Below are 53,153 nucleotides of genomic sequence, written 5' to 3' on the forward strand. Positions count from 1 at the left end.
GTATCAATGAATGCGACGCAGCCAGCCCCTCACATCGCTGAATGCACCTAAGAGACGGCAAGAATCAGCAGTTACGGCATTCTTCTGGCAATATTAAGCAGATGTGGCTTCGGTGGTGCTCCGCCACAAAACTTTCAAGGCGCACGCCACCAGGCCTTGTTTATAATAGTGTGCAGGGATTGCGAAATGATTAGGTTTTATTTGGTTCTCGCTTTTTTGGGATTTTTGTTACCGTATGGAGCGTTTACTCCGTGGCTGCTTGCTAATGGTTTAGATGTTGTTCTCTTGGTTAGTGATGCACTGGCCAATCCCATCAGTGTGTTCGCTTGGCTTGATGTTCTGGTGTCGGCTGTTGCTTTAATGGGGTTTATCGCGGTAGACGGCCATCGGTATCAAGTTAGGTTTCGATATCTTGCTGTGCTGGGCACGTTGTCGATTGGTGTGTCGTTTGGACTTCCTCTATATCTTTACTTAAAAGAACGACAGGCTGCTCAGGTAAATTCGTAAAAAGTCGGTTAGGGTATGCTCCGGACCTGGATGTATAGCACTGAACGCTTGCTGTGCCTGCCCCGTAATTACTGAGTAGATGTTATGGGCATATATATATAAGGGTGTGTAAGCGGAAGTTTAAGCCGCCAATCCATTGCATCGTTGTTCCATAAAATTAAACGACGGCGTTTGGCTCGGGTTTGAAGCTTGAGAAGTTGAGCTGCATGGAAAAGCTGTAACACGTTGTCGTGTCGTAGGGTTGTGTGAATAAGTAAATAGGTACAGGGTTAGATAGATGGCAAAGCTGGAAAGTGTGGCTTGGATTTGTAAAAAAGATGGTAATGTCTTATGCGTAAAAACAGCAGGTAAGGATAAGTATTTTCTTCCTGGTGGAAAATTGGACGTTGGGGAAACCCGTCAGCTAGGTCTTTTGCGAGAAGTTAAAGAGGAACTGGATGTTGACTTGGTGGCTGATACGATTGCATATGCGTTTACTGTTCTAGATGAAGCTTATGGTTTAAAGGGAACTGATTTGGAAATGCATTGCTATACGGCGGAGTTTGACGGAGAGATCGTCCCTAGCTCAGAAATTGAATGTGTAAAATGGATTAATAAATCTGGGATTGATGAGTGTGCCCCAGCGGCACAGCAGGTGGTTCTTAGGGTGTTGCGGTAAACTAATGTTGCTGATAGTTGGAGAGAGGCTCGTAAGGTGCGGGGCTCTAAGTTGATTTTAGGTTTGTGTTCATGGTGTAGTGAGTGGACTGGCCCCTATAAAACCGGACACGGACACCCCGTTAAATTGCTGTCTCAGCCAACCGCCTGAACTCCCGAGGTGATCGGTATTTCAGGGCGCTATGTGGGTGTTCTTCGTTGTAGTGCTCAAAAGCGATAGCCAGGTTACGTAAGGCTGTCGCCCTGTCTGGTTTGGGCATGCGGCTGGTGTAGTCCCGTTTCATGGTCTTCACGAAGCTCTCAGCCATGCCGTTGCTTTGCGGGCTGCACACAGGTGTTGTCAGCGGTAGCAAACCTATCTGCCGGGCAAAGGTACGAGTCTGGCTCGCAGTGTAAGCCGAACCGTTATCGCTGAGCCATTGCACCGGCGCCTTTGGAGGAGCATCGCCGAAGCGTTGTTCAACGGCCTCCAACATCACGTCTCGAACATCGTCGCTGCTATAGCCATTGGGGCTTGCAACCCAGCTGATGGCCTCGCGATCACAGCAGTCCAGTGCGAAGGTTACCCGCAGCTTGTCACCGTCTTCGCAGCGAAACTCGAAGCCATCTGAGCACCAGCGCGTGTTGCTGGCTTCCACTGCGACCCTGCCTTCGTGGCGCCGAGCTACTCCCGGTTGTTTGCGCCGACGCTCCAGTAACAGGGAATGGTCACGCATGACTCGATAAACCCGCTTCACATTGATCGGTGGCAGCGCCTGCTGCTCCCGCTGCCGACGCAGCAATGCCCAGACACGGCGGTAACCATAGCTGGGTAAGCTGCTCACGGTAAGCTTGATCTGCTCGACTAGAACATCATCGTTGAGCGCCTGACGACGGCGAGGCCGGGCTTCTTGAGTACGCTGTTTGAATCGGGCCGTTAACTGTGAGCGCGCCACACCGAGACTTTCGCTGACCGCTTTCACTGGTCGTCCCCCGGCAACAAGGGTGAGTGCGCAATCCATTTTCGCGAGCGACCGATCTCCACCGCTTCGCGCAGGATCTCTGCCTCCATGGTCTTCTTGCCCAGCATTCGCTGCAGTTCGCGGATCTGCTTGAGGGCATCCGCCAGCTCCGAGGCTGGCACGACGGCTTGACCTGAGCTAACTGCAGACAGGCTGCCGTCTTGATAGAGCTTGCGCCAATGGAACAGCTGGTTGGGGTTAATGCCGTTGCGCCGAGCCACCACCGAGACACTTTGTCCCGACTCTAGGCTCTCGCGCACCATGGCGAGCTTTTCCTCGGTGCTCCAGCGGCGACGCCGCTCCTGGCCGAGGATTTCAATGCTTTTATCTTTGCTGGTAGTCATAAACACAGTCGTTTGCCTATCCCTTATGTTAAGGGGGAAACCGTGTCCTGTCTTTCAGGGGGCTCGTTCAGTGAGCTTGTTTGGCTGTTGGCGTCGCTTCCATGTTTTTTATGCTCTGCATTTGCCAGACGCATGCTGGCATTCAGCCGTTTGCGTCAGACATTTCCGCTAGACAATTACGCCAGTTCTGGATGCAGGAACTGGAATTAAGAACGGCGTGGACGCATATACTCAGTACCAGAAAGCAAAGGCAGTGGGTAAAGCGTGCTCGGCACGTCGTCTATACCGCCCTGCAGTTCGAATGGACTCCCCACGCTCCGGTAGACAACCCTGGCCTATCTACCCAATGAATATTGCCTCAGACGCCGGTTAGCTCGGCGTCAGGCTGTTTGCCAAGGCCGCTCGTAACCTTTAAGGAATTTGCATATTGGATATCCTGCGGATTTTCACTATCACGGAGAGTGCGCACCGGATTCATAACCCGTTCACGCCTGAGAAGTTCGCCACCCTCGGCGCTGCGTTGCGCTTGGAGCCCGGAGCCAGAATCCTTGATCTCGGCAGTGGCTCAGGCGAGATGCTGTGTACTTGGGCCCGAGACCACGGCATTGTCGGTACTGGCGTCGACATGAGTCCGTTATTCACCGCGCAAGCTGAACAGCGGGCTGAAGAGCTTGGTGTTGCCCATCAGGTCAAGTTCATTCACAACGACGCAGCAGGATACGTCTCTGACGAGCCAGTTGATGTGGCAGCTTGTGTCGGGGCCACATGGATTGGTGGTGGTGTCGCTGGAACCATCGAGCTGTTAGCGCAAAGCCTGAGCTCTCGTGGGATCATACTGATTGGCGAGCCTTACTGGCGACAGCTGCCGCCAACGGAAGGTGTAGCCAAACAGTGTCTTGCCCGTTCAATCTCCGATTTTCTTAGTCTGCCAGAGCTTATTGCGTCTTTTGGGGCGCTTGGGTACGACGTTGTTGAGATGGTTCTTGCCAATAAAGATGGCTGGGACAGATATGAAGCAGCCAAGTGGCTCACAATGCGCCGATGGCTTGAGGAGAATCCCGACGATGAGCTGGCTGAAGAAGTCCGCTCCAATCTGAGCACAGAGCCTGTGCGCCACGCAACTTATACGCGAGAGTACTTGGGGTGGGGCGTGTTTGCGCTAATGCCGCGACATAACCTCAAAAAAGCCTGATAACGTATAGAGGGTGATCGGGGTCTTAAAGTCAGTGTTCTTTGGTTGTCTTGCGCAGCGTAAGCTAGCAAAGAGCCGCTGCGCGTGGCCAGGCGAGTGGCGGCTGGATGCGTCACCACCCGTTTGGCTCTCCCGCTGCGCTTCGTCGTTGCCCATGATGACAAAGCGCACCGCGCCTCTTGTTTCGCTGCAACTAATCATCGGTGTTGATCTGAGGTGGCTCATACATTTTTAGCCTTGAGCTAAGAAAGCCTCCTTTGCTTTGCCTAGTGCTGAACAAGATGTTTGCACAGCGGCCCAATCCACAAAGGGCGGGCATTGGCGATATAAAACGTTTTCGACTTAAAGCAACGTTAGTTAGTAAACGTTTTATTGATTGACGTGCCAGTATTAGGGTTTGAGTCTTCACTGCCAGCCCGGCTAGCAATGCCTTGGCAGCATTATTCTACAGGGGTAAAAATGGACGTCATCGAAAAATCTCTGAAGATCGCATTAAGGGCGTATGCCGGTCAGCGAGATAAGGCCGGAAAGGCCTATATTCTTCACCCGATTAGAATCATGTTACAGATGGATTCTGACTATGAAATGGCTGTGGCGCTATTGCACGATGTTGTCGAGGATTCAAATTGCTCAGGCAACGATTTACTGGCAGAGGGTATCCCGCCAGACGTAGTAGATGCAGTGCTGGCGCTCTCAAAACGAGACGGTGAAACCTATGATCAATTTATTGATAGAGTTGCCGGGAACGCGTTGGCAGTAAAGGTTAAGCTGGCCGATATAGAAGACAATATCAATGTGCTGCGATTGGACTCTGTTGGCGATAAAGACCTCGAAAGGGTTGCCAAGTATCATAAGGCGTGGAAGAAGCTGAAAAAGCTATCAACTTAAAAGTGATTTTCTGCTCGGATTGAGGCTGAGCTGAATGGCTGAACATTGTTCAGTCAGATAGCTGAAATTAATTTTTATGAGAGATTAAATGAACTGCAGATTCGTGGTTACGGGCGGCCCTGGTGGCGGTAAAACAACGATTCTTGAGGCGCTTCAGGAGCGTGGATATCAGGTTGTCGCAGAAACGGCACGTCGCATTATCAGAGACCGGGTCGCTGCGGGGTTATCACCTCGCCCAGAGCCCGCCTCCTTCGCCCAGGATATCCTGCGGTCGGATATTGAAAAATACCAGAGTACAGCTGATCGAGAGGCCCCGATATTCTTTGATCGCGGGGTGCTTGATGCGCTGTATATGCTTGACGCTGCTGATGCGTTGACATCCGCAGAGATTGAGCAATATGTCCAAGCGTTTCCCTATAATCGGGTTGCTTTCATTCTTCCCCCGTGGAGGGATATTTACGTTTCTGACTCAGAGCGTGATCAGAGCTTTGAAGAATCCGTAAGCGTTTATGAGGGGATGAAGGCGTGGTACTCGAGATGGGGGTATGAAATAGTTGAGGTGCCGCACGACCATGTTGACGGGCGAGTTTCCTTTATTCTGTCCTGTATAAATACTTCCTGAAATTCATCGAATTAGTACAATATCTTGTGTATTTCGTGCTCTCAAAGCTTCACCGAGACTGGCGTTATGTTGACATTCGGCTTGTTGGTTTGGTAGTTGTTTTTTTAGACCTGTTCAACCCAAGGAGAGATTGTGAGTCAACCTGCCGAGCTGGATGTAGATATTGGCAACCAACATATAGTTATTCAACGTCGCTATGAGGCTTTAGGGGCGTTCAATGACTTATTGATAGCGATCTGGTTTCTGATCGGAAGTTTTTTCTTTCTGAATGCAACCCTCGTTGATAGTGGTACCTGGCTGTTTATCGTAGGCAGTGCGCAGTTGATTATTAAACCGATAATAAAATTGACCAGTCTGATTCATGTCGGGCGGGTTTTTAAGAAATGTCATGCAGGCGCAAAACAAGTGTCCATCTGACTCTGCGTTACCTTTCATTGGCCGCGTTAGGCGCCGTCCCTTTCGGCCGGGTGTGACTACCATGCCATGCTTCTTGCGAACGTCCGACTCAGGGGCGTTCTGTGTGGGACCTTGATGCGGCCGCGGGTAGTGCTCGATGGGCATGGCATGCTTTCCAGAGATTTGCCTCTGTGGTTGACTGGGAGGCTGTCTTGTCTGGGGGCTCGCGAGCAGTGTTTACCGGGTTGGGAAACAGCAATGGACTCTGACTCCGCCGGGGGAGTCTGCTGTTCTTTTTTTATGGACTTCTGCTTTGGCGCGGTGCCGGTTGGGGCGTGTCTTAATACAATATGACGGCTCCTGTTGCTCTTGAACGCTCACATATATGGCTTCCTGACAGGGGCTGCGGTGGATTCTTCTCCAGGGATTGGGCTTCATGAAAAAATATCTCACTGTCGCGGGGCTGGCCTTGTCCGTAGCAGTGTTATTGGCTGTCGGGTTTAACCTCGGGTTGCCGATAAAGCTACGTTTTGCTAACCCATCGATGAACTACTGGGCGGTGTTCGTGCTGGCGGTAGCACTGCCCTTTGCGCTCGCCGCGCTAGTAGCCGCATTGCTGCCGGTGAAGCGCTGGATCGGTTTTTGCGTTGTCTGGTTTCTGTGCGCCATTCCTTGTTCGGTTTTCTCGCTTTTTGCCTATTACGAAGCGGCTAATGTCCAGGAGCAGAGAGAGGACGGGGCCTTTATGCTGCTGGACTCGGTTGGGGTGGCGAACGTGGATTACCGACTCTATCTCAGTAATTGTGGGGTCACCTGCAGCTGGGGCCTGGTTGTCAGGGCAGAGCGTGATGGTCCTTTTGGTATAAAGGTAGTGCGGTCGATCTGGTCTGAATACAGAACGTTGGACGAGGCGCAGCTGATGTTGGCGGCGCCGGGCGTACTTCGGGTTGTTGAGAGTGATGGAACAGCGCACGACATTCGCTATTGAAAAAAGGCGGTGTTGAGTTAAAACGGAGAAGGTCATGCAACCGACCGATGACTTTGAAGCGCGCATTCGTATCTTTTTCGCGGAAGAGGCTCTGCGCCAGTGAGGCGGTTTGCGGTGATTCTGCTGCTGGTCGGCGTATCGGCGGGACTGGCGCTAGCTTACGTGTTTTGGGGCTACGGCTGGAAAGGCGTGGCAGGCAACGATTTGTCGCTGCATAAAACAGAACTCTCTGCTGCCTACAGTGGCTTTAGTTCGCGGGTGCCCGCGGAGGTGACGGGCGTCATCCTGCGGGGCCAGGAGGTTGATGTGCTTTATGACCTGTACGGCAAGGACTACTGGGCCTGCTACATCAGAACCGCCGATGGTCGTTTTGGCTGGGTGCTTTGTACTGATCTTCAGGATTGAGACGATGCGGAGCGCGCTGCTTGCCTGCAATAAGCCATTCAGATGGCTGCTGCAGCGCGGCTGTTGAGCAGATTTTCGTTGCCTTACACGCTGTTTTGCAATGTGAGCGCCAGCAAAGAACGGATGGGTTTTGAGTATGGTTAAAGTCTATTACCAGTGTCGTGAAAAGGGTACGGAGCTTGTTAACCACGAGCGAGAGCTGGCGTTTTATCGTGAAGCCTACGAGGTGATTGATAACTATCTTTGGGCAGAGGAGTTAGCGTTTTTCGAGGAGTTGGGGGAGGGCGGAGGCTTTCTGTTTGTTCTGGGTGATCTGGATGATAAATACGCCAGTTACCAACTTATACCGTCTGACGTTGATAGGGGCGTGCTGCTTCTCGATGTCGTTTGTAAAAAGGGGGTTATGAGTTTCTTGGGGCGAAAATCAATATCAGTTGATTTCGACTTGGTGAGCATCTCAGAAGCCAAGCGTTACATTAAAGAACTCTTTGAAGGTTCTATTGAGTCCTTGTACGAGAAACACAAAAAATAATCCCTGGCGGGCTTCCCTAACGAGCCCGTTATCTAATCTGGCTGTGAATTCGTCGGCGTCTCCGGCGTCTGAACGCTAGAAGCTATTCCGGTTCCAGTGAGTTTAAGGAGTGAATGAGTGAATTCGCGTTGTTGTGCCTGGTTGCTCTGGGCGCTGCCCGGGCTCTGCTGGGCGGCGGTGGATGAGGTCGTGGTCGACAAATCGGATCGCCAGATGCGGCTGCTGGACGGCCAGCAGGTGGTGGCGGTCTACGCGATTTCGCTAGGCGGCTCGCCGCAGGGACACAAGACGCAAGAGGGAGACCAGAAGACGCCTGAGGGGCGGTATGTGCTGGACTATAAGAACGAAGCGTCCGGCTACCACCGTTCCATGCATATCAGCTATCCGAACGAGGCTGACACTCGACAGGCGACGGCGCGAGGCGTCAGTCCTGGTGGCTTGATCATGGTTCATGGACAGCGAAATGGTTTTGGCTGGTTCGCTCCGGTGTTGCAGTACTTTGACTGGACCAATGGGTGTATCGCGATCACCAATGCCGAGATGGATGAGTTCATGTCATTGGTGGCGCCGGGCACGCCGATCGACATACGCTGGTAAAGCTGTGATCCGATGTCAGGTGTTATGGCTGGCAACGCCCAGGCGGAAAGTGGAGAGAGCATGAACCAAATCAACCCGACAAAGCTGTTGCACAGCAAGTGGACGGCTGTCACGCCGGTCAAGCGGGAAAAGCACTTTATGGTGGTTGAGGTCGAGCGCGACGAGGAGGGCGCAGTGCTGTCCTGCCTGTTGGAGGCGGTGCTGACCAAAAAACAGTATGCGATTGATTGGCGTGAGCTGAAGGCGGTTGAGCGCTGGCGCCAGGGTTGGAAGTAACCCCTGACGCCAACGTGGCGGAGATCAGTCTGCGTATTTTGTCTGCATCAGATAGGCGTAGGCGGTGTTGAAGGCGGTTTCCTGATAGGCCTTCAGACCGGTCTCGGCAAAGGGGACCGCAATCGGGTTGCGCTTGATCGATTCCTTGATGTCGGTCGGTGACATGATCACCACGTCCAGGTCGGCAATGAGTTCAATTGCCGCTTCCAGCTTGAAGCCCACCGCGCCGCCGGCAAACTTGCCTTTCATCGGGCGCTGGCGAATGACCACGGTGTCGACCTTGTAGTCCGCCATCAGCTTGGCAAAGGTCTGCTGGAAATAGCGCAGGTCACTGGCGCTGTGCGCGCTCGGCAAGGTGAGGCGGCGCGAGCGAAAATTCGGCAGTTGGAACAGCTCGTCCTCCAGCGACAGCAAGCAGAGATTCGCATCGTTACTGTTGAGATCAACACCGCATACTTTCATAAAAAGCCCAATTCTGTGATTTCGGCGCAGTATAGCGCAGGCGGTACGCTGGAGCCCGGTGCTCTGGCCCGTGGCATACGTTGTAGTCAGGAGGCTCATTCCAGAGCTGTTTGTTCGGATTCTGCTTGGTATAGTGTAGGCGCCCATATCTGCACAGGAAGTGATGTGATGAAGAAACTGGCGCTGTTTTCGGGGATTCTGATCCCGGTCTGGTTGCTTTGTGGCGTGTTGATCGCAGGTGCGCTGTATCCCGGTTATAGCCACGTTGATCAGGCGATGAGCGCACTGGGTGCGGTGGATGCACCGACCCATCGGTTGTCCCCCATCATCAATAACTTCCCCTTGGGCGCGTTGTTCATGCTCTTTGGTGGAGCAGTTTTCATGGCGCTGCCCGGTGCGCGGTTGGCGCAGCTATCAGGGTTGCTGATTGTGCTTCATGGCCTGGCGAGCGTTAGTGCCGGGGTGTTCTCTTGCGATCCGGGCTGCAATTCTGTTGAGCCCTCAGCTGATCAGGTGTTGCATAACCTGTCCGGTTTGGTGATGTTCGCCTCGCTGACACTGGCTAACCTGCTTTGGGTGTACCTTGCGCGCAAACAGCTGGGCTCTACCGGTTTCAGCTGGTTCTCGCTGAGCTGTCTTGTCCTGTCGTTGGCGGTTATGCCGATGATGGCGGCGGCGGTGGAGTCAGGTGAAGCGTTTGGCTTGTATCAGCGGATCAATTACGGCGTGTCGGTTATCTGGCTGGGCGCCCTGGCTTGGATGCTGATACGGCGCCTCCCGGTGGATTCGGCTGGCTCTCGGAGCGTGGCGTATGAGTGAGCCGCTTCAACCTGTCATTCAGGAACAGACCACGGGTTGTGGCATCGCCTCTGCGGCGGTGTTACTTGGTTACAGTTATGCGCAGATGAAGGCAATCGCCAACGCGCTAGGCATTTTTGCTGAGGATGAATCCCTGTGGTCGGACACCCGGTACATGCGGCGTTTGCTGGCGACGGGCGATTTGTTGGTGTCGGCAACGGAGGAGCCTTTCGTCTCCTGGCAGGCGTTGCCGGATCTGGCGCTGTTGGCGATCAAGCATCATTGGGAAGGCGATCGTCCCTTTTGGCATTGGGTGGTGTTTCAGCGAACGGCTGGTCAGATGCGGGTACTGGACTCGGCGAGCTACCTGCCCTCGAATGTGCGAACGGACTTCGATGCCATGCAGCCGCGCTGGTACATCGAGGTCGCAAAGGTCGCTCAGGAGAGAAGCAATGGCATTCAGTGAGGCCGAGCGCGCTGCACTACTGGCGCTCAAGGGTGTGGGCCCGACAGTGGTACAGCGGTTTGAGGAAATTGGGCTGGATTCCTTTGAACTGCTGGCTGCGCATTCTGCGCGGGAGGTGGCTGAACGGGTTGCAGGCCTGCTGCGCAGCAGCTGCTGGAAGAACAGTCCGCAGGCTATAGCCGCTGTTGAGGCGGCGGTTCTGCGGGCGCGTCAGGGGCTGTGAGCCGGCAGGAAACGCATGACACAGCAAGGGGGAGAGCATGAGCACTGTACAAATCCGAGACGCCCAGGCCGAAGACAGCGCGCTGATTCTGCGTTTTGTGCGCGAATTGGCTCGTTACGAGAAGGCGGAGCACGAGGTAACGGCAACGCAGGCTGATATCGAGGCATCGATTTTTGGTGATGGTTCAACTGTGCGGGCGCTGGTCTGCGAGGCCGATGGCGAACCGATTGGCTTTGCGGTGTATTTCTTCAACTACTCTACCTGGCAGGGCCGCCGCGGGCTCTATCTGGAAGACCTCTATGTGACGCCTGAACGCCGTGGTTCGGGGGCGGGCAAGGCGTTACTCAAACACCTTGCCGGTATCGCTGTTGCCGCCGGGTGCGGGCGCTTTGAGTGGAGTGTGCTGGACTGGAATGAGCCAGCGATCAAATTCTACGAATCTATTGGTGCCAGAGCCAAGACGGAGTGGGTAGGCTACCAATTGGCCGGACCTGCACTTGAGGCGTTCAGCAAGCCCTAGCGGGCGGCCATCGTTGACGAGTGCTCGCAGGGACAGGAGGCGCTCGCAAACCATCGGCATTTCGTAGATCGGGAACAGGGAGGTTCTCATGGCATCGCTCGGCCGCCGCTTGCTGGCGCTGGTTGTTCTTTTCTGTGCGGCGTTGTCCGCGTCTGCAAACAGCTCCTTGATGCTGGCCGAGGTATACCGCGGCGAGGTCAATGTTGCCGACTACTGGGTGAGTGAAAAGCTCGATGGTGTACGTGCACGCTGGGATGGGCAGCATCTTTACAGCCGTGGCGGCTATCGCATCAACGCGCCAGGCGCGTTCACCCGTGGCTGGCCGCAGACGGTCATGGATGGTGAACTGTGGCTGGGACGGGGCCGCTTTGATGAAGTCAGTGCGCTGGCTCGCCGCACGCAATCCGATATCGGCCAGTGGCAGTCAGTGCGTTTTATGGTGTTCGACCTGCCTGAGCACGGCGGCGTGTTTTCCGAGCGTGTAACCGATATGGCCGAGCTGGCGCGGTTGGGATTGCCGACATTGCAACCGGTGGCTCAGGCTCGGGTGGCTGACGTTGACGAGCTGGACTGGCGCCTGGAGGCGGTTGTGGCGGCGGGTGGTGAGGGCTTGATGCTGCACCGTGCCGACGCGCGCTATTTGCCGGGCCGCCATGACGCCTTGCTTAAGTACAAGCCGTACGATGATGCGGAAGCGCGGGTTGTGGGCTATACCGCCGGGCAGGGCAAGTACCTTGGGCAAGTGGGCGCGTTGATTGTTGAAAATGGCGAAGGTAAGCGGTTTCGCCTGGGCTCGGGCCTGAGTGATGCGGACAGGGCGGACCCGCCAGCGCTGGGTAGTTGGGTGACCTACCGGTATAACGGCATGACCGCAACTGGGTTGCCACGGTTTGCCCGCTATCTGCGCCAGCGCCCTACTCTGGGGGACAGTGACGGGAGATAAGCATGATTGGAAGGTTGTTGCGGTCTACTCCTATTCTGGCCAGCACGCTACTGGCTGGTGTTGTTGCTGGTGCACAAGCAGACGAGAGCGCCTGCGCGCAGGCAAGGCTGCTGGCGGAGACGGTTTTCGTTTCGGATGCTCCGCGCCTGTATGCCCCGCAGCAGCTTCCTGAGCACTTTGCCGAGCGCTGGCAGTTGGGGGCGTTGGCAGTCGATATCTCCGGTGGCGCTCCGTTGTATCACGGGCCTGCTTTCGGGCGTCAGGCCGACCCGTCTGGGGGCTATCGTTATACCGCGCTGACGGGGCCAGACGGAGTGCGGCTGCAGGTGAATCAACTGCACCATGGGTGGCAGGGAGACATATACCGCGTCACGCTGGAGGGAGGCGCCGGGCCGGAAGGCGTATTGCTAGAGCGCAATTGGCGGCCGCCGTTGGTGTTCAGCCGAGCGAATGGCGAACTGTGGCTGGTTACTGTTGGCGAACCCTATGAGGTGCTCGCGCCCTGGAAGGTGTACACCGCAGAGAGTGCGAGCGCGGTCTGCGAGTTGGTTTTTCAGTCAGCGACGGAGGATCTGCCGCTGGCGGTGACACGATTGACTGATCTGCTGAGTCAGGCGCTTGGTTCCGGTGAGGGGGAGGGGACCCTGCAGCCGACGGCTCGTATTCGACTGGCAGCGGCGCATCTGCAGGGAAATTTGCAACGGCGACCCTGGGCGCTCGACGCAACGGCGGCATACAACAGTCGTGCAGCGGTTGACGCGGCGCTGTTGCAATGGGCGCAGCAGAACGCTGCGCATGCCGATCTGCTGACATCGCTGATGCAGCACTACGGTCCGGCTGAGCAGGCCCTGGCAGATTACTATCAACACCATTTCGGCGTGTCCGCTGAGTTAGCTCAGCGGATGTCGTCCTGGGCGCTGGATCTGCTGTATCGGGTGTGGTTTGTCTTTCCCAAAGGTGCAGAAGAGAGCACGCAAACGTCGTCGAGCAATCCCTGGCCAGCAACTCCGAGACCGGTATCCGTTGTGGAGCACATTGCCGAGGACGGTTGATGCGCCAGGCAGAGGGCTCTTTGTTGCTCGACCCGATGTCCTGCGGCGCAGCGTGCGGGCTTGGTTGTGCGCGTTTCGGTCAGGCAGGTTGCCGAGGGATGCAGTGGCGCCTCGAGGCCCTCGGAGACGCATGTTCTGGACTCTGATCCGGTTTGGCGTCGCCGCGGGGCGGTTTTTTGCCTGAACCTGTTGGCGCCGGGAGTGGTCTACCAGTTTGCCGCAGCGGCCCAGGCCGCGCCTCAGAAGACCGCCGGGAGTTCCGTTCGCTGTGAAACTACTTGCTCTGTGCAGTCTGTTGCTTGTGCTAGCGGGCTGCAGTCAATTTCAGACCCCTGCCGCAGCTGGCGATGAGTCCGGCTTGGCGTCCTACTATGCTGACCGGCTGCAGAACCGTAAGACGGCCAATGGCGAACGTTATCGGCACGATGCACTGACTGCCGCGCACCGAACGTTGCCATTCGGCACTCGGGTACGGGTAACCAATCGGGATAACGGCAAGTCTGTTGTTGTTCGAATAAACGACCGGGGCCCCTTTGTGCGGGGGCGAGTGATCGATCTGTCGAAGTCGGCATTTAGCCGCATAGGCAGTGTGCGCGACGGTTTGTTGCCGGTGAGGCTCGACGTATTGCGCTAGCTGCTGGTGAGGGTACTCACTTCGTTAGCATGTTGCTGGTGCCGGATCGGCTGATCAGCTATATATGCATACCTCGGGTCGTCATTTTGCCCGCCCTTTGTTGTTCAATAAGTACAAGGATGTGCCGTATGTCTCCACGTTTTTCCCTGTCAGTGCTGTCTGCGCTTGTCCTTCCACTGTGGTTGGCAGGCTGCGCGAGCAATACGCCGGTTGCGTCCTCCCAGGACGGTTATGACATGCTGACAAGGGCGATGGGGCTGGACGTGATTGTACGGCGGGAGGTGGATAGCGCCATGGCTGAAATGGAGCGAGTCTATGCCCCCCGCAGTGCGGAGATGATCTGCGCCCGTGACGTTTTTAATGCAGAAGGGTTTTTGGCCGATTTTCGCCCCGTTTTTGCCCAGTTGATGACGGATGCGGAGATGCGCTCGCTGGCCGAATACTTTCAAACCTCGGGTGGGCGTAAGATGCTGTCGGCTTTTGATCCGGCAACGCAAACACAAACAGACCCTGAAGCGTTGTTGAGTCAGTTAACCGACGATGAGCTGACACAAATGGCTCAGCATATTGTTGTGTTCCGGCGTTTAGCGAGCCCTGAAGCGAGAAAGATGATGCATCGCTACAGCACGCTTGTTGGTGAAAAGACCGCGCATGAGGTGATTGAACAGTGCCTGGCTCCTGGCGATAAGCTGGCACTCTAAGCGCCAGCTGGGCACCTCGCAAGGTGCCCATTCTGTAACGCTCAGTCGAGCACCACCGCATGACCCGCCTTCGGGTCAATGCGACCACCGACCAGATCCTCAACCAGTGTTTTGCCTTGCTCCAGACCGGCGTGCTCGATGACGTTCATCCACGGTGCGGTCGGGTTCTGCACGCGTTCTATAAATGCCAGTTGAGCGGCGTTGAAGCGGCGGGTGACCTCGGCGGCACCCCAGTCGGCGTTACGCTTCTTGATCTGATAGGGCGCAAAGTACGGCTGCGGTGCCGGGCCGTGTACCGGCGTTTCGGCCGCGCTGAGGTGCTCGTGGTTCTGTGCCGAGCCGGCGTAGCAGTCGTAGACCAGGCTGTCCTTGAAGTGCTCGTGGATACGGTTGCGCAGGCTGACGTTGCCAGAGAAATCGACGTACAGGGTCGGGATACTGGCGTCGAGTTGCTCAACATCGTCGTAGGCCACCGCTTGCTGGTAGCAGCCAAGCTGCGCGACGAAGTCGGTATTGCCGCCGGAGGTCAGACCGACCAGCGACACGCTGTCGTTCTGTTCCAGGCAGAAGGCAGTGCCGTAGGCGGTCTTGCTGGAGGCGCTGGAGACAATAATCTGGCGAGCGCCGAAGAAATTGTTGTCTTCCAGAAAATCGGCCAGCATGAACGAGGTAATAAACAGCGGGCGCAGCAGCATCTGGTAGTTTTCATCAGCAGCACGGTACGCGGCATCGGTGCTGATGCGCTGATACTGGTTGTAGGCCGAGGTCAGCTCCAGGCGATGCGGAATACCGTCGTAGAAGCCGCGCTCGGAAACGCGCACCGGATTCATGACCACGTGTGAGGCAATCGGCCAGTAGCCGTAGAAGCGCTCACCAACAGACAGGCCTTCGACCGTGGTCTCGACGATTTCGGCGAAGCCCCAGGCGGGCATGTGGAACCATGCGGCATCGCCGGTGGGGAAGAAGTCCCAGTAACGCAGGTGCGGTGTTTCACCAAAGGCGGCGTAGGTGATGTTGTTGGTCGTCAGGGCCAGGCGGCTGATGCGCAGCAGGGCTTCACCGGGCTTAAGCTCAGGCAGCGGCTGGCTGACCACACGGACCTGATTGAGATCTTTCTTGTTGTTTTGCAGTTGGCTGATAACAGTCATGCTGGCTCCTGAAAAAGGGGTGATTCGGTAGTGTGATGACTGTAGCCTGTGATTACCTTCAGTGGGTTCGGATTCCATGACCAGTAAGAACAGCTCTGCTCAGTCGCGTAACAAGCCGCTCAAACGCCCCACTCAGGGGCGGGCCAAGATGACGGTACAAGCGATTTTCGATACCTATGTTCGGATTTGGCAGCGTGATGGCTGGGAGCGGGTAACGACCCGTGCCGTGGCGCTGGAAGCCGGCGTTGCGGTCGGCACGTTGTACGACTACTTCCCCAGCAAACAAGCCCTGCACTCTGGCTACGTGCGCCACTGTATCGAACGCCTGTTGCTGACAGTTGAGCAGCAGGCTATCGAGCCGCCAGAGTTGACGTGGCAGGAACGTATCGGCCGGCTGGTCCGCCTGCTGGGCGGCGTAGCCGGGGACGCTGCCTGGTTTCATCCGCAAATGCTTGAGTTGGAACCGGTGATTGCCGAGCAAAAGCACCAGCAGCGCGCCTATCTGGAGTTGCTCGGTATTTGGCAGCGAGTGCTGGCAGCCTGCAGTGACCTGCCGCAGCTGCCGTCTGCCGAGCGGATCGAAGCCTTGCACCTGATGATCTGGGGGGCTCGCCGGTATGCTCTTCTGGTGCAGCTGCCGGGCGAGCGGCTGTCGGAACTGGTGGCGGAGCAGGAGCAGGTTTGCCTGCAGGCGTTTGCTCAGCTCAGCGCCGACTAGTGGCGACGTCGAGGTAGTCTCGTTGGATTGCCGTCTCCAGTGCGTTGGCGGCAGTGACCAGTTCATCGTAGGTTTGCCGCAACGTGCGCAGTTCGCTGATTTGTTCTTCGTTGGGTGGATTGCCTTTGCAGATGTCGGCCATTTTCAGCAGGCCGCAGAGGTAATCCTTGCGGGTCTGCGCGACCATCGTCAGCAGCGGCGTGAGGGCTTCCAGGCTGAGTTGCGGGATGGCGGGGTTGATAATGCTGCGGTTGATTTCGCGGCGTTGTTTTTCAAGTTCAAGCAGCAGGCGGTTGTTATCGATGGCCATGATCTGGTGTCCCCCGTTCAGATAGCCACAGCGTAGCCAATTTGCCGTCGAAGTGGGAGAGATAGCTATGTTCAAATTGTGTGTCTTTGTGCCTGTCAGCCATGTGGAGCAGGTCAAACAGGCGCTGTTTGCTGCAGGTGCCGGGCGTTTGGGCGACTATGATTGTTGCAGCTGGCAGGTGTTGGGCACGGGCCAGTTCCGGCCGCTTGATGGCAGTCAGCCGTTCCTTGGTCAGACCGGTGTGGTTGAGCAGGTTGAGGAGTATCGGGTCGAGATGATCTGCGCGGCGAATTGTATTGAGGCTGCCATTGCGGCGTTGCGCGAGTTTCATCCCTACGAAGAACCTGCGTTCGACGTCTGGCGACTTGAGGCGGCGCTGATGCAAGGCTCACTCAGGGCGTGATTTCGACTATGGTGCCGTCTGGCACCAGCTCCCACAGCTCGCGCATCTCGGCGTTGCCCAGCGCGATGCAGCCATTGGTCCAGTCCAGCCCCTTGAAGTACCACTCCGGGTACTCCTCATTAATCGGTGTGCCGTGGATCATGATCATGCCGCCGGGGTCCTCGATGCCGGCTTCATAGGACGCCATGCGGTCCTTGAGGTTGGGGTAGTCCAGGTGAAGACTGAGGTTGTACTGCGGGCTCTCGTGACGCCAGTCGATGGTGTAGATGCCTTCGGGTGTGCGCTGGTCGCCTTGCTGGCGCTTGGGGCCGACTGGCTGGCGTCCAAGCGAAATGCGGTATTCGTGCAGCACGCGGCCCTCGCTGATGATTTGCAGGCGGCGCTCTGCTTTGTTGATCAGGACGCGATCAATTGGCGGTTGACCAGCCCACACCGGCGATGCCAGCAGGCAGACGCTGAGCAGCAGGGCGAGCAACTTCATCGGCGGGTTTGTCCCGGTCGGTAGAGAATGTCACGGATACGTATCGGGAAGGTCTGCACCTGACGGTCGATGAAGTATTGCTTGAGGGTCTTGCCTATGGTTGGGAAGGCCAGTTCGTCCCAGGGGATTTCGTGCTCGTGGAACAGGCGCACTTCGAGGCTTTCCTCACCTGCGCTGAAATCCAGATCCGCCAAGTCGCCACGGAAAAACATGTAGACCTGGTTGATATGTGGCAGGTTGAACAGCATGTACAGCTCCTGCTGCTGCAGCCGGGCTCGCGCTTCTTCCCAGGTCTCGCGCAGGGCGGCTTCTTCGGTGGTTTCGCCGTTTTCCATGAAGCCCGCAGGCAGCGTCCAGTAACCTCGGCGGGGCTCAATCGCGCGGCGGCACAGCAAGACCTGTTGACCATGTACGGCAAGACAACCGGCGACGATGCGCGGGTTCTGATAGTGGATGGTCTGGCAATGATCGCAGACGAACCGTGAATGGGTGTCCCCGTCGGGGACGCGTGCGGTCACGCCTTGACCGCACTCGCTACAGAACTTCATGACAGGCTTCCGGCAGGCTGCTTGATAATTGGGCTCTATCTTGCTGATCGCGAGCGTTACGAGCAAGAGCGCGAGTGGACAAATTGGCACCTTGCACAGTTGCCTATCGGACGGTATTCACGCCGTGGTGCGGGTGGTTCTGCCCAAGTGATCATGCCATGATTGAGAAAATAAACGAGGAAACGATGCATGCTGGAAGATATGCGCATGCGGGTGATGCAGCACACCCCTCGCCAGATCAAGGCTCCTGGTCTGCCTGAGGCAGGCGTCTTGATTGCCATCACCTCGCAACCGCAGCCGGAAATTATTCTGACGTTGCGCTCGCAGCGGCTTTCTACCCATTCTGGCGAAGTCGCCTTCCCTGGCGGACGGCGCGACCCGGGCGACGTCGACCTGTGTTTTACCGCATTGCGCGAAGCACACGAAGAGATTGGCCTGCTGCCCGAATTGGTTGATGTGGTCGGTCCGATGGACTCGCTGGTGTCGCGCTTTGGCATCAAAGTCACACCCTATGTAGGCGTTGTGCCCGACCAGTTCGAGATCATTCCTAATGCCAGCGAAATCGAAGAGGTGTTTCGGGTGCCGGTCGAGTTCTTCCTGACTGATCCTCGCGAGATGACGCATCGTATCGATTACGAGGGGCGCAGCTGGTACGTTCCCAGCTACCGGTTCAATGGGTTCAAGATCTGGGGGCTGACGGCCTTGATGCTGGTCGAACTGATGAACACCGGCTTCGACGCCGGTATCGCCTTGCATACGCCCTACGACGGGCACAATAAAAACTAGGAGCACGAACCATGAAGTACAGCCTGGGCAACGATCGGGTGGAAATGGCGGCAGATGCCTGGATCGCTGAAACCGCAGCAGTCATCGGCAAGGTCAAGCTGGAGGCGGGTGCCAACGTCTGGTTTGGCGCGGTGATTCGCGGTGACGTTGAGCAGATTACCGTCGGCGAACACAGCAATGTGCAAGATGGTGCGGTGATGCATGCTGACAGCGGCGTGCCGTTGACCCTCGGCAAAGGCATCACAGTCGGCCATAATGCGATGCTGCATGGGTGCACCGTTGGGGACTACAGTCTGATCGGCATCAATGCGGTGGTGCTCAACGGCGCGAAAATAGGCAAGCATTGTATTATTGGTGCCAATAGCCTGATCCCCGAGGGCAAGGAGATCCCGGACGGCTCGCTGGTCATGGGCTCCCCCGGTAAGGTGGTCAAGACGCTGAGCGATCAGCAGAAAAAGATGCTGGAACTGAGCGCCGCCCACTACGTGCAGAACGCCAAACGTTTTCGCGATGAACTCAAGGTACAGGAAGACTGATGACCCGCTCTGCCCCGGTTCGCTCACCCTGCGTCAGTATTTGCGCGCTGGATGACAATGATATCTGCACCGGTTGCCAACGAACCGGTATGGAGATCGCGACCTGGGGGCGGCTGTCTGACGAGCAGCGTCGCGAGGTGCTGGCTCGCTGCGAGGAGCGCGCGCGCGGGCAGGGGCTGTGGATTGGCACCGCTACTCATTCAACTCTTTAAGGTAGAACAGGCATGACGGTAATCGGGACCCCCTACGCGGAAGATGCGACGCGGGTATTGCTGCTGGGCTCGGGCGAACTGGGCAAGGAAGTGGCGATCGAACTGCAACGGCTGGGCTGTGAGGTCATCGCGGTAGACCGCTATGAGCATGCGCCGGCAATGCAGGTGGCGCACCGCTGTCACGTTATCAGTATGCTGGATGGTCAGGCGTTGCGTGAGGTAATTGAGGCCGAGCAGCCGGACTATATTGTGCCGGAAATCGAAGCCATAGCGACCGCGACGCTGGTCGAGCTGGAAGCCGAAGGTTACAACGTGGTGCCGACCGCCGAGGCGGCGCGTTTGACCATGGATCGCGAAGGTATTCGTCGTCTGGCGGCCGAGAAGCTGGGCTTGCCGACCTCGGCGTATCAGTTTGCGGACACCCAAAACGAGTACCGCGCGGCCGTGGCGGCTATCGGCATGCCCTGCGTGGTCAAGCCGGTGATGAGTTCCTCCGGCAAAGGGCAGAGTCTGGTGCGCGAGCAGGCCGATATCGACAAAGCGTGGGAGTATGCCCAGTCCGGTGGTCGTGCCGGTCAGGGGCGGGTGATTGTCGAAGGCTTTGTCGATTTTGATTATGAAATTACCCTGCTGACGGTGCGCCACAGCGGCGGCACCACGTTCTGCGAGCCGATTGGCCATCGCCAAGAAGCAGGTGACTACCGCGAGTCCTGGCAGCCGCAGGCTATGAGTGAAGGCGCCTTGGCTGAAGCCAAACGGGTTGCTTCCACTATTACCGAGGCGCTCGGTGGCCGCGGTGTGTTTGGCGTGGAACTGTTCGTCAAAGGTGATCAGGTGTGGTTCAGCGAAGTTTCACCGCGCCCGCACGATACTGGTCTGGTGACGCTTATTTCGCAGGATTTGTCGGAGTTTGCCCTGCACGCCCGCGCCATTCTGGGATTGCCAGTACCGGTGATTCGCCAGTTTGGCCCGTCTGCGTCGGCTGTGGTGCTGGTGCAGGGGCAGTCGGCCAATGTCAGCTTTGGTAATCTCGCTGCCGCACTCAAGGAGCCAGACACCCAGCTACGGCTGTTCGGCAAGCCGGAAGTCGATGGTCAGCGCCGCATGGGGGTTGCGCTGGCGCGTGACGAGGCGATTGACTCCGCGGTAGCCAAGGCGGTGCGTTCGGCGTCGGCGGTGGAGGTCAAGCTCTGAGTCGCTGGTGGTATCTGGCAGCACCGGCTTTGCCGCTGCTGCTGCCACAAGCCATTTGGGTCAAGCGTACCGCCTTGCGGCTGCCGGATGCGCAGCAGCCTTGGCAGGGGCTGGTCACGGCGCCGGATGGTTCGCGCGACCGGCCACTGAAACTGCTGCTGGTTGGGGAGTCAACGGTGGCGGGTGTCGGGGTTGAGCGTCAGGAGCAGGCGTTGACCGGGCAGTTGGCCAGTCAGCTGGCACAGCAGTTGGGACGCCCGGTACAGTGGCAGGCAGCTGGCCGCAACGGCGCAGTCGCTGCAGACTGTCTGCAGGATCTGTTACCTCCGGCTCTGGCGCAGCGGTGGGATATTGCGCTCATCGTGCTCGGTGTCAACGACACCACCCATCTCACGTCAAGGCCGCGCTGGCGGCGCACTTTGCAGTGTCTTATCGAGCAACTGGGGCGTTGTTCCGGTCAGGTCATGCTGACCGAGGTGCCGCCGCTGGGGCATTTTCGCGCGCTACCGCAGCCGTTGCGTGGCTGGTTCGGCCTGCGTGCAGGGTTGATGGACGCGGATCTGCGACGGGTGGCGCACAGCTGTGGTGCGCGTTATCTGTCTTTGGATATGCCGTTTGAGCCTGGCTACCTGGCCCGGGATGGCTATCACCCGTCCGCCGCTGGCTACCAGCAATGGGCGGCGGGCATTGTCCGTCAGTTGTCTTCGTCGACCTTCTGATCGGCGGCGGCGCCATGCAGGGTCGCCTGATCCCGTGCACGCTCCCACACCTTTGCGCTTTTCACCATGTTGTCCTTGGTCTGCAGGATTTCCATGCGGTAGCCGCCAGTGGTCAGGCAGACGGCGGTCTCTGGAATGGTTTCCAGCTGTTCGGTGATCACGCCGTTGAGGGTTTTGGGGCCGTCGGCGGGTAGCTTCCAGTGCAGGTGGCGGTTGATGTCGCGAATGGACGCGCTGCCGTCGATAACGTAGGTGCCGTCGGCCTGTGGGTGTATGTCCTGACTCAGGCTGAGCATCTCGGTGGTGAAGTCGCCGACGATTTCCTCAAGGATATCTTCCAGCGTCACCAGGCCAATGACATCGCCGTACTCGTCAACGACGATGGCAATGCGGCGTTTTTGCTTTTGAAAGTTGAACAACTGGGTGTGCAGTGGCGTACTTTCCGGGATGAAATAGGGCTCCTTGCAGGCGCCCACCAGCGCCTCCTTGGTCAGCTCGCCGCGGCTGAGCAAGCGCGCGATTGAGCGCATGTGGACGATGCCGGTAACGTTGTTGATGTCGCCCTGATAGACCGGCAGCCGGGTGTAGTGGCAGCTGCGTAACTGGTGATTGATCGCCGTCATGTCGGTGTCCAGGTCAATGCCGACCGCTTCGTTGCGCGGGATCATGATGTCGTTGACGGTCATTTTTTCCAGGTCGAGGATACCCAGCAACATGTTCTGGCGGCTGCGGGTAATTCCCAGACCAGCCTCCCGGACCACGGTACGCAGTTCCTCTGTGGTCAGCTGATCGCCATCTTTGTCGTTTGGGTTCACCCCCAGCAGACGCAGCAACAGATTGCTGATCGCGCTGCAGACCCAGACCACCGGATAGAGTAGGCGCTGCAGCGCAGACAGGATGACGCTGGCCGGAAAGGCAATCAGCTCAGGCCGCAAGGCAGCGAGCGTCTTCGGTGTGATTTCGCCGAAGATCAGTACGACCACGGTCAGGATCATGGTCGCGATGGCGATGCCGGCTTCGCCCCAAATGTCGACAGCAACCACCGTGGCGATAGACGCGGCCAGGATGTTGACGATGTTGTTGCCGACCAGAATGGTGCCGAGCAGACGATCCGGCCGTTCCAGCAGGCGTGATGCGCGGCGGGCAGCACGATTGCCTTCTCTGCTCAAATGCTTCAACCGGTAGCGGTTGAGGCTCATCATGCTGGTCTCGGAGCTGGAGAAGAACGCCGACAGCACGATCAGTACCACCAGCAGAATCAGCAGCATGCCAGTATGGGATTCGTTCAAGGGCTTGCCTCAGGCGGGTCGTAGAAGGGTCAGGCGGCCAGCAGCAGCTCGCGCACCAGCTTGCTGCCGAAGTAGGCCAGCATCAGCAGTAGAAAGCCCGCGAGCGTCCAGCGGATCGCATTGCTGCCACGCCAGCCGCGGAAGTGCCGGCCCCACAGCAGAATGCCGAACACGACCCAGGCTAGGCACGAGAGCAGGGTCTTGTGGGCCAGATGCTGAGCGAACATGTTCTCAAGAAACACGAAGCCCGAGACCAATGCCAGGGTCAATAGGATCTCGCCACACAGCAGGAACTGGAACAGCAGCTGTTCCATGGTCTGCAATGGCGGGAAGGTACGAATAAAGCGGGTCGGATGCTTGTGCTTGAGCTGGTAGTCCTGGACCGCCAGCAGGGTCGCCTGGAAAGCGGCAATGGTGAAGATGCCGTAGGCCAGCACAGACAGCAGAATGTGCACCAGCAGGCCGTCCTGATCGGTTGGCAGGGTGGTGCCCTGTTCGGGGAAGAAGCCCGCTAGCAGACCGGTGATCAAGGCCATTGGATAGAGCCCCAGCAGCAGGCTGGTAACCGGCGCACGGAAGCTCGATATCAGCGTGACTGCCACTACCAGCCAGGAAATCAGCGAGCCGATATTGAACAGGCCCAGGGCAAAGCCCTGTGGTGTAGTGAGCTGAATATACAGGCTGACGGCGTGGGCCAGCAGGGCGACCAGCCCGATGGCGCGTAACAGGCTGGCGCTGACGGCCAGGCGTTTGCCGAGGCAGTGCATCTGATAGAGGATGCCGCTGAGGTAAAAACCGGCGGCCAACAGGCTGGGGGCGAGGGCTGTCATACGTCCTTGCGAGCGATTATCAACAAAGCCGCAGTGTGGCATAAGCCGCGTCCGGGTGAAAGCGTCTGCCGGTGTTCCCTATCCTGTGTCGGGTGCGCGGGGTATACTGCGCGGCTGAAAATGCGGCCGGGCTGCCCACCAAGGCCCGCCCTGGGAGAATGCATCATGTTTGAGAATCTTACCGAGCGCCTGTCGCACAGCCTGCGTGGTGTGACCGGTCAGGCCAAGCTGACTGAAGACAATATCAAGGACACCCTGCGTGAAGTGCGCATGGCGCTGCTGGAGGCCGATGTCGCGCTGCCGGTGGTCAAGACCTTTGTTGATCAGGTGCGCGAACGCGCGGTCGGCACCGAAGTGTCGCGCAGCCTGTCGCCGGGCCAGGTCTTCGTCAAGATCGTCAAGTCCGAGCTGGAAGCGGTCATGGGGCAGTCCGAGGGGCTGAACCTGGCTGTCAGTCCACCGGCGGTGATCCTGATGGCCGGCCTGCAGGGTGCAGGTAAGACCACCAGCGTGGCCAAACTGGCCAAGACGTTGCGTGAGCGCGAGAAGAAGAAGGTTATGGTGGTCAGCGCCGACGTTTACCGTCCGGCGGCGATCAAGCAGCTCGAAACGCTGGCCGCCGATGTGCAGGTCGAGTTCTTCCCGTCCTCCGCTGATCAGCAGCCGGTCGCCATCGTCGAGGCGGCGATGCGTGAGGCGAAGAACCGCTTTATGGACGTGCTGATTGTTGATACCGCTGGCCGTCTGCACGTCGACGACGAAATGATGGCCGAGATCAAGCAGGTGCACGCGGCAGCCAAGCCGGCGGAAACCCTGTTTGTGGTCGACGCCATGACTGGCCAGGACGCCGCCAACACCGCACAGGCCTTCAATGAAGCCTTGCCGCTGACCGGTGTAATCCTCACCAAAGTCGACGGTGATGCCCGTGGCGGCGCGGCGCTGTCGGTACGCCATATCACTGGCAAGCCGATCAAGTTCCTCGGTATGGGCGAGAAGATCGACGCGCTGGAAGTCTTCCACCCTGACCGCGTTGCCTCGCGCATTCTGGGCATGGGCGACGTGCTCAGCCTGATCGAGCAGGCTGAGCAGAAGATCGACAAGGACAAGGCCGAGAAACTGGCCAAGAAGCTGAAGAAAGGCAAAGGCTTCGACCTTGAGGACTTCCGTGATCAGCTGCAGCAGATGAACGCCATGGGCGGTCTCGGCTCGATGATGGAAAAGCTGCCGATGATGGGCGGCAAGATTAACGCCGCCCAGATGGAAACCGCACAGACCGAAGCGGCCAAGCAGTTCAAGCGTATGGAAGCGATCATCAATTCGATGACGCCGGCCGAGCGCCGCAATCCTGATGTTATCAGCGGTTCGCGCAAGCGCCGCATCGCAGCAGGCTCTGGCACCCAAATTCAGGACATCGGTCGTCTGCTCAAGCAGCACAAGCAGATGCAGAAGATGATGAAGAAAGTCACCGGCAAGGGCGGTATGGCCAAGCTCATGCGCGGTGTGGGGGGCATGGGCGGTGGCGGAGGTGGCATGCTGCCTCCGGGGGGCGGTATGCCGCGGTTCTGAGGACTGCCCTGACCGCCGTTTTGTGGCGTTGGGGCATGCAGCTGACCGGTGGTGCCGGTTGCTGCTGAAAAAAGAGTTTTCATTGGTCGGGATATTCCGTAGAATACGCGACCTTTCGGGCTATAGGTGCATGCGTTGTTAGCTGCGGGCCCGCAAACGATTTTAAGTAGCGATACTCAAACACAGGAAACGATGTCGACATGGTAACCATTCGTCTTGCTCGTGGTGGCTCCAAGAAGCGCCCCTTCTATCATCTGACCGTTGCCAACAGCCGCAACGCTCGCGATGGCCGTTTTGTTGAGCGCGTAGGCTTCTTCAACCCGGTAGCCACTGGTGGTGAAGTGCGTCTGTCCGTGAACGAAGAGCGCGTCCAGTACTGGCTGAGCCAGGGTGCACAGCCCTCTGATCGCGTTGCAGCTCTGCTGAAGGAAGCTGGTCAGGCTGCTGCCTGATATGGCCAATACTCCTGAGCCGGCCGGGGCCCAACGGGTTGTACTCGGCAAGATTGTTTCGGTTCATGGGGTGCGTGGGGCGGTAAAGGTTTATTCCCATACCGACCCGCTGGACAACGTGCTTGATTATGCGGAGTGGTCCCTGAATCGGGGCACCGAGCAACGCACAGTGTCTGTCCTCGGTGGTCGCGTCCAAGGGCGCGTGTTGGTGGTCAACCTCAAGGGGGTTGATGATCGCAACAAAGCCGAGGAGCTGGTCAATTTCGAGATCAGTATTGCGGCTGACGCACTGCCTGAACTCGAAGATGGCGATTTTTACTGGCATCAGCTGGAAGGCCTTCAGGTTATGAACCAGGAAGGGCAGCTGTTCGGGAAGGTGGATCACCTGCTCGAAACCGGCTCCAACGATGTCATGGTGGTCAAGCCCTGCGAGGGCAGTATTGATCAGCGTGAGCGTCTGTTGCCTTATTTGCCGGGCCAGTTTGTAGTCAAGGTCGATCTGGAGACGAAAGTCATACTGGTCGACTGGGATGCGGAGTTCTGACCGGTGTGGGCCGGTGTCATTACCCTGTTTCCCGAGATGTTTGCGGCGCTGACCGAGTCCGGTGTTACCGGCAGGGCGGTCAAGCGAGGGCAGCTGAAAGTCGCTTTCAGTAACCCGCGCGAACACGCACATGACCGTCATCGCACGGTGGATGATCGCCCTTTCGGCGGTGGTCCCGGCATGCTGATGAAGGTTGAGCCGCTGCTGGAGGCAATTGAAGCCATCCGTCAGCAGGCTCCCTCCACCCCGCGGGTGATTTACCTGTCTCCGCAGGGGCAGCCTCTGACGCAGAAACGCGTCGAACAGCTGGCGCAGCTGGACAGCCTTGTGCTGTTATGCGGGCGCTACGAGGGCATCGACGAGCGCATCATCGATCGCTGCGTAGATGAGGAAATCTCCATTGGCGACTATGTGTTGTCCGGTGGCGAACTGGGAGCGATGGTGCTCCTGGACGCGGTGACTCGTTTGATTCCCGGTGTACTGGGGCATGCGGATTCTGCGGCAGAAGATTCCTTTTCGGCGGGATGGCTCGATTGCCCACATTACACCCGACCGGAAGAATTTGATGGGCAACGCGTACCGGACGTGTTGCTCAGCGGTAATCATGAACTGATCCGGCGCTGGCGTCTCAAGCAGTCTTTGGGTCGAACCTGGCAACGTCGGCCAGAGTTGCTCGAAGAGCTGGAATTGAGCAAAGAACAGCAACAGCTGCTGGCGGAATATATCCGTGAGCAGGAAACCGATAACCATTGAAACAGGTCCGACGGCCTGTGCAGGAGAAGCAAGATGTCCAATATTATTGCCCAGCTTGAAGCTGAACAGATGTCCAAGGAAATCCCCGCGTTTGCACCGGGTGATACCGTTATCGTCCAGGTCAAGGTTAAGGAAGGTGAGCGCTCCCGTCTGCAGGCCTTCGAAGGCGTGGTTATCGGTAAGCGTAACCGTGGTCTGAACTCGGCTTTCACCGTTCGCAAGATCTCCAGCGGTGTTGGTGTTGAGCGTACTTTCCAGACTTTCTCGCCGCTGATCGACAGCATCACTGTCAAGCGTCGCGGTGACGTTCGCAAGGCCAAGCTGTACTACCTGCGTGCTCTGTCCGGTAAGGCTGCTCGCATCAAGGAAAAGCTGTCCTGATCGGACAACTGACCCACAAAAAAGCAGCCTGAGGGCTGCTTTTTTGTGCCTGAGTGTTTTTAATCGACGGGTCGTCGCCCACTCGAGTCAAATCCATGCCTGATGTTGCGCCAATGCCGGTCAGTGACGCGGATCAGCAGCTGATCGATCAGTTCCTTGATAGCCTTTGGCTGGAAAAGGGCTTATCGAAGCACACTTGCAGTGCCTATCGCACCGACCTGCGGACGCTGGCCGGTTGGCTGGGGCAGCGCCGCACTGGCTTGCTTCAGGTGTCGCGTGCTGATCTGATGGCGCACTTGGGTTGGCGGCTGAGCGCGGGTTATCAGGCGCGCTCCAGCGCGCGTCTGCTGTCCTGTGTGCGCAGTTTCTATCGCTACCTGCTGCGCCAGCAGTTGATTGCCGAAGATCCGACCCGTGACGTGGCCATGCCCAAGATTGGCCGGCCGCTGCCGAAGGCGTTGAGTGAGGCTGATGTTGAGCGGCTGCTCGCGGCACCGGACAGCGAAGACAGCCTCGGCATGCGTGACCGCTGCATGCTGGAAGTTCTGTACGCCACCGGGCTGCGCGTCAGTGAGTTGGTCGGGCTGCGGCTGGATCAGCTGAATTTGCGTCAGGGTGTGGTGCGGGTAACCGGCAAGGGCAGCAAAGAGCGGCTGGTTCCGTTGGGGGAGGAGGCGATGCTCTGGCTGGAGCCGTATCTGCATTCTGCTCGCGTCGCGTTGCTGGCTGGCAAGCCGAGTGATGTGCTGTTTCCCAGTCGGCTGGGGCGGATGATGACGCGGCAAACCTTTTGGCACCGCATCAAGTTGCATGCGCAGACGGCAGGTATCCGCAGCGGGCTGTCGCCGCATACCTTGCGCCACGCTTTTGCGACGCATCTGCTCAATCATGGGGCCGACCTGCGGGTGGTGCAGATGCTGCTAGGGCACAGTGATCTTTCTACCACGCAGATCTACACCCATATCGCGCGGCAGCGCTTGCATGATCTGCACGCGCAGCACCATCCCCGAGGGTGAACCCCGTGGTGCGGAGTACTCCGTCGGACGAGTGCTCAAGCCCGCATCTGGCTGCGTTTCCCGCCGGTCAATAGGGCCGCTATTGGTTGTGCACTGCGCTTTATTTTCGCAGTCTCGATCGTTTGCAGAGCGCGTGTGGAATTGGTCAGTGCTTCCTTTATTCATGTTAAGCTTGACGGTCTTCAAAAGGAGTGGACTATGCGACTGAAAATCGGCCTGGCCGCCATACTGGCTCTGGCAGCGACACAAGTCATGGCGAACCCCGATCAGGCGATCCGGGACGCTCTGAAGACGATGAATTTTGATGTGCCGGTCAAGGTCGTGAGCGAGTCTCCCGTGGCGGGCCTGTACACTGTTGAACTGGAAAGTGGCCGCGTTCTTTATGCCAGTGCAGACGGCAAGTATTTCGTCCAGGGCTCGATGATTGAGGTCAATGACGGCCGGCCGCGCAACCTCACGTCCATCGCCGAGGCGCGCAACATCGGCGCGGTGATCAATGGCTTGCCGCAGCAAGAATTGATCGTGTTTGCGCCAGAGCAACCGAAGACCCATATCACGGTGTTCACTGACGTGGACTGTGGCTACTGCCGCAAGCTGCACAATGAAGTGCAGCAGTTGAACGACTTAGGTATCGAAGTGCGCTACGCTGCGTTCCCGCGCGGTGGTATGCAGTCCCGTGCAGCCAGCATCATGCAGTCAGTCTGGTGCGCAGATGACCGCAAGGCCGCGTTGACCGCAGCCAAGCAAGACGATGCAATTGCGCTGGCCAGCTGTGATAACCCGGTTGCGCGTCAGTACGAACTGGGTCAGCAGGTAGGCGTGCAGGGTACGCCGGCCATTTTTATGGCCAACGGGGTGTTGATCCCCGGTTATCAGCCAGCCGCTCAACTAGCGGCTATCGCGCTGGAAAATCAGTAATAACCGCGCTGGCGAGGACCTCTCCAGCGCGTTTTCATGTAATCGACTAACAACCAGGTAGGGACCAAAGTTTGAAACCGGTCAAAGTAGGTATTTGTGGATTGGGCACCGTCGGCGGTGGCACCTTCAATGTTCTGCAGCGCAACGCGACGGAAATTGCCCGGCGTGCTGGGCGTGGCATTGAGGTCGCCCAGATTGCAACCCGGCACCCGAACCCGGCCTGCAGCCTGGGTATGACACCGGTAACCGACGACGTCTTCGAACTGGTCAATAACCCCGAGATCGACATCATTGTCGAACTGATCGGCGGTTACACGCTGGCCAAGGATGTGGTGCTCAAGGCGATCGAAAATGGCAAGCACGTGGTCACCGCCAACAAGGCGCTGATTGCCGTGCACGGCAACGAGATCTTCGCTGCTGCCAGCGCCAAGGGCGTGATGGTTGCGTTCGAGGCCTCGGTTGCCGGCGGTATTCCGATCATCAAGGCGCTGCGTGAAGGTTTGGCCGCCAACCGCATCGACTGGGTCGCCGGCATCATCAACGGCACCGGCAACTTCATCCTGACTGAAATGCGTGACAAGGGCCGGACGTTTGAAGACGTGCTCGCTGAAGCGCAGGCGCTGGGTTATGCCGAGGCTGATCCGACCTTCGACGTGGAAGGTATTGATGCGGCGCACAAGCTGACCATTCTGGCGTCTATTGCCTTCGGTATTCCGCTGCAGTTCGACAAGGCCTACACCGAAGGGATCACCAAGCTGACCACCGCTGACGTGAACTACGCCGAAGCGCTGGGTTACCGCATCAAGCACCTGGGTGTGGCGCGCCGCACCGAGCAGGGCGTTGAGCTGCGTGTGCACCCGACCCTGATCCCGGCCGACCGTCTGATCGCCAACGTCAACGGTGTGATGAACGCCGTTATGGTAAATGGCGATGCTGTCGGTTCTACCCTGTATTACGGCGCCGGTGCTGGCGCTGAGCCCACTGCTTCTGCGGTTGTTGCCGACATTATCGACGTGGTCCGCACCCTGACCACCGACCCGACCAACCGCGTTCCGCACCTGGCGTTCCAGGCTGATGCGCTGTCGGATCTGCCGGTGCTGCCTGTTGATGAGGTTGAAACCGCCTACTACCTGCGCCTGCACGCGCAGGACCGCCCGGGCGTGCTGGCCAAGGTCGCGACCATCCTGTCCGAGCGTGGCATCAACATCGAATCGATCATGCAGAAGGACGTGGAAGAGCAGGACGGCCTGGTGCCGATGATTCTGCTGACTCACCGCGTGCGCGAGCAGAACATGAACGACGCGATTGCCGCGCTGGAGTCGCTTGAAGATATCGCCGGCCCGCTGATGCGGATCCGCGTGGAACAACTGGACTAATCCAGCGGCAAGCGACAAGCGACAAGCGGCAAGTAACCCCCCCGGCACTTGCCGCTTGTCGTCTGCGGCTTGCAGCTCAAACCGAAGGTTTGCCGATATGCGTTATATCAGTACCCGTGGCCAGGCTCCGGCCCTCAATTTCGAAGACGTGCTGCTGGCCGGTCTGGCCTCTGACGGCGGTCTGTACGTACCCGAGAACCTGCCGCGTTTTACCCAGGAGCAGATTGCTTCCTGGGCCGGCCTGCCGTACCACGAGCTAGCGTTCAACGTCATGCGTCCGTTCGTTAGTGGCAGCATTCCGGATGCCGATTTCAAACAGATTCTGCAGGACACCTACGGCGTCTTTGAGCACAAGGCCGTTGCACCGCTGCGTCAGCTGGACAGCAACGAGTGGGTGATGGAGCTGTTCCACGGCCCGACCCTGGCGTTCAAGGACTTTGCCCTGCAGCTGCTGGGCCGTTTGCTCGACTACTTCCTGGTCAAGCGCGGCGAGCGTGTGGTGATCATGGGCGCTACCTCTGGTGATACCGGTTCGGCCGCCATTGAGGGTTGCAAAGCCTGCGAGAACGTCGACATCTTCATCATGCACCCGCATAACCGGGTGTCCGAGGTGCAGCGTCGCCAGATGACCAGCATCCTTGGCGAGAACATCCACAACATCGCCATCGAAGGCAACTTCGACGACTGTCAGGAGATGGTCAAGGCCAGTTTCGCCGACCAGGGCTTCCTCAAGGGTACTCGTCTGGTCGCGGTCAACTCGATCAACTGGGCGCGCATCATGGCGCAGATCGTCTACTACTTCCACGCAGCCCTGCAGCTCGGTGGCCCGGCGCGCTCCATGGCGTTCTCGGTACCGACCGGCAACTTCGGCGACATCTTCGCTGGTTACCTGGCGCGCAATATGGGCCTGCCGATCAGCCAACTGATCGTTGCCACTAACCGCAACGACATCCTGCACCGCTTCATGAGCGGCAATCACTACGACAAGGACACCCTGCACCCGTCGCTGTCGCCGTCGATGGACATCATGGTGTCGTCCAACTTCGAACGCCTGCTGTTCGATCTGCACGGTCGTAACGGTGCGCTGGTGGCCAAGCTGATGGACGACTTCAAGGTCAGCGGCAAGCTGTCGGTCGAAGATGATCGCTGGACTGAGGCGCGCAAGTTGTTCGACTCGCTGGCAGTTGACGACGAAGGCACCTGTGCAACCATCGCCGAGGTATTCGAGCAGTGCGGCGAAGTGCTGGACCCGCACACTGCCATTGGCGTACGTGCAGCCCGTGAATGCCGTCGCTCGCTGTCGACGCCGATGATTACCCTGGGCACTGCGCACCCGGTCAAGTTCCCGGATGCGGTCCGTCAGGCTGGCGTTGGCGAAGCATTGCACCTACCGGCGCATCTGAGCGATCTGTTCGAGCGCGAAGAGCGCATGACCGTGCTGCCGAACAGCCTGGCCGATGTACAAGCGTTCGTCGCCGCGCACGGCAATCGCGGCAAGCCGCTCTAAGCGAAGCGGCTGACACAACAACGGCGCCTTTGGGCGCCGTTGTTGTTTGTGCGTCTTACTCGACCCGGGTCAGGGTCACATCAATATTGCCGCGGGTGGCGTTGGAATACGGGCAGACCTGGTGGGCGCGCTCGATCAATTGTTCGGCCTGCTCTGCAGGCATGCCCGGCAGGCTGACGCGCAGTTCCACTTCGATGCCGAAGCCCTGCGGAATCTGACCAATACCCACCACGCCCTCAACCGAGGCATCGGCTGGCATCGGCAACTTGTCGCGCCCGGCGACAAACTTCATCGCACCAATGAAACAGGCCGAGTAGCCCGCGGCAAACAACTGCTCGGGGTTGGTGCCCTGGCCACCTGCGCCGCCCAGTTCTTTTGGCGTGGTCAGTTCGATATCCAGTACCCCGTCTGACGAAACGGCGCGACCGTCCCGGCCGCCGGTGGCCTCTGCGTAGGCGCGATAGACAACGTTCTCGATGGTCATGATTGCTCTCCTGTCCAAAATTAAGTTGTACACAATCTATGTGCTGACTATGGTCGCAATTTAAGTTGTGCGCAATTTATTTTGCAATTCAGGCGACGAGCGGTGCCCGGGTTATACTCGCTGCCCTGATTCTTGTGGCGGAGTTCGAATGCCTTATCTTGTTGCGGTAACCCTGCTGTGGGCGGTGTCGTTCAGCCTGATTGGCGAGTATCTGGCGGGTCAGGTCGACAGCTATTTCGCCGTGCTGACGCGGGCCATGCTGGCTGGGTTGCTGTTCCTGCCGCTGTTGCGAGTGCGCCTGCTGCCCCGCCCGGTGGTACCGGGCTTGCTGGTGGTTGGCGCGTTGCAGTTTGGGGTCACCTACATCTGTCTGTATCAATCCTTCGAGTACATATCGGTACCCGAGGTGCTGCTGTTTACCATCTTTACTCCGTTACATGTGGCGGTCATTGATGACTTACTGAACCGGCGCTTCAGTCTGGGCCCGCTGGTCGCCGCGGCGATCGCGGTGGTCGGTGCCGGGATCATGCGTTACGACGGCCTCAGTGACAGCTTTATTCGCGGTTTTCTGATTCTGCAGTTGGCCAACTTCACCTTTGCGGCCGGGCAGGTGGGGTACGCCCATCTGGCTCGGCGTTATGAACTGACCTCGACGCAGCAATGGCAGGGCTTTGGGTTGTTTTTCATCGGTGCATTGATGGTGATGCTGCCAGCCTGGTTGCTGCTGGGTAATCCGGAACGCCTGCCGCATACCGCGCTGCAATGGTCGGTGCTGGTCTGGTTGGGGCTGGTAGCGTCCGGGCTCGGCTTTCTGTTCTGGAATCGCGGTGCCGCGCAAGTGGACGCCGGCACCCTTGGCATTATGAACAATGCGCTGGTGCCGGCGGGTTTGCTGGTCAATCTGCTAATCTGGAATCACGATGCCGATCTGCTGCGGCTCGCGGCTGGTTCCGTGGTGATCGGGCTATCGCTTTGGGTCAACGCCCGCTGGCCGCGCTGGTTCGGCGCACGGCCAGCACAGCCCTGACGGCGGTCAGAGCGGCCCGGCGAAGGTGTCGCAGGCGGTGATGTCGCCGCTGTCGAAGCCGCGTTTGAACCATTTCACCCGCTGCGCCGAGGTGCCGTGGGTGAAGCTGTCCGGTACCACATCCTGGCCGGCCTGGCGCTGCAGGCGGTCATCGCCGATGGCGCTGGCGGCAGTCAGGGCTTCGTCCAGATCATCCGGGTCCAGCAGCTGGCGTTCGCGGTTGGCGGCGTGGCCCCAGAGGCCGGCAAAGCAATCGGCCTGCAGTTCCTGACGGACTGACAGCGCATTCACCTCGGCCTGGCTGCGGCCGGCGCCTGCCTGGCGCACCTTTTGGCTGATGCCCAGCAGAGTTTGCACGTGGTGGCCCACTTCATGGGCGATGACGTAGGCCTGAGCGAAGTCGCCGGGGGCACCAAGCTGCTGTTTCATGTCATTGAAGAACGCCAGATCCAGATAGACCTGCTGATCGCCCGGGCAGTAGAACGGGCCAACGGCCGAGCTGGCGCTGCCGCAGGCGGACTGCACACGGTTGGAAAACAGCACCAGTTTGGGCTCCTGATACTGCCGGCCGATGCGCTGGAATACCTGATGCCAAGTGGTCTCAGTATCGGCCAGCACCACGCTGACGAATTCGGTCAGTTCCTGCTCAGCCGGGGAGAGCGGACGCTGGCTTTGCTGGGTGACGGTTTGGCCGCCGCCGAGCAGCAAGGGCAGCAGGTCGATGCCGAGCATCTTGCCGCCGATGATGGCTACCGCGCCAATGGCGAGAACCCAGCGGCCGCCGCGGGTTCCGATCAGCATGGGAATTAAACGCAGCAGCAGTGCGCCGCCAGCACCGGCGCTTGAAATGCTGTCGCCTCTGCGGTCTTCGATATTGCTGCTTCGCCGTCTGCCGCGCCAATCCATCAGTGTCTCCTCGAATAACTGCCTCTCGGATCAGCAGCGAAATCCGCCCCGACCGAATGTCCGTATGAACAGCCGAATGATACGGCGTTTGCAGTGGTGTTTGCGCTGTTCCAGTCGAGCGGCCAGCGCTGCGCTGTCTGGCGAAGCGGGCAAGCGCTGGAGTTGGGCTTGTAGGTTGCACAGGTCTTGCAGCTCGCCAAGTCGTTCACCCAGTCGCGCCAACCGTTTCATCTGGCGATCGGCCGGCAGACGCGCATCGTGCAGTTGTTCGTGCTGATACAGCGCATATTTGGTCCATTTTCGACAGCGGTGATAGAGCGCATCCTGATCGCTATTGCAGGCGCGTCGAGCAAGTTTGCGTGCCTGTTTGAAGGTGCGCTGCAGGCCAACATGCCAATGGTCGACTGTGCCGCTGGCCGAATGGGGCCAGTCGGCGAGGACGGCGGCGAAAGCGGCAATCAGATGCTCGCTGTCGGCGCTGCTCGGCGCACGGGTATGTGATGTCTGCATTAGCCGGCTATTGAGTGTGGGGCTCAGCGGTGTGTCCAGGCTGCTGGCGAGCTGCTTGATCAGTTGCTGCTGTACGTGCAGATCGCGGCTGCCGGCCAGCGCCTTGGCGATCTGTCTCAACTGCTGGTCTAGTTGGCGCAACCGGTGGTGGCCGGCATATGGACGGTAGAGCTGCAGTAGTGCCCTTAAGCGCTTGCAGCAGACGCGTAACTGATGAATGGCGTCGGCATCCGGTGCCGTCCCGTTGACGATAGGCAGCAGGGCGCCACGCACGTGGTGACGGGCGGCTTGATAAAGTGGGTCGGCATCGGGTGTCAGTGGCATCAGCCGAGTGTAGGCCAGCTGCGCAGGGGCGAAAAGAGGGGGCTAACCGAATGCGGCGATGATGCTGTCTGCCAGTTCAGCCCGACAGGCCAGCCCCAGCTGGCGATGACGCAGCGTCTCGGGTACCAGTCCGCGCAGGGAGTGGCTGTCGATGGCCGGGCTCAGCAGGTCGATGTCGTCGCTGACCGCCATAACGGTTGCCCCCTGGCGGTGCTGCACCAGGCTCAGGGCCAGGTCTTCGGTATCCACCTGCATGCTGGCGTGGTCGGCCACTTCGGGTAGGCGCTCTAGGAAAGCGCTGCGCAGTTCGCAGTCGAGCCGGTCGATCCACGGGTATTGGGTAGCCTGTTCCAGCTCAAGTGGCTGATTGAGGGACCAGCCGCGTGGCAGCAGCAGGCGGTACTCTTGTTCCAGCAGCGCGATAAAGTGATAGCCGGCCGGCACCTGCCGTTCACTCAGCAGCCAGAGGTCTGCGCTTTGAGCGGGTTGGCTGCGTACCTGCAGGCGATAATCCGTGAGCCTGCCTGCGGTCAGCTGCAGTAGGTAGCCGCTGTCGCGACTGGCCAGGCTGGAGTCGATACCGACCGACAGGGTGGGGCGCTCGACGCGCTTGAAGCGTTGCTCCATTTCGCCGGCGCTGCCAAGCAGGCGCGCGGCCTCCTGATAGAAGGCCTCACCCTCGGGCGTGAGCGTCACGCCTCTCTTGCTACGGCTGAACAGCCGCAGGGCAAATTCCTGCTCGAGCTGGGCTACGGCGTTGGAAATTGACGGCTGGGCGACATGGCAGCGCTCGGCCGCCGCGGTCAGGCTGCCAGCTTCGGCGGCGGCGCAGAAGTAGCGCAGGCTGCGCAGATCCATCGTTATTCCTCGAAGGTTGGAAACTGGGCCAGGCCAGCCGCGACGAACTCGTCGTGGGCCGGAATGATCAGCAGCTCCGGGTCACGTAGATGCAGCTCATGTACGCGCTTGAGCTGCTGGCTGTTGCGTTCGCGGTCGCTGTCGACGTGGGATAGCCATTGCACGAATACCGGCCGTGGCTTGTTCTGTTCAACGCCTCGTTCGGTCCAGCTGGTATCGCCGATCAGAAACAGGCGCTTGCCGGAGGGCAGATTGACGAACAGCCCGGCCTGGCCGGCGGTATGGCCGCTCAGATCGACCAGAATCAGCTGACCGTCGCCAAACAGGTCGAGGCTGCGTTCAAAGCCCTGATAGGGCGTGTTGTTCAGTTCGATCTGTTGCCACTCGCGTTCGCCCTCCAGTTGCTCAGCCAAAAAGGCTGGCGGCTCGCCATGGTCGCGGGCTTCCTCCAGTGCGCCGGGCAGCACTTTGACTGGAATGCCGGGGAAGTCCGGCAGCCCGCCGAGGTGATCCCAGTGCAGGTGGCTGGGCAAAATGAAGTCGATATCGTTGGCGCTGTAGCCGGCCGCTTCCAGCTGGTCGCGCGCCGGGTTCAGCTGCTCGTAGGCCAGTAGCGTGCGGTTGATCCAGTTGTTGCGGGCAAAGGCCTCGGCGGTCTGGCGGCCCAGCCCGGTGTCGAACAGAAAGTGGCCTTTGGGGTGTTCGATCAGCACCGCGGCATGCACCAGATGGCGCTTGGTGGTCCAGCGTCCGCCACTGACGACCATGGCCTCGGCGGCGCCGCTGGACACGGCGGTGGGTATCAGCGAAAGGCGCAGGTGTTCGACAGCCGGGGCGGCAAACAGCAGGCTGCTGCAAGCGAGCAAAATGGGGGCTACAAGAAGGGAAAAGCGCTTCATGGGATGGCTCCGATTGGGTGAGAACCCACTGTGGCATCCGCTGAAGAATAGATTAAATATTCTTTATTGTTAGTTAAGGGATAAAAAAGTTATGGAAGGGCGACCGGTGTCGCCCTTCCTGATAGCGCTGCCTATTCGCTAGCGCTGGCGTTGCCCCGCAGTCTGGCGAGCACGCTGTTGGCATCGGTCTTGCCGGTGGCAATGCCGGCGCGCTGCAGGTGCTGGTCAAGTGCACTGCCGTCGTCCTCGTCCTGCAATTGCTGGAGGGCGGCGCCGACATCGCTGGCGTTGTCCTGACGTTGACGAATGCGCTCCAGAGAACTGGCCAGATCGCCCATGTGGGCCTGCAGGCCACGGGTCTGCTGACCGAGATTGCCCAGCAGGCGCTCCGCGCTGCGGTTCGCCCGTGCCAGCTGTAGTTCGCGGCGATACTGCTGGTGCATCTGCGCCGCGCGGCGCAGTTGTTCGCGCAGACTGGTTTCCTGCCGCTGTAGCTGCTCGGCCTGCTGGCGCTGTTGCTGCAACTGGTTCTCTTGCGCGGCGATCCACTCGGCCAGCTCGTAGGCCAGCCCGGCTTCATCTCGCTCCAGTGCCTGCCGCGCCTGTTCTTCGCGCTGGGCCAGGTCGGTGCTGAGCTGCTCGTTGCTGCGCTGCAGCTGCTTGATGGTGGCCATCAGCCCGGCCAGCTCGCGCTTGGCCAGCAGCATGGCGTGCTCGGTGTCGCGCAGTTCCTGCTCCATGATGCGCAGGGCGTTGGCGTCGACCAGCTGTTCAAGCGGTTCATGGGCGCTAGCGCGGAACAGGGTGCCTACTTTTCTCCAGAGTGTCATGACGGTTACTCCGTATATTCTTTCAGCAGTTGTTGGGCGCGGGCTTCGGACAGGCGGTTGTGAATGCGCTTGCCTTCGTGCTCATCCCGCATGGTTTTCGACAGGGTGATGGTGGTGCTGACCAGAAACAGCGCACAGACCGACATGTAGCCCTTGACCAGCAGGTCGGTGGGGGCGAATACCACGCCCGCGCCGGTTGCCAGCAGGGCGATCGCGAACGACGCCTTGACGAAGAAAATCCAGCCTGAGGAGTTACTGTTGATCTCGGTATCCATGGTGTTGCCTCCAGAACGTTGGGTGCGCAGGGGTTGCGGCTGCGTCTGGAGCGGACTGTGCACCGGTGCACTCGGCGATGCCAGCGCGACCGAAAAGGTTGCGCAGAGGGGCGCTTAAGGTATTACATGGCGATACTTCCTGGCGGCTCTAACCGCCTTCACCGCATTAATTGTTTGTAAAGGTATTGTCATATGGCGCAGACCGCAGCGATTGTCGCGGCATTGAAAGGCGCGCTGAAAGAGCGTGGAATCACCTATCAACAGGTTGCCGAGGCGCTTGAATTGTCGGAGGCGAGCGTCAAGCGGCTGTTCTCCGAGCGGCAGTTTTCGCTGCAGCGGCTGGATCAGATCTGTGCGCTGTTGGGGCTGGAGATCACCGATCTGGTCCGTAGGCTGGATCAGGCCCAGCGCATTGATGCGCTGACTGCCGAGCAGGAGCAGGAACTGGTGGGCGATGACCGCCTCCTGCTGGTGGCGATCTGCGCGCTGAATCGCTGGAGTCTGGCGCAGATGCTGGATACCTATCAGCTCAGTGAAGTGGAAGCGGTGGGCCGCCTGGCGCGGCTGGATCGCATGGGGCTGATTGAACTGCTGCCGGGCAACCGTATCAAGCCGCTGATCAGTCATGATTTTCGCTGGCAGCAGGGCGGGCCGATTCAGCGGTTCTTCGAGCAGCAGGTGCAAAGTGATTTCTTCCAGTGTCACTTCAATCGCCCCGGCGAGCTGCGACTGTTCCTCAGCGGGATGCTGTCGCCGCAATCCACCGAGCAGATGCACCAGAAGCTGCAGCGACTGGCCCAGGCGTTTCGGCATAGCCATCAGGAAGACCTGGTACTGCCGCTGGAGCAGCGCTTTGGCGTCAGTATGATCATGGCGATTCGGCCCTGGGAGGTGGCAGCGTTTCAACAGCTGCGCCGCCCCGAAGCGGCCAAGTACTACCCTGGACACAAACGAACGGGAGAGGCGGTATGAACTTGCTGACAGATATTGTGGCAGCGGCTCTGGCGTCCATACCGCTGCTGCTGACGCTCGGGCTGGTGACGCTGGTGCTGGCGCTTGCGCACTTTCTGTTGATTCGGCGCAATCGCGATCTGGGCAACGAGCGGCTATTTTCACGCCAGCTGATCATGCTGGCGTTGACCCTGGTTGGTCTGGTTGCGGTTATTCTCGCCTTGCCGGTCAGCGAGGGCGCCCGCAATCAGATCATCGCGCTGCTGGGGTTGCTGATCTCCGGTGTCTTTGCCTTCTCGTCTTCCAATATCTTTGCCAACCTTGCAGCGGGTGTGCTGATGCGCATGACCAGGCCCTTTGTGCTGGGTGACTTTATCTCCGTGGGTGAGCACTTTGGACGGGTGGCTGAGCGGGGGTTGTTTGATACCGAGATTCAGTCTGAAAGTGGCGAGCTGATTGCGTTGCCTAACAGCTATCTGACCAGTCGGCCTATTGCCACTTTGCGCAGCGACGGCGCGCTGGTGTCGGCAGAGCTGTCGCTTGGATACGACACCCATCACGCTGATATCGAGCCGCTGCTGCTCGCCGCAGCCAAGTCCAGTGGCCTGCAGGATGTTTTTGTACAGCTGCTGGAGTTAAGCAACTTTGCCATCGGCTACCGGGTATCCGGGGTGCTGCCCGAAGCGCGCGGCCTGATTACGGCGCGCTCCAACCTGTACAAGGCGATTCTCGATGGCTTGCACGGCGCGGGCATCGAGATCATGTCACCCACCATCATGAATCAACGCCCGGTGCCTGCTGAGCAGGTGTTTATTCCGGCGGGTGGCGGGCATCGTCAGCGCCGTGCGCAGGCCGCTGAAGCCGAAGCAGTGCTGTTTGATAAGGCCGAGCTGGCGCAGCAATTGGCCGAGCGCAAGGCGCAACTGTCCGAACAGGCGCGTGCGCTGGAAGAGGAGGCCAAAGGCGCTGATGGTGAACGCAAGGCGGCGATCAAGGCGCAGCTGGAGCGTATGCGCGAGCAGCGGCGAGAGCTTGATGCGATGACGGAGTCGGTTAGCGATGCGACTGGGGCAGGGCAGGCAGGGCGCTCCTGAGGAGCGCCCGTAGCGGTGTCAGAACTCGGCGTTGTGGAAGATGTTCTGCACGTCGTCGAGGTCGTTCAGCATATCGGTGAATTTCTCGAACATGGCAACATCATCGCCGCTGATTTCGGTGGTGGTCTGCGGCACGAACTGGATCAGGTCGGCCTCGAAGTCGAGTTCACCGAAGGTATCGATCAGCGCCTGTTTGGCCTTGAAGTATTCGGTGTGCGGGGCGAATACGGTGATCACGCCGTCTTCGTTCTCGATGTCGGTGACGTCAACGTCGGCCATCATCAGCGCTTCCAGCGTGCCTTCCTCATCTTTGCCCTTGAACGCCAGGATCGCGCAGTGATCAAACATGTGGCTGACGCTGCCTTCGGTGCCGATCTTGCTCTTGGTCTTGGTGAAGCAGTTGCGCACGTCGGCGAAGGTGCGGTTCGGGTTGTCGGTCAGGCAGTCGACGATGACCATGCAGTTGCCGGGGCCGAAGCCTTCATAACGTGCCTTTGCGAAGTCCTCGCCACCGCCGCCCTTGGCCTTGTCGATCGCCTTGTCGATAACGTGGCCGGGGACCTGGTCCTTCTTGGCGCGATCAATCAGACCACGCAGCGCCAGGTTACCATCGGGGTCGACGCCGCCGGACTTGGCGGTAACGTAGATCTCCCGCGCGTACTTGCTGTAGAGCTTGGTTTTGGCGTCGGCCGTTTTGGCCATGGATTCCTTGCGGTTCTGATAAGCGCGACCCATGTGCGAGTGTCCTGTCGAAATTTCGAAAAACAGCGATTCTACTCGCAGTTGGCGACGGATATCCACGCTTGCGGTGTCCTCTGTTGACGAACTGAAGCGCTGCCGGGCCAACGGGGCCTATCGGGCGTATGATGGGCTTTTTGCCGGAGGAGGGGGGAGCGTGATTTCCAGATTGCCATCCTGGATTGAGGCGGGTGCCTTTACCCTTGCGTTGATGGCGGGCGTGGTCAACGCGGTCGGCCTGCTGGGTTTCAGCCATCAGGCGGTGTCTCATCTGACCGGCACCTCGACGTTGCTCGGGGTTGGTCTGACCCACCTGCAGTCTGCCGAAGTGCTGCATCTGTTGCTGGTGCTGCTCAGTTTTGTGTTGGGGGCGGCGTTCAGCGGGTTGTTTATCGGCAGCAGTGCGCTGGAGCATGGCCGTCGCTATGGCGTTGCGCTGCTGGTGGAAGCGCTATTGCTGGTGCTGGCGATGTTTGCTCTGCAGGACAACAGTCTGGTCGGGCACTATCTGGCTTCGGCCGCCTGCGGGCTGCAGAACGCGATGGTCACCACCTACAGCGGTGCGATCATTCGTACGACGCATGTTTCAGGCATCTTCACTGATCTGGGCGTCATGCTGGGCGCGCGTCTGCGCGGGGTGCCGATGGACCGGCGCAAGGCAACGCTGTTTCTGCTGTTGATTGGCGGCTTCATTCTGGGCGGCACGATCGGCGCGCTGGGCTTTGGCCAGTGGCAGTTCAGGGCGCTGTTGCTGCCGGCGGGGATGGCGGTGGTGCTGGCGCTGGTGTATCAGGGCGCAGTGTTGCGGCGGCAGTAGGCAAGCCCGGTCGAGCGAATAAGGTGCCCTACTGCAAGTTGTCCAGGGTAATGACAATCTCGCGGTCCATGTCTATGGATGGTCGGATCGAATATCGGTCCCCGTCTTCGTCCTGTGCGATCAACTCCTCCAGAGGTCTGCTTTCCGTCTGGCTTTGCAACAGGATAGTGGCGCCGTCCGGGAGTACGTCGTTGCCCAGAATGTCGTCTGAGGGGCAGGAATCGCCTCGGTAAAGAACGTAGACGAACTGGATCTGATAGCCAGTCTTGTTGGTGATTCTGATGGGGGCATCTGCGGCGGCCGCTTTGCCACTGAGGAGCAGCACCAGCGCAAGCATGCTGCAGAGTGTTCTGTTCATGGCAGGTGTCCAGGGGGGGTATCAGGTGTCAGTATCCAGGGTGCTCGGTGGCTACCCGCAACGGACCTCACTGACCTGTAGGCAGGGCGGTGAGGAGCCGCCCTGCGCTGACCTCAGTCCATATCATCCAGGGTGAATACGACGTCGTGACGGGCGACGTCCAGATCCCAGATGGTGTAGGTGTCACCGTCTTCATCCTTAGCGCGAATGTCAAAGATGGATGATTTGGCGTTGCGCAGGTTTACCCGCACGGTGTGCCCATTCGGCAGAATGTCGTCATCCAGCACATCCTCTTCCCATGAGTCGGACTTGGCATGGCTGACATACAGATAGTAAATGTCGTAGCCGGTGTTGTTGGTCACCTCGACGTAGCCGTCGAAGCCAGCGGAGGCAGGGCCACTGAACAGAAACAGAACGGCAAACAGTGCTAAGGCTTTCTTGATCATTTTTCTCTCCCTGGGTGCGCCTTTCCGGTAGGCGCAAAAGCTGATCGGTCAAACCGAACAAAAAGATATGGCTAACGGCAACGCGGCGTTCTGGCCTACCGTCGCGCTGGTAGATCCGGGCGGCCTGTCCGAATGGATCGCCAGCGCATGGCCGGCCGATTAGAAGCATATCGCCATATGCCGGGATGGCAAGTACCTAAAACAGGGTATTGTTCCGGTGCACTTCGAGCGACTGTCTCAGTCGGTCAACCGTTTGGCCTATCCGCAGGCCTGCTGGTGCAGCCAGCGTAGGGCCGCTGCGTCGGCGGCCAGCAGCTGCTTGTGCGCTGGCTCCAACTGGTCCGGTCCGAGCTCGAGGCAGAATTAGCCAGAGGCGCTGCAGTTCCCTGGACAGCGCTCGCCCTGACTGATTGGCAGGCAGTCAGGGCGGGGGATATTACTCGACGGTGATGGTGATGCGCTCGGAGGCGACCGAGGGTGACAGGGGAACGTGATTGTGGTCGCCGACAACCAGTTGCAGGGTGTGCTTGCCCGGCGGCAGGTCGAGGCTGGTCTGGGTCTGGCCGCCGCCGAAGTGACGATGATGATCGTCGGCTGGAATCGGCTGACCGGCCGGCGGCAGTTGATCGGTGTCTATCAGCAGATGGTGGTGGCCGGTTGCGGCGCGCTCGACGCCAGCAGGGGCAACGCCCATGCCACTGAGCCCGAACTGCACGGTGACCGGTGAGCTGACGGTAGCGCCGTCAGTCGGCGAGATGAAGTAGACGCTGGCACCCTCGGGCGCGGCAGTCTCAGCGATGGTCAGAGTGGCGGCACTGGCGAGCAGCAAGCCGGCGAGCGTGGTGAGTATCCGTTGCATGTGTTGCCTCCTCAAGTTGGGGGTCAGGCAGAGTGCGGAAAAGACACCCTGCAACTCACTCTAGACTGCCCGGCGCGGTCACGGTTCCTCAACTGCCGGAAGTTTGCTTCTCGCCTCGATCCTACCTACCCTGTGAAGAAACACGTTCCTGCCGGGAAGTCGTCAATATGGCTTTGCCGGTGCTTCTGCGCAGCCTGCTGCGTATCGGTTTTATTCAGTCAGCCAAGCGTCTCTGCGCTTGGCTTCATATTTTGCGGAATCCCTACAGGAGGCCACATGTCTGCTCTGTCCCGTCTCACCGAATCCCGTCTGTTTCGCCAGCAATGTCTGGTGGGCGGCCAATGGGTTGATGCCAGTGATGGCTCGACGATTGAGGTGGATAATCCGGCCAGTGGCGAGATTATTGGCAACGTACCCAGCCTGAGCGAGGCGCAGCTCACCGAGTGTATCGCCCAGGCCGACCAGGCCTTTGCCGAGTGGCGCAAGACCACCGCGCTGGAACGTGCTGACCTGTTGATGCGCTGGTACGACCTGATGCTCAAGCACCGCGAGGATATTGCCAGCCTGATGACGCTGGAGCAGGGCAAGCCGCTGGTGGAGTCCCGTGGTGAGGTGGACTACGCGGCGTCCTTCATTCGCTGGTTTGCCGAGGAAGCACGCCGTGTTTACGGCGAGACCATTCCCGGTGCCAAGCCCGGGCAGCATATTGTGGTGACCCGTCAGCCGATTGGGGTGACTGCAGCCATCACGCCCTGGAATTTCCCGGCGGCAATGATTACCCGTAAGGCCGGTGCCGCGCTGGCAGCAGGCTGTCCGATGATCGTCAAACCGGCCAGTGCCACGCCGTTCACCGCGTTGGCGCTCGGTGTGCTGGCGGAGGAAGCGGGCATTCCGGCGGGCGTGTTTAACGTGGTGACCGGCAAGGCGTCGATGATCAGTGAGGTGCTGACCGGCAGCGAGACGGTGCGCAAGCTGAGTTTTACCGGCTCGACCAGTGTCGGTAGTCAACTGATGGCGCAGTGTGCCGAGCACGTCCAGAAGGTGTCACTGGAGCTGGGTGGCAATGCGCCCTTTATCGTGTTTGACGATGCCGATCTGGATCGTGCGGTCGAGGGCGCCATGGTCTGCAAGTTCCGCAACACCGGCCAGACCTGCGTCTGCGCCAACCGTTTTCTGGTCCAGAGCGGCATTCATGACCAGTTTGTCGGGAAACTTGCCGAGGCGATGGGCAAGCTCAAGCTGGGCGACGGCTTTGAGGAAGGCGTGACCCAGTCCGCGCTGATCAACCGGGCCGCGGTGAAAAAGGTACAGGAACACTTTGACGATGCATTGGCCAAAGGCGCTAAGCATGTCGCCGGCGCCTCACCCGGCGAGGCCAAAGGCAACTACGTTGAGCCCGTTCTGGTGACTGGTGTGACCCCGGACATGCAGGTCTGCGCTGATGAAACCTTCGGCCCGCTGGCCGCGGTCATCCGTTTCGATACCGAGGAGCAGGCCATCGCGCTGGCCAACGACACGTCCTACGGGCTGGCTGCCTATTTCTACAGCACCAACATCCACCGCGTCTGGCGTGTTGCCGATGCGCTGGAGGCCGGCATTATCGGCATCAACGAAGGCGCGGTGTCCAACGCGGCGGCACCCTTTGGTGGCGTCAAGGCCAGTGGGCTGGGCCGTGAGGGCTCGCGGCACGGGCTGGATGAGTACACCGAGATCAAATACCTGTGCATGGGCGGGGCCTGACAGATGACCGAGCCAAGGCGCATCGCCCTGATGCCCGGCGATGGCATCGGCCCGGAGGTAATGGCGGCCGCTGCCGAGGTGCTTGCCGCGCTTGATCGCCAGACCCCGCTCGGTCTGACCTGGGACTGGCTGGACTGGCCGTCGACCGACTGGCACCGCCAGCACGGCGAGATGATGCCCGCCGATGCCCTGACCCGGGTGCAAGCCTATGACGCGCTGCTGATGGGCGCATTGGGCGATCCGGGGCCGCTGACTGATGCCGAACGCTACTGCCTGCCCGACAGCGTCTCGCTGGCACCGCTGCTGCAGTTTCGCAAGGGGCTGGACCTGTGGGCCTGCGAGCGGCCGGCGCGCTTGTTGCCGGGCGCACCGCAGTATCTGGCTGACCCCCGCGCCGCTGAGGTCGATATGCTGGTGATTCGCGAAAACAGTGAAGGCGAGTACGTCAATCAGGGCGGCCGGCTGCACCGCGGCAGCGTCGATGAGGTGGCGACCCAGCTGGAAGTGTTTACCCGCCGGGCAACCGAGCGGCTGATTCGTCATGGCTTTGCCCGTGCCCGTGAGCGGTTGGCTGCACGGGGGCAGGGCAGTCGCGACTTCCACTGCGCGAATAAGGGACGGGCGGCGGCGCAGGTGTGCCTGATCACCAAGCGCAACGCCCAGCCGTATTGGGGTGATCTGTATACCGAGGTGTTTGCCGAGGTTGCCGCCGAGTTCCCCGAGATAGGCGTGCACCACGAGCTGGTCGACGCCGCCTGCATGAAGTTCGTGCAGTGCCCGTGGACCTTCGATGTGGTCGTGGCGAGCAACTTGCATGGAGACATTCTGACGGATCTGGCCGCCGTGCTGTCGGGCGGACTGGGGCTGGCGCCGTCGTGCAATATCAATCCGGACAGCCGGGCGATGCCCGCGCTGTTCGAACCCACACATGGCAGCGCGCCGGATATCGCCGGCCAGGGGCTCGCAAACCCTGCTGCCATGCTGCTCACCACAGCACTGATGCTGGATTGGGTGGGCTGCGCACAGGCTGCTGAACGGCTGCGTCTGGCGGTTGCCAAGGATCTGGTGACCACCGCAGGCCAACAGCGAACCTGTCGGGATGTGACTGCCGGCGTGATTGCCGCGCTGCACTGATCCCGCTCGCGTGTCAGAGCTCGCTCTGCGGGCTGCTGGCCGATCAGACACGGGCTCCGGCCCGCCGAAAGGACAGGAGAGATGGCTATGCACCATTTGTCACCGCTACTCAAGCAGGCCAGCCAGGTCTGTGTCGATCACGGCGAAGGTAGCTGGCTGGTTGATACCGACGGCCGCCGCTATCTGGACTTTACCTCCGGCATTGGTGTGACCAGCACCGGCCATTGCCATCCGACCGTGGTGGCGGCGGCGCAGGCGCAAGTCGGCCGCGTGATTCATGCCCAGTACACCACGGTGGCGCATCGGCCGATGCTGGAACTGACCGATGCGCTGGCCGAGCGTATGCCTGAGGGCATCGACTCGGTGGCGTTCAGCAACTCTGGCTCTGAGTCGGTTGAGGCGGCCTTGCGACTGGCCCGCCAGGCCACCCGACGGGCCAACATCATCGTGTTTGACGGTGGCTTTCACGGCCGTACCATGGCTGCCGCCTCGCTGACCACTTCTGGCACCAAGGTGCGTACCGGTTTTCATCCGATGATGGCCGGGGTCGAGGTGTCGCCCTTCCCGCATGCCTATCGCTATGGCTGGACCGAGGAAGAGGCTACCGCGTTTGCCCTGCGCGAGCTGGACCACATTCTGAAAACCCGCACTGCGCCCAGCGACACCGCCGCCATGCTGATCGAGCCGGTGCAGGGCGAATTTGGTTATTACCCGGCCAACAAGGCGTTCATGCAGGGGCTGGCCGAACGCTGCCGGCAGCACGGCATTTTGCTGATCTGCGACGAGATTCAGGCCGGCTATGGCCGCACCGGACGGTTCTGGAGCCACAGTCACTTTGACGTCACCCCGGATATCGTGATCACCGCCAAGGGCCTGGCCAGCGGTTTTCCGCTGTCGGCCATTGCCGCTTCCGAAGCGCTGATGAGCAAAGGCCTGGCCGGTTCGCAGGGCGGCACCTATGGCGCTAACGCGGTGGCCTGTGCGGCGGCGCTGGCGACGCTGGAGGTGATCGACAGTGAGCAGCTGGTCGATAACGCCGCCCGCCAGGGTGAGCGGCTGGCCGAGCATCTGCAAGGCCTGCAGGCGCGCCTGCCGATGATCGACACCCTGCGCGGCAAGGGGCTGATGCTGGGGATGGAGATTGCCGATGACTTCCGCACCCCGCGCGGTGATCTGGCCGCCCGGCTGACCAGCGCGGCGGAGGAGCAGGGGTTGCTGCTGCTGCGCTGCGGCACCGAGGGGCAGATCGTTCGCTGGCTGCCGCCGCTGACGGTCAGTAGTGCGGAAGTTGACGAGGCGGTTGCCCGCTTCACCCGGGCAGTAGAGCAGGTGGCGGCATGACCCGCGTGCTGGTACTGGTTGCGCCCGGCGAAGCGCCGCTGCCGGGGCTGGATGATCTGCCAACCACGGTAGAGCTGCGCACGGTCAGCAGCGAGTCTGATCTGCGTACCTATCTGCCGCAGACCGATGTGCTGGTAGTGACGGATTTTCGCACCGACCTGCTTGAACGCTGCTGGCCGGCTGAACACCGCATTCGTTGGGTGCATGCGACCAGTGCTGGCGTTGACGCGTTGATGTTTCCGGCGCTTTGGGACAGCGATGTGCTGCTGACCAACGCGCGCGGCGTGTTTGATCTGGGCATTGCCGAGTACGTGCTGGGTGCGGTGCTGATGCATACCAAGGACAGCTTCGGCAACCTTGCCTTGCAGCGCCAGCAGCGCTGGCAGCACCGGGAAACCCGGCTGGCGGCCCGGCAGCGGGCGCTGGTGATCGGCGCCGGGTCCATTGGCAGCGAGGTGGCGCGGCTGCTGTCGGCGCTGGATATCGAGGTGACCGGTATCGCCCGGACCGCCCGCAGCGCCGAACACTTCAGTCGCGTGCTGGCCAGTGAACAACTGGATAAGGCGTTGCCCGAGGCTGACATTGTGGTGATTACCGCACCGCTGACCGACGCCACGCGCGGCCTGATCAACCATGATCGGCTGGCGCGCATGCGCGCTGATGCGCTGCTGGTCAACGTCGGGCGCGGTGCCATCGTGGTGACAGATGATCTGGTCGCGGCCTTGCAGGCCGGCCAGCTGGGCGCCGCCGTGCTGGATGTGGTTGATCCTGAGCCGCTGCCAGCGGGGCATCCTTTGTGGGAACTGCCTAATGTCATGTTGTCTGCCCACATGGCCGGTGATTTCATCGGTTGGCGACAGGCACTGGGAGAACAATTTCTGGCCAACCTGCAGCGCTGGTTGGCCGATGAGCCCCTGTTGAACCGGGTTGGCAGGGGGAAGTAGCGCTCGGCGAGGGCGCGTTGGCACTGAGGAGACGAGCATGTCCGATGAAATTCTGGCAATGACGGCGATGCAGTTGCGTGAGCATTTTTCCAACCGGCAGCTGTCGCCGGTCGAGGTGGCCAGTGCCATGCTCGACCAGATCGAGCGTGTCGACAGCCACACCAATGGTTTTTGTTTGGTCGACCGCGAAACCACGCTGGCGCTGGCGCGGGCGTCGGAGCAGCGTTATGTCGAGGGGCGCGTGCAGGGCGTGTTGGACGGCATTCCGGTGGCAGTCAAGGACGTTTTCCTCACGCCGATGTGGCCGACGCTCAAAGGCTCTCATACCGTTGATCCGCAGAGCACCATGGACAAGACCGGCGCCTGCACTGCAGCGCTGGCGCGCCACGGTTACGTACCCATCGGCAAGACCACAACGCCTGAACTGGGTTGGAAAGGGGTTACCGACAACCCGGTTAATGGTGTTACCAACAACCCCTGGAACCCGCAGAAGACCTCGGGCGGCTCCTCCGGTGGCAGCGGGGTAGCGGTGGCGCTGGGCATGGCGCCGCTGGCGCTGGGAACCGATGCCGGTGGTTCCATCCGCATTCCATCGGCCTTCTGCGGCATCGTTGGCCTCAAACCCTCGTTTGGTGAGGTGCCGCACTGGCCCTCCAGTCCTTTTGGCACGCTGGCTCATGCCGGTCCGATGACCTGGACGGTAGAAGACTGTGCCCTGATGATGAATGTGCTTTGCGAAGCGGACCACCGTGATACCAATGCGGTACCCCGGCGCGGTATTGACTACCTGGCTGAGCTGAGCGGTGGCGTGAAAGGGCTAAAAATCGCCTACAGTCCGAACCTCGGGTACGTGGATGTCGACCCCGAAGTGGAGGCAGCGGTCGCTCAGGCAGCTCGGGTGTTTGCCGAGCTGGGTGCCGAGGTGGTGCGGGTTGACCCAGGATTCAGTGATCCGCTGGCGGCATTCGGTCACCTGTTCTACGGCGGCGCGGCCAATGCCATTCGTGACCTGGGACCGAAAAAACGCGCCGTGATGGACCCGGAACTGGTCAAGGTAGCGGAGAAAGCGGCCCGTTTGAGCATGCTGGATTACATGGGCGCCATGAACGAATCGATGGCACTGCGTGAACGTATGGCGGCGTTCCATCAGAAGTACGACCTGCTGCTCACTCCTACCCTGCCGCTGACCGCCTTCAAGACCGGCCGCGAGGTGCCGGAGGACTGGCCCAGCACACGCTGGCCGACCTGGACCCCTTTTACCTACCCGTTCAACATGACCGGCCAGCCGGGGCTGTCGGTACCCTGCGGCTTTGACAGCCAGGGGCTGCCCATTGGTCTGCAACTGGTGGGCGCGCGCTTCAATGATGCGCTGGTGCTGCGCGCAGGCCACGCCTATCAGCAGGCTGCACCGTTAACCGACCGTCGGCCAGCGCTGTTTGCTGGCGCCAAGGAGTGATGCCATGGCACTGGGAAGCTCCGATATCGATCTGTATGAATCCGAGGATCCAATCTGGAATCCGGCACTGCTGACCATCCCCATCCCGGGGATTCGCAAGATGGTCAACCTGGCTTCCAGTCTGGATGATGTCATCCATCTGTCTATCGGTCAGCCAGATCTGCCGGCGCCGGACGTCGTGGTTGAAGCGTCGATTGAGGCGCTGCGCGCCGGGCAGACCGGCTACACCATGGATGCCGGCATGCCCGAACTGCTGGAATCGTTGGCGGAGTATTACAGCGAGCGCTATCAGCGGCCGTTGACGCCGGATAACATCATGGTCACCACTGGCGCGACTGAGGCGATCTATCTCGCGCTGACGGCGGTGGCAGCACCTGGTCGCCATTTTATCGTGCCGGATCCGGCGTTCATGCTCTATGCGCCGCTGATTCGCATGAACGGTGGCGAGGTGACCGAAATCACCACCCGCGCAGAGAACAACCACCAGCTTGATCCGCAGGAAGTGATCGACGCCATTGAGCCGCACACCCATGCCATCGTGCTCAACTCGCCAAGTAACCCAACCGGCACGCTGTATCCGCGCGAAACGCTGGAGGCGATTCTGGAGGAGGCGGCGTATCGCGGTATCCACGTCATCAGCGATGAGGTCTATGACCACCTGATCTACGATGGGCGTGAGTATCCGTCGGTGCTGTCGTGCTGCAGCGATCTGGATCACGTCATGGTGGTCAGCAGCTTTTCCAAGACCTACAGCATGGCGGGCATGCGCATCGGCTGGCTGATCGGCAGTCAGGCGGCGATCAAGAAGTTGCGGCGCTATCACATGTTCACGACGACGGTCGCCAACACGCCGTTCCAGTGGGCGGGGGTGGCGGCCTTGCGCAGTGGTGGTGCCTTTATCGAGCAGATGCTCAGTGAGTACACCCGGCGCCGGGATCGGTTGGTGGAGCTGGTAGAGCAGACGCCGCACCTGACCGGGTACAAGCCCGAAGGCGCTTTCTATTTGTTTCCGTCGCTGCCGGAAGGGGTGAACGGCACCAATGTGGCGCTGCGGCTGTTGAAGGAAACCGGGGTGTGCACCATTCCCGGCGAGACCTTCGGCAACAGCTGCAGCAATGCCTTGCGGCTGAGCTACTCGACCTCGCTGGAGCGGATCGAGCAGGCGTTCGAGCGGATTATCCCGTGGATGGAGAAGCAGGATTTTGATTAGGGAGGAAGCCTTTAAGGCTGGAGTTTCCTGACGCATGCGTGCTGACCTCTTTTGGCGTGGGCCAGTAACTGTTGATTGTTTACTGCGCTGTTACTGAATCAGCATTTCGCCTTCACGGCGAGCCAAGGGGGGCCGCTTGCCCGGCCCCCCTTTGCGATCCCCCCGGGCACCCGACTACGCGGCCCTTCGGGTTCGCTGCGTTGTTCGGTTGGATGGGGGTGGCCGGCCAGGTAGCGGCAGAACTCGTCGCTTTGCTCCTCAGACATGCTGCCGCTCTTTTTCCCGTCAGCCCTGCGCTACTCGCCCGCGTAAACGGGACTGGATTCCGTGCACACTTCACCGTTGTTGATCGCTCCCACGCTCTGCGTCCGATCACTCAGACGGCGCGACAAGTGCGTTGTGCGCCTCTCCTTATGTCCCGCTAAATCGCGCCGCGCCCACGCAGCTCGGCAATCTGTGCCTCGTCGTAGCCAAGCTGGCGCAGAATGCTGTCAGTGTGTTCACCCAGGGCTGGTCCGGTCCATTCGGCGCTGCCGGGTGTCTCGGACAGTTTGGGCACGATGCCCGGCATCTTGAATGGTTTGCCGTCCGGCAGGTTGGCGCTGAGGAACATTTCGCGGGCCAGATATTGCGGGTCGCTGAGCATGTCTGCGGCTGAATAGATTTTACTGGCGGGAACTTCGGCCTGCGCCAGCACCTGCAATACGTGCTCCTGCGGCAGGCTGGCGGCCCAGCGATCAATCAGGGCATACAGCTCGTCGCGTCTGGCGTCACGGCCGGCATTGTCGGCCAGGGTCGGGTCGTCGGCCAGATCATCACGGCCAATGGCGCGCATGAAACGCTGGAAGATGGCATCGCCGTTGGCGCCGATCTGTACTGCCTTGCCGTCGCTGCAGGTGTGGATGGAGGAGGGGGTGATGCCGGGCATGATGTTGCCGGTGCGCTCGCGCACAAAGCCCATCACGTCGAACTCGGGCACCATGCTTTCCATCATCGCGAAGACGGCTTCGTACAGCGCGACGTCGACGATCTGGCCCTTGCCCTGATTGACCTCCCGGTGCCGCAGCGCCATCAGTGCGCCAATCACGCCCCAGAGCGCGGCGATGGAGTCACCGATGGAAATACCGGTACGCACCGGCGGGCGGTCCTCGAAACCGGTGATATAACGCAGCCCGCCCATGGATTCGCCGACGGCGCCAAATCCGGGCTGGTCCTTTTGCGGGCCAGTCTGACCAAAGCCGGACAGCCGTACCATGACCAGCCCCGGGTTGAGCGCGTGCAGGGTATCCCAGTCCAGCCCGAGTTTTTCCAGTGTGCCGGGGCGAAAGTTCTCGATCAGGATGTCGGCATCGCCGAGCAATTGCTTGAGCACGTCGATGGCTTCTGGATCTTTCAGGTTGAGGGTCAGCGATTGCTTGTTGCGGGCCTGCACAAACCACCACAGCGAGGTGCCCTCGTAGAGCTTGCGCCACTTGCGCAGCGGATCACCGCCGTTGGGCGACTCGACCTTGATGACCTCGGCGCCGAACTCGGCACAGATGCGCGCGGCAAAGGGGCCGGCGATCAGTGTACCGAGTTCGATGACCTTGAGGCCGGCGAGGGGTTTGGCAGCATTCATGCGGGCTCCGGGTGCGCTGGTTGGGCCGCCAGTGTAGGACAAAGGCGGCGGCCACGGAACGCTGCTCAGTGCTTGATCGCCTCTGCAAACTGGCCGATGGCATCGACTACCCGCTGCGCCTCGTCGCGGATCTCCAGCATCACCTCGCCGGCCCGGTTGGCCAGCACCACGCCCTGTTCCGACTTGCTGCGGCTGCCGGCCATGCCGTCGACAGCGCGATGCGCCAGCTCCATGTTCTGCTGCACCACCTCGTTGATCTCCAGTGTCGCCTGAGCCGTGCGGGCAGCTAGGTTGCGAACTTCATCGGCGACCACGGCGAAACCGCGACCCTGCTCGCCGGCGCGGGCCGCCTCAATGGCAGCGTTCAGGGCCAGCAGGTTGGTCTGGTCAGCGATGCCGCGGATTACCTGCACGATGCTGTTAATCTGCTCTGACTGGCTGTT

At 59.8% G+C, this 53,153-nt stretch carries 66 protein-coding genes (1 of these 66 running past the window's edge); 45 read left to right on the plus strand and 21 right to left on the minus strand.

Annotated features, from left to right (window positions below; genetic code table 11):
- The first annotated feature begins 186 nt into the window (after positions 1-186).
- Entirely contained in the window at positions 187-507 is a 321-nt protein-coding gene (locus C1949_RS02140; protein WP_104736843.1) for a DUF2834 domain-containing protein, read from the plus strand.
- Between the two features lie 277 nt (positions 508-784).
- Positions 785-1,165, plus strand: a complete 381-nt coding sequence (locus tag C1949_RS02145) for an NUDIX hydrolase (protein WP_104736844.1) — start codon at positions 785-787, stop codon at positions 1,163-1,165.
- 121 nt (positions 1,166-1,286) lie between these two features.
- Here C1949_RS02145 and C1949_RS02150 read toward each other — a convergent pair.
- Positions 1,287-2,485, minus strand: a protein-coding gene (locus tag C1949_RS02150; protein ID WP_373289818.1) for an IS3 family transposase whose coding sequence is annotated in 2 segments (ribosomal slippage) — positions 1,287-2,170 and positions 2,170-2,485 — 1,200 coding nt in all. Because the reading frame shifts where the segments join, the coding sequence is not laid out codon by codon here.
- Positions 2,486-2,936: 451 nt separating this feature from the next.
- Here C1949_RS02150 and C1949_RS02155 point away from each other — a divergent pair.
- From C1949_RS02155 to C1949_RS02195, 9 genes are all read left to right on the plus strand, one after another.
- On the plus strand, positions 2,937-3,701 hold the full coding sequence (locus C1949_RS02155) for an SAM-dependent methyltransferase (RefSeq protein ID WP_104736845.1): 765 nt from the start codon (positions 2,937-2,939) through the stop codon (positions 3,699-3,701).
- 459 nt (positions 3,702-4,160) lie between these two features.
- Positions 4,161-4,589, plus strand: a complete 429-nt coding sequence (locus C1949_RS02160) for a GTP pyrophosphokinase (protein ID WP_104736846.1) — start codon at positions 4,161-4,163, stop codon at positions 4,587-4,589.
- Between the two features lie 88 nt (positions 4,590-4,677).
- Complete coding sequence (locus tag C1949_RS02165) at positions 4,678-5,211, plus strand: AAA family ATPase (protein WP_104736847.1); 534 nt, start codon at positions 4,678-4,680, stop codon at positions 5,209-5,211.
- A 132-nt stretch (positions 5,212-5,343) separates the two neighbouring features.
- A complete protein-coding gene (locus C1949_RS02170; protein WP_104736848.1) occupies positions 5,344-5,628 on the plus strand; it encodes a YrhK family protein in 285 nt (94 codons plus the stop codon).
- A gap of 415 nt (positions 5,629-6,043) precedes the next feature.
- Entirely contained in the window at positions 6,044-6,595 is a 552-nt protein-coding gene (locus C1949_RS02175) for a hypothetical protein (RefSeq protein ID WP_104736849.1), read from the plus strand.
- 114 nt (positions 6,596-6,709) lie between these two features.
- On the plus strand, positions 6,710-7,000 hold the full coding sequence (locus tag C1949_RS02180; RefSeq protein ID WP_104736850.1) for an SH3 domain-containing protein: 291 nt from the start codon (positions 6,710-6,712) through the stop codon (positions 6,998-7,000).
- Between the two features lie 136 nt (positions 7,001-7,136).
- Positions 7,137-7,532, plus strand: a complete 396-nt coding sequence (locus tag C1949_RS02185; protein ID WP_211287054.1) for a hypothetical protein — start codon at positions 7,137-7,139, stop codon at positions 7,530-7,532.
- 117 nt (positions 7,533-7,649) lie between these two features.
- The gene (locus tag C1949_RS02190; RefSeq protein WP_211287055.1) at positions 7,650-8,129 is read left to right on the plus strand and encodes a L,D-transpeptidase family protein; all 480 of its coding nucleotides are present in this window, start codon (positions 7,650-7,652) and stop codon (positions 8,127-8,129) included.
- 60 nt (positions 8,130-8,189) lie between these two features.
- On the plus strand, positions 8,190-8,405 hold the full coding sequence (locus C1949_RS02195; RefSeq protein WP_104737188.1) for a TIGR02450 family Trp-rich protein: 216 nt from the start codon (positions 8,190-8,192) through the stop codon (positions 8,403-8,405).
- Positions 8,406-8,429: 24 nt separating this feature from the next.
- Here the strand turns inward: C1949_RS02195 and C1949_RS02200 are convergent, their stop codons facing one another.
- Positions 8,430-8,867: a DUF3010 family protein gene (locus C1949_RS02200; RefSeq protein WP_104736852.1), complete on the minus strand. Its 438-nt coding sequence runs from the start codon at positions 8,865-8,867 to the stop codon at positions 8,430-8,432.
- A 168-nt stretch (positions 8,868-9,035) separates the two neighbouring features.
- Here C1949_RS02200 and C1949_RS02205 point away from each other — a divergent pair, with 168 nt between their 5' ends.
- From C1949_RS02205 to C1949_RS02240, 8 genes are all read left to right on the plus strand, one after another.
- On the plus strand, positions 9,036-9,686 hold the full coding sequence (locus C1949_RS02205; RefSeq protein WP_104736853.1) for a DUF998 domain-containing protein: 651 nt from the start codon (positions 9,036-9,038) through the stop codon (positions 9,684-9,686).
- Complete coding sequence (locus C1949_RS02210; RefSeq protein ID WP_104736854.1) at positions 9,679-10,131, plus strand: hypothetical protein; 453 nt, start codon at positions 9,679-9,681, stop codon at positions 10,129-10,131. Before C1949_RS02205 ends, C1949_RS02210 begins: the two co-directional genes overlap by 8 nt.
- Positions 10,118-10,354, plus strand: a complete 237-nt coding sequence (locus C1949_RS02215) for a hypothetical protein (protein WP_104736855.1) — start codon at positions 10,118-10,120, stop codon at positions 10,352-10,354. The genes C1949_RS02210 and C1949_RS02215 overlap by 14 nt, the downstream gene beginning before the upstream one ends.
- Before the next feature lie 37 nt (positions 10,355-10,391).
- Positions 10,392-10,874, plus strand: a complete 483-nt coding sequence (locus tag C1949_RS02220; protein WP_104736856.1) for a GNAT family N-acetyltransferase — start codon at positions 10,392-10,394, stop codon at positions 10,872-10,874.
- An 88-nt stretch (positions 10,875-10,962) separates the two neighbouring features.
- The gene (locus tag C1949_RS02225) at positions 10,963-11,817 is read left to right on the plus strand and encodes a DNA ligase (RefSeq protein WP_104736857.1); all 855 of its coding nucleotides are present in this window, start codon (positions 10,963-10,965) and stop codon (positions 11,815-11,817) included.
- A 2-nt stretch (positions 11,818-11,819) separates the two neighbouring features.
- The gene (locus C1949_RS02230) at positions 11,820-12,869 is read left to right on the plus strand and encodes a hypothetical protein (RefSeq protein WP_104736858.1); all 1,050 of its coding nucleotides are present in this window, start codon (positions 11,820-11,822) and stop codon (positions 12,867-12,869) included.
- Between the two features lie 268 nt (positions 12,870-13,137).
- A complete protein-coding gene (locus tag C1949_RS02235) occupies positions 13,138-13,503 on the plus strand; it encodes a septal ring lytic transglycosylase RlpA family protein (RefSeq protein WP_104736859.1) in 366 nt (121 codons plus the stop codon).
- A gap of 128 nt (positions 13,504-13,631) precedes the next feature.
- Positions 13,632-14,204: a hypothetical protein gene (locus tag C1949_RS02240; protein WP_104736860.1), complete on the plus strand. Its 573-nt coding sequence runs from the start codon at positions 13,632-13,634 to the stop codon at positions 14,202-14,204.
- 41 nt (positions 14,205-14,245) lie between these two features.
- Here the strand turns inward: C1949_RS02240 and C1949_RS02245 are convergent, their stop codons facing one another.
- The gene (locus C1949_RS02245; RefSeq protein WP_104736861.1) at positions 14,246-15,352 is read right to left on the minus strand and encodes a DUF2855 family protein; all 1,107 of its coding nucleotides are present in this window, start codon (positions 15,350-15,352) and stop codon (positions 14,246-14,248) included.
- A gap of 76 nt (positions 15,353-15,428) precedes the next feature.
- Here C1949_RS02245 and C1949_RS02250 point away from each other — a divergent pair, with 76 nt between their 5' ends.
- Entirely contained in the window at positions 15,429-16,070 is a 642-nt protein-coding gene (locus C1949_RS02250; protein ID WP_104736862.1) for a TetR/AcrR family transcriptional regulator, read from the plus strand.
- On the opposite strand, the gene C1949_RS02255 is transcribed toward C1949_RS02250, so the two are convergent.
- A complete protein-coding gene (locus tag C1949_RS02255; RefSeq protein WP_104736863.1) occupies positions 16,057-16,380 on the minus strand; it encodes a hypothetical protein in 324 nt (107 codons plus the stop codon). The genes C1949_RS02250 and C1949_RS02255 overlap by 14 nt on opposite strands.
- Positions 16,381-16,447: 67 nt before the next feature.
- On the opposite strand from C1949_RS02255, the gene C1949_RS02260 reads away from it, so the two are divergent.
- Positions 16,448-16,783 (plus strand): YqfO family protein, encoded by a 336-nt coding sequence (locus C1949_RS02260; RefSeq protein ID WP_104736864.1) that lies wholly within the window; start codon positions 16,448-16,450, stop codon positions 16,781-16,783.
- Here the strand turns inward: C1949_RS02260 and C1949_RS02265 are convergent.
- Positions 16,773-17,264, minus strand: a complete 492-nt coding sequence (locus tag C1949_RS02265; RefSeq protein WP_104736865.1) for a L,D-transpeptidase family protein — start codon at positions 17,262-17,264, stop codon at positions 16,773-16,775. The genes C1949_RS02260 and C1949_RS02265 overlap by 11 nt on opposite strands.
- On the minus strand, positions 17,261-17,812 hold the full coding sequence (locus tag C1949_RS02270) for an NUDIX hydrolase (RefSeq protein WP_104736866.1): 552 nt from the start codon (positions 17,810-17,812) through the stop codon (positions 17,261-17,263). Before C1949_RS02270 ends, C1949_RS02265 begins: the two co-directional genes overlap by 4 nt.
- A gap of 189 nt (positions 17,813-18,001) precedes the next feature.
- Between C1949_RS02270 and C1949_RS02275 the strand changes: the two genes are divergently transcribed.
- The 5 genes from C1949_RS02275 to C1949_RS02295 are packed head-to-tail and all read left to right on the plus strand — an operon-like array spanning position 18,002 to position 21,259.
- A complete protein-coding gene (locus tag C1949_RS02275) occupies positions 18,002-18,598 on the plus strand; it encodes an NUDIX hydrolase (RefSeq protein ID WP_104736867.1) in 597 nt (198 codons plus the stop codon).
- A gap of 11 nt (positions 18,599-18,609) precedes the next feature.
- A complete protein-coding gene (locus C1949_RS02280) occupies positions 18,610-19,134 on the plus strand; it encodes a gamma carbonic anhydrase family protein (protein WP_104736868.1) in 525 nt (174 codons plus the stop codon).
- On the plus strand, positions 19,134-19,346 hold the full coding sequence (locus tag C1949_RS02285) for a DUF1289 domain-containing protein (RefSeq protein WP_104736869.1): 213 nt from the start codon (positions 19,134-19,136) through the stop codon (positions 19,344-19,346). The genes C1949_RS02280 and C1949_RS02285 overlap by 1 nt, the downstream gene beginning before the upstream one ends.
- A gap of 12 nt (positions 19,347-19,358) precedes the next feature.
- Positions 19,359-20,540 (plus strand): formate-dependent phosphoribosylglycinamide formyltransferase, encoded by a 1,182-nt coding sequence (gene purT, locus C1949_RS02290; RefSeq protein WP_104736870.1) that lies wholly within the window; start codon positions 19,359-19,361, stop codon positions 20,538-20,540.
- A gap of 29 nt (positions 20,541-20,569) precedes the next feature.
- Positions 20,570-21,259: an SGNH/GDSL hydrolase family protein gene (locus C1949_RS02295; RefSeq protein ID WP_229744484.1), complete on the plus strand. Its 690-nt coding sequence runs from the start codon at positions 20,570-20,572 to the stop codon at positions 21,257-21,259.
- Here C1949_RS02295 and C1949_RS02300 read toward each other — a convergent pair.
- Positions 21,235-22,548, minus strand: a complete 1,314-nt coding sequence (locus C1949_RS02300; RefSeq protein ID WP_104736872.1) for an HlyC/CorC family transporter — start codon at positions 22,546-22,548, stop codon at positions 21,235-21,237. The genes C1949_RS02295 and C1949_RS02300 overlap by 25 nt on opposite strands.
- 29 nt (positions 22,549-22,577) lie before the next feature.
- Entirely contained in the window at positions 22,578-23,378 is an 801-nt protein-coding gene (locus C1949_RS02305) for a cytochrome C assembly family protein (protein ID WP_104736873.1), read from the minus strand.
- Between the two features lie 165 nt (positions 23,379-23,543).
- Between C1949_RS02305 and ffh the strand changes: the two genes are divergently transcribed.
- The 9 genes from ffh to thrC all read left to right on the plus strand — a co-directional run bounded on the left by ffh (position 23,544) and on the right by thrC (position 31,891).
- On the plus strand, positions 23,544-24,944 hold the full coding sequence (ffh, locus tag C1949_RS02310; protein ID WP_104736874.1) for a signal recognition particle protein: 1,401 nt from the start codon (positions 23,544-23,546) through the stop codon (positions 24,942-24,944).
- Between the two features lie 200 nt (positions 24,945-25,144).
- On the plus strand, positions 25,145-25,396 hold the full coding sequence (rpsP, locus tag C1949_RS02315; protein WP_104736875.1) for a 30S ribosomal protein S16: 252 nt from the start codon (positions 25,145-25,147) through the stop codon (positions 25,394-25,396).
- A 1-nt stretch (position 25,397) separates the two neighbouring features.
- Positions 25,398-25,940 (plus strand): ribosome maturation factor RimM, encoded by a 543-nt coding sequence (gene rimM / locus C1949_RS02320; protein ID WP_104736876.1) that lies wholly within the window; start codon positions 25,398-25,400, stop codon positions 25,938-25,940.
- 3 nt (positions 25,941-25,943) lie between these two features.
- Positions 25,944-26,693, plus strand: a complete 750-nt coding sequence (gene trmD, locus C1949_RS02325; protein ID WP_104736877.1) for a tRNA (guanosine(37)-N1)-methyltransferase TrmD — start codon at positions 25,944-25,946, stop codon at positions 26,691-26,693.
- A 33-nt stretch (positions 26,694-26,726) separates the two neighbouring features.
- Entirely contained in the window at positions 26,727-27,074 is a 348-nt protein-coding gene (gene rplS / locus C1949_RS02330) for a 50S ribosomal protein L19 (protein ID WP_104736878.1), read from the plus strand.
- Between the two features lie 95 nt (positions 27,075-27,169).
- Positions 27,170-28,090 (plus strand): site-specific tyrosine recombinase XerD, encoded by a 921-nt coding sequence (xerD, locus tag C1949_RS02335; RefSeq protein WP_373289817.1) that lies wholly within the window; start codon positions 27,170-27,172, stop codon positions 28,088-28,090.
- Between the two features lie 198 nt (positions 28,091-28,288).
- Positions 28,289-29,008 carry a bifunctional protein-disulfide isomerase/oxidoreductase DsbC gene (gene dsbC / locus C1949_RS02340; protein ID WP_104736880.1) on the plus strand — a complete coding sequence of 240 codons (720 nt, stop codon included), beginning with the start codon at positions 28,289-28,291 and terminating at the stop codon, positions 29,006-29,008.
- Positions 29,009-29,079: 71 nt separating this feature from the next.
- Positions 29,080-30,384 carry a homoserine dehydrogenase gene (locus C1949_RS02345; RefSeq protein WP_104736881.1) on the plus strand — a complete coding sequence of 435 codons (1,305 nt, stop codon included), beginning with the start codon at positions 29,080-29,082 and terminating at the stop codon, positions 30,382-30,384.
- Positions 30,385-30,481: 97 nt separating this feature from the next.
- Positions 30,482-31,891: a threonine synthase gene (gene thrC / locus C1949_RS02350; protein WP_104736882.1), complete on the plus strand. Its 1,410-nt coding sequence runs from the start codon at positions 30,482-30,484 to the stop codon at positions 31,889-31,891.
- A 55-nt stretch (positions 31,892-31,946) separates the two neighbouring features.
- Here thrC and C1949_RS02355 read toward each other — a convergent pair whose 3' ends face one another.
- Positions 31,947-32,375 (minus strand): organic hydroperoxide resistance protein, encoded by a 429-nt coding sequence (locus tag C1949_RS02355; RefSeq protein WP_104736883.1) that lies wholly within the window; start codon positions 32,373-32,375, stop codon positions 31,947-31,949.
- Between the two features lie 148 nt (positions 32,376-32,523).
- On the opposite strand from C1949_RS02355, the gene C1949_RS02360 reads away from it, so the two are divergent.
- Positions 32,524-33,402 carry a carboxylate/amino acid/amine transporter gene (locus tag C1949_RS02360; RefSeq protein ID WP_104736884.1) on the plus strand — a complete coding sequence of 293 codons (879 nt, stop codon included), beginning with the start codon at positions 32,524-32,526 and terminating at the stop codon, positions 33,400-33,402.
- 6 nt (positions 33,403-33,408) lie between these two features.
- Here C1949_RS02360 and ypfJ read toward each other — a convergent pair whose 3' ends face one another.
- The 6 genes from ypfJ to C1949_RS02390 all read right to left on the minus strand — a co-directional run bounded on the left by ypfJ (position 33,409) and on the right by C1949_RS02390 (position 38,004).
- Positions 33,409-34,308 (minus strand): KPN_02809 family neutral zinc metallopeptidase, encoded by a 900-nt coding sequence (ypfJ, locus tag C1949_RS02365; RefSeq protein WP_104736885.1) that lies wholly within the window; start codon positions 34,306-34,308, stop codon positions 33,409-33,411.
- Between the two features lie 30 nt (positions 34,309-34,338).
- Positions 34,339-35,142, minus strand: a complete 804-nt coding sequence (locus C1949_RS02370; RefSeq protein WP_104736886.1) for a CHAD domain-containing protein — start codon at positions 35,140-35,142, stop codon at positions 34,339-34,341.
- A gap of 42 nt (positions 35,143-35,184) precedes the next feature.
- Positions 35,185-36,000 carry a LysR family transcriptional regulator gene (locus C1949_RS02375; RefSeq protein ID WP_104736887.1) on the minus strand — a complete coding sequence of 272 codons (816 nt, stop codon included), beginning with the start codon at positions 35,998-36,000 and terminating at the stop codon, positions 35,185-35,187.
- Between the two features lie 2 nt (positions 36,001-36,002).
- Positions 36,003-36,899: an MBL fold metallo-hydrolase gene (locus C1949_RS02380; protein WP_104736888.1), complete on the minus strand. Its 897-nt coding sequence runs from the start codon at positions 36,897-36,899 to the stop codon at positions 36,003-36,005.
- Positions 36,900-37,030: 131 nt separating this feature from the next.
- Complete coding sequence (locus C1949_RS02385; protein WP_104736889.1) at positions 37,031-37,729, minus strand: PspA/IM30 family protein; 699 nt, start codon at positions 37,727-37,729, stop codon at positions 37,031-37,033.
- A 5-nt stretch (positions 37,730-37,734) separates the two neighbouring features.
- Positions 37,735-38,004, minus strand: coding sequence for a YiaA/YiaB family inner membrane protein (locus tag C1949_RS02390; protein ID WP_088273300.1), 270 nt, complete (start codon positions 38,002-38,004; stop codon positions 37,735-37,737).
- 192 nt (positions 38,005-38,196) lie between these two features.
- On the opposite strand from C1949_RS02390, the gene C1949_RS02395 reads away from it, so the two are divergent.
- Both C1949_RS02395 and C1949_RS02400 read left to right on the plus strand, forming a co-directional pair.
- Positions 38,197-38,976, plus strand: a complete 780-nt coding sequence (locus C1949_RS02395; protein WP_104736890.1) for a helix-turn-helix domain-containing protein — start codon at positions 38,197-38,199, stop codon at positions 38,974-38,976.
- Positions 38,973-40,049 carry a mechanosensitive ion channel family protein gene (locus tag C1949_RS02400; RefSeq protein WP_104736891.1) on the plus strand — a complete coding sequence of 359 codons (1,077 nt, stop codon included), beginning with the start codon at positions 38,973-38,975 and terminating at the stop codon, positions 40,047-40,049. Before C1949_RS02395 ends, C1949_RS02400 begins: the two co-directional genes overlap by 4 nt.
- An 18-nt stretch (positions 40,050-40,067) precedes the next feature.
- On the opposite strand, the gene C1949_RS02405 is transcribed toward C1949_RS02400, so the two are convergent.
- A complete protein-coding gene (locus C1949_RS02405; protein WP_104736892.1) occupies positions 40,068-40,784 on the minus strand; it encodes a YebC/PmpR family DNA-binding transcriptional regulator in 717 nt (238 codons plus the stop codon).
- A gap of 160 nt (positions 40,785-40,944) precedes the next feature.
- Here C1949_RS02405 and C1949_RS02410 point away from each other — a divergent pair, with 160 nt between their 5' ends.
- On the plus strand, positions 40,945-41,604 hold the full coding sequence (locus tag C1949_RS02410; protein WP_104736893.1) for a YoaK family protein: 660 nt from the start codon (positions 40,945-40,947) through the stop codon (positions 41,602-41,604).
- Positions 41,605-41,632: 28 nt separating this feature from the next.
- On the opposite strand, the gene C1949_RS02415 is transcribed toward C1949_RS02410, so the two are convergent.
- The 3 genes from C1949_RS02415 to C1949_RS02425 all read right to left on the minus strand — a co-directional run bounded on the left by C1949_RS02415 (position 41,633) and on the right by C1949_RS02425 (position 43,267).
- On the minus strand, positions 41,633-41,962 hold the full coding sequence (locus tag C1949_RS02415) for a hypothetical protein (RefSeq protein ID WP_104736894.1): 330 nt from the start codon (positions 41,960-41,962) through the stop codon (positions 41,633-41,635).
- Positions 41,963-42,075: 113 nt separating this feature from the next.
- Positions 42,076-42,408, minus strand: a complete 333-nt coding sequence (locus C1949_RS02420) for a hypothetical protein (protein WP_211287058.1) — start codon at positions 42,406-42,408, stop codon at positions 42,076-42,078.
- 436 nt (positions 42,409-42,844) lie between these two features.
- Positions 42,845-43,267: a DUF4399 domain-containing protein gene (locus tag C1949_RS02425; RefSeq protein ID WP_104736895.1), complete on the minus strand. Its 423-nt coding sequence runs from the start codon at positions 43,265-43,267 to the stop codon at positions 42,845-42,847.
- 276 nt (positions 43,268-43,543) lie between these two features.
- On the opposite strand from C1949_RS02425, the gene C1949_RS02430 reads away from it, so the two are divergent.
- From C1949_RS02430 to C1949_RS02455, 6 genes are all read left to right on the plus strand, one after another.
- Positions 43,544-45,007, plus strand: coding sequence for an NAD-dependent succinate-semialdehyde dehydrogenase (locus C1949_RS02430; RefSeq protein WP_104736896.1), 1,464 nt, complete (start codon positions 43,544-43,546; stop codon positions 45,005-45,007).
- 3 nt (positions 45,008-45,010) lie between these two features.
- The gene (locus tag C1949_RS02435; protein WP_104736897.1) at positions 45,011-46,141 is read left to right on the plus strand and encodes an isocitrate/isopropylmalate dehydrogenase family protein; all 1,131 of its coding nucleotides are present in this window, start codon (positions 45,011-45,013) and stop codon (positions 46,139-46,141) included.
- 87 nt (positions 46,142-46,228) lie between these two features.
- On the plus strand, positions 46,229-47,482 hold the full coding sequence (locus C1949_RS02440) for an aspartate aminotransferase family protein (RefSeq protein WP_104736898.1): 1,254 nt from the start codon (positions 46,229-46,231) through the stop codon (positions 47,480-47,482).
- Complete coding sequence (locus C1949_RS02445; protein ID WP_104736899.1) at positions 47,479-48,426, plus strand: D-2-hydroxyacid dehydrogenase; 948 nt, start codon at positions 47,479-47,481, stop codon at positions 48,424-48,426. The genes C1949_RS02440 and C1949_RS02445 overlap by 4 nt, the downstream gene beginning before the upstream one ends.
- Before the next feature lie 37 nt (positions 48,427-48,463).
- Positions 48,464-49,882 carry an amidase gene (locus tag C1949_RS02450; protein WP_104736900.1) on the plus strand — a complete coding sequence of 473 codons (1,419 nt, stop codon included), beginning with the start codon at positions 48,464-48,466 and terminating at the stop codon, positions 49,880-49,882.
- Between the two features lie 4 nt (positions 49,883-49,886).
- Positions 49,887-51,092, plus strand: a complete 1,206-nt coding sequence (locus C1949_RS02455; protein ID WP_104736901.1) for a pyridoxal phosphate-dependent aminotransferase — start codon at positions 49,887-49,889, stop codon at positions 51,090-51,092.
- 421 nt (positions 51,093-51,513) lie between these two features.
- Here C1949_RS02455 and C1949_RS02460 read toward each other — a convergent pair whose 3' ends face one another.
- Positions 51,514-52,710, minus strand: coding sequence for a CaiB/BaiF CoA transferase family protein (locus tag C1949_RS02460; protein WP_104736902.1), 1,197 nt, complete (start codon positions 52,708-52,710; stop codon positions 51,514-51,516).
- Positions 52,711-52,775: 65 nt separating this feature from the next.
- On the minus strand, positions 52,776-53,153 hold the end of the coding sequence (locus tag C1949_RS19725) for a methyl-accepting chemotaxis protein (protein ID WP_104737190.1). 939 nt of this gene lie beyond the right edge of the window; the window shows 378 of its 1,317 coding nt (coding positions 940-1,317); its start codon lies beyond the right edge, outside the window; the stop codon is at positions 52,776-52,778.

This window comes from Halopseudomonas oceani (assembly GCF_002903165.1).
Taxonomy (GTDB): Bacteria; Pseudomonadota; Gammaproteobacteria; order Pseudomonadales; family Pseudomonadaceae; genus Halopseudomonas; species Halopseudomonas oceani.

What these genes read in the sequence shown, in the direction of transcription:
- C1949_RS02140 (WP_104736843.1), top strand. Translation starts at nt 187, where the DNA reads ATGATTAGGTTTTATTTGGTTCTCGCTTTTTTGGGATTTTTGTTACCG.
- C1949_RS02145 (WP_104736844.1), top strand. Translation starts at nt 785, where the DNA reads ATGGCAAAGCTGGAAAGTGTGGCTTGGATTTGTAAAAAAGATGGTAAT.
- C1949_RS02160 (WP_104736846.1), top strand. Translation starts at nt 4,161, where the DNA reads ATGGACGTCATCGAAAAATCTCTGAAGATCGCATTAAGGGCGTATGCC.
- C1949_RS02165 (WP_104736847.1), top strand. Translation starts at nt 4,678, where the DNA reads ATGAACTGCAGATTCGTGGTTACGGGCGGCCCTGGTGGCGGTAAAACA.
- C1949_RS02175 (WP_104736849.1), top strand. Translation starts at nt 6,044, where the DNA reads ATGAAAAAATATCTCACTGTCGCGGGGCTGGCCTTGTCCGTAGCAGTG.
- C1949_RS02185 (WP_211287054.1), top strand. Translation starts at nt 7,137, where the DNA reads ATGGTTAAAGTCTATTACCAGTGTCGTGAAAAGGGTACGGAGCTTGTT.
- C1949_RS02195 (WP_104737188.1), top strand. Translation starts at nt 8,190, where the DNA reads ATGAACCAAATCAACCCGACAAAGCTGTTGCACAGCAAGTGGACGGCT.
- C1949_RS02200 (WP_104736852.1), bottom strand. Translation starts at nt 8,867, where the DNA reads ATGAAAGTATGCGGTGTTGATCTCAACAGTAACGATGCGAATCTCTGC.
- C1949_RS02205 (WP_104736853.1), top strand. Translation starts at nt 9,036, where the DNA reads ATGAAGAAACTGGCGCTGTTTTCGGGGATTCTGATCCCGGTCTGGTTG.
- C1949_RS02210 (WP_104736854.1), top strand. Translation starts at nt 9,679, where the DNA reads ATGAGTGAGCCGCTTCAACCTGTCATTCAGGAACAGACCACGGGTTGT.
- C1949_RS02215 (WP_104736855.1), top strand. Translation starts at nt 10,118, where the DNA reads ATGGCATTCAGTGAGGCCGAGCGCGCTGCACTACTGGCGCTCAAGGGT.
- C1949_RS02220 (WP_104736856.1), top strand. Translation starts at nt 10,392, where the DNA reads ATGAGCACTGTACAAATCCGAGACGCCCAGGCCGAAGACAGCGCGCTG.
- C1949_RS02225 (WP_104736857.1), top strand. Translation starts at nt 10,963, where the DNA reads ATGGCATCGCTCGGCCGCCGCTTGCTGGCGCTGGTTGTTCTTTTCTGT.
- C1949_RS02230 (WP_104736858.1), top strand. Translation starts at nt 11,820, where the DNA reads ATGATTGGAAGGTTGTTGCGGTCTACTCCTATTCTGGCCAGCACGCTA.
- C1949_RS02240 (WP_104736860.1), top strand. Translation starts at nt 13,632, where the DNA reads ATGTCTCCACGTTTTTCCCTGTCAGTGCTGTCTGCGCTTGTCCTTCCA.
- C1949_RS02245 (WP_104736861.1), bottom strand. Translation starts at nt 15,352, where the DNA reads ATGACTGTTATCAGCCAACTGCAAAACAACAAGAAAGATCTCAATCAG.
- C1949_RS02250 (WP_104736862.1), top strand. Translation starts at nt 15,429, where the DNA reads ATGACCAGTAAGAACAGCTCTGCTCAGTCGCGTAACAAGCCGCTCAAA.
- C1949_RS02255 (WP_104736863.1), bottom strand. Translation starts at nt 16,380, where the DNA reads ATGGCCATCGATAACAACCGCCTGCTGCTTGAACTTGAAAAACAACGC.
- C1949_RS02260 (WP_104736864.1), top strand. Translation starts at nt 16,448, where the DNA reads ATGTTCAAATTGTGTGTCTTTGTGCCTGTCAGCCATGTGGAGCAGGTC.
- C1949_RS02265 (WP_104736865.1), bottom strand. Translation starts at nt 17,264, where the DNA reads ATGAAGTTGCTCGCCCTGCTGCTCAGCGTCTGCCTGCTGGCATCGCCG.
- C1949_RS02270 (WP_104736866.1), bottom strand. Translation starts at nt 17,812, where the DNA reads ATGAAGTTCTGTAGCGAGTGCGGTCAAGGCGTGACCGCACGCGTCCCC.
- C1949_RS02275 (WP_104736867.1), top strand. Translation starts at nt 18,002, where the DNA reads ATGCTGGAAGATATGCGCATGCGGGTGATGCAGCACACCCCTCGCCAG.
- C1949_RS02280 (WP_104736868.1), top strand. Translation starts at nt 18,610, where the DNA reads ATGAAGTACAGCCTGGGCAACGATCGGGTGGAAATGGCGGCAGATGCC.
- C1949_RS02285 (WP_104736869.1), top strand. Translation starts at nt 19,134, where the DNA reads ATGACCCGCTCTGCCCCGGTTCGCTCACCCTGCGTCAGTATTTGCGCG.
- purT (WP_104736870.1), top strand. Translation starts at nt 19,359, where the DNA reads ATGACGGTAATCGGGACCCCCTACGCGGAAGATGCGACGCGGGTATTG.
- C1949_RS02305 (WP_104736873.1), bottom strand. Translation starts at nt 23,378, where the DNA reads ATGACAGCCCTCGCCCCCAGCCTGTTGGCCGCCGGTTTTTACCTCAGC.
- ffh (WP_104736874.1), top strand. Translation starts at nt 23,544, where the DNA reads ATGTTTGAGAATCTTACCGAGCGCCTGTCGCACAGCCTGCGTGGTGTG.
- rpsP (WP_104736875.1), top strand. Translation starts at nt 25,145, where the DNA reads ATGGTAACCATTCGTCTTGCTCGTGGTGGCTCCAAGAAGCGCCCCTTC.
- rimM (WP_104736876.1), top strand. Translation starts at nt 25,398, where the DNA reads ATGGCCAATACTCCTGAGCCGGCCGGGGCCCAACGGGTTGTACTCGGC.
- rplS (WP_104736878.1), top strand. Translation starts at nt 26,727, where the DNA reads ATGTCCAATATTATTGCCCAGCTTGAAGCTGAACAGATGTCCAAGGAA.
- xerD (WP_373289817.1), top strand. Translation starts at nt 27,170, where the DNA reads ATGCCTGATGTTGCGCCAATGCCGGTCAGTGACGCGGATCAGCAGCTG.
- dsbC (WP_104736880.1), top strand. Translation starts at nt 28,289, where the DNA reads ATGCGACTGAAAATCGGCCTGGCCGCCATACTGGCTCTGGCAGCGACA.
- thrC (WP_104736882.1), top strand. Translation starts at nt 30,482, where the DNA reads ATGCGTTATATCAGTACCCGTGGCCAGGCTCCGGCCCTCAATTTCGAA.
- C1949_RS02355 (WP_104736883.1), bottom strand. Translation starts at nt 32,375, where the DNA reads ATGACCATCGAGAACGTTGTCTATCGCGCCTACGCAGAGGCCACCGGC.
- C1949_RS02360 (WP_104736884.1), top strand. Translation starts at nt 32,524, where the DNA reads ATGCCTTATCTTGTTGCGGTAACCCTGCTGTGGGCGGTGTCGTTCAGC.
- ypfJ (WP_104736885.1), bottom strand. Translation starts at nt 34,308, where the DNA reads ATGGATTGGCGCGGCAGACGGCGAAGCAGCAATATCGAAGACCGCAGA.
- C1949_RS02370 (WP_104736886.1), bottom strand. Translation starts at nt 35,142, where the DNA reads ATGCCACTGACACCCGATGCCGACCCACTTTATCAAGCCGCCCGTCAC.
- C1949_RS02375 (WP_104736887.1), bottom strand. Translation starts at nt 36,000, where the DNA reads ATGGATCTGCGCAGCCTGCGCTACTTCTGCGCCGCCGCCGAAGCTGGC.
- C1949_RS02380 (WP_104736888.1), bottom strand. Translation starts at nt 36,899, where the DNA reads ATGAAGCGCTTTTCCCTTCTTGTAGCCCCCATTTTGCTCGCTTGCAGC.
- C1949_RS02385 (WP_104736889.1), bottom strand. Translation starts at nt 37,729, where the DNA reads ATGACACTCTGGAGAAAAGTAGGCACCCTGTTCCGCGCTAGCGCCCAT.
- C1949_RS02390 (WP_088273300.1), bottom strand. Translation starts at nt 38,004, where the DNA reads ATGGATACCGAGATCAACAGTAACTCCTCAGGCTGGATTTTCTTCGTC.
- C1949_RS02395 (WP_104736890.1), top strand. Translation starts at nt 38,197, where the DNA reads ATGGCGCAGACCGCAGCGATTGTCGCGGCATTGAAAGGCGCGCTGAAA.
- C1949_RS02400 (WP_104736891.1), top strand. Translation starts at nt 38,973, where the DNA reads ATGAACTTGCTGACAGATATTGTGGCAGCGGCTCTGGCGTCCATACCG.
- C1949_RS02405 (WP_104736892.1), bottom strand. Translation starts at nt 40,784, where the DNA reads ATGGGTCGCGCTTATCAGAACCGCAAGGAATCCATGGCCAAAACGGCC.
- C1949_RS02415 (WP_104736894.1), bottom strand. Translation starts at nt 41,962, where the DNA reads ATGAACAGAACACTCTGCAGCATGCTTGCGCTGGTGCTGCTCCTCAGT.
- C1949_RS02420 (WP_211287058.1), bottom strand. Translation starts at nt 42,408, where the DNA reads ATGATCAAGAAAGCCTTAGCACTGTTTGCCGTTCTGTTTCTGTTCAGT.
- C1949_RS02425 (WP_104736895.1), bottom strand. Translation starts at nt 43,267, where the DNA reads ATGCAACGGATACTCACCACGCTCGCCGGCTTGCTGCTCGCCAGTGCC.
- C1949_RS02430 (WP_104736896.1), top strand. Translation starts at nt 43,544, where the DNA reads ATGTCTGCTCTGTCCCGTCTCACCGAATCCCGTCTGTTTCGCCAGCAA.
- C1949_RS02435 (WP_104736897.1), top strand. Translation starts at nt 45,011, where the DNA reads ATGACCGAGCCAAGGCGCATCGCCCTGATGCCCGGCGATGGCATCGGC.
- C1949_RS02440 (WP_104736898.1), top strand. Translation starts at nt 46,229, where the DNA reads ATGCACCATTTGTCACCGCTACTCAAGCAGGCCAGCCAGGTCTGTGTC.
- C1949_RS02445 (WP_104736899.1), top strand. Translation starts at nt 47,479, where the DNA reads ATGACCCGCGTGCTGGTACTGGTTGCGCCCGGCGAAGCGCCGCTGCCG.
- C1949_RS02450 (WP_104736900.1), top strand. Translation starts at nt 48,464, where the DNA reads ATGTCCGATGAAATTCTGGCAATGACGGCGATGCAGTTGCGTGAGCAT.
- C1949_RS02455 (WP_104736901.1), top strand. Translation starts at nt 49,887, where the DNA reads ATGGCACTGGGAAGCTCCGATATCGATCTGTATGAATCCGAGGATCCA.
- C1949_RS02460 (WP_104736902.1), bottom strand. Translation starts at nt 52,710, where the DNA reads ATGAATGCTGCCAAACCCCTCGCCGGCCTCAAGGTCATCGAACTCGGT.